This window comes from Methylobacterium dankookense (genome assembly GCF_902141855.1).
GTDB classification, from domain to species: Bacteria; Pseudomonadota; Alphaproteobacteria; order Rhizobiales; family Beijerinckiaceae; genus Methylobacterium; species Methylobacterium dankookense.
In genome coordinates this window covers 1-56961 of sequence record NZ_CABFVH010000034.1, presented here as the reverse complement: position 1 = coordinate 56961, position 56961 = coordinate 1, and the positions used below count along the sequence as shown (strand labels likewise).

Below are 56961 nucleotides of genomic sequence, written 5' to 3'. Positions count from 1 at the left end.
CTTTTTCGACGCTTACCAGGAGGAGCACCGGCCGGCAGGGCGAGGCGCTTGGCTCCTGCTCGGGCTCGTCCTCATCGTAGCAGCCCTAGCGGGAGCCGGCGCCGGTTACGGGCTCGCGCGCGGCGCATGGGTCATTCCCGCCGCGGTCGCGGCACGGCTTCCGGAACCGGTCGCGGCGTGGCTGCCCAAGGGCGCGCCACTCATGCCCCCGGACCTCAAGGATTATTCCTTCGAGCTCCTGGATCCCGAGACTAAATCGGGCGAGGCGACACTCAGGGTGCGTCTGCTCGACAAGCGCGCCGGCAACCCCGTGGCCGACGCGCTTGTCTACGCCCGCCGCCTCGACATGGCACCCGACGGGATGCCGACGATGACGGGTAAGATGAAGCCGGAGGCGAGCCCGGAGCCGGGCATCTACGCCTTCAGGGCCAACCTGGCGATGGAGGGCCGCTGGCGCCTCTCGCTGGCCGCGAAGGTACCGGGCGAGACCGGCACCGTCCAAGATCAACTCGTGCTCAGGGCCGTCGAGTGATGGACCAGACGACACCGATCCACCTGGCGCGGCGACGTGACCGCGCGCACCCGGGCGGCCAGGCGAAGGCGTGGGTCGCGGCCCTCGTTCTCCTGCCCCTCGCCGTCGGCGGCGGCGCCCTCGCCGGGCTGAAGGCCGGCGAGGCGGGATGGCCCCTGCCGGCATGGTTCCCAGCCTCGGTCTCCGGTCTGCTCGTCGGTCGCGACGCGAACCCGGCCGCGGCCGCGGATGCGCCCGTGCTCTACTACCGTGACCCCGACGGAAAGGCGGCCTACGCGCTCGCGCCGGCGAGGACGCCCGACGGACGCGCCTATCTTCCGGTGCATGTCGGCGAGGATGTCGACTTCGAGCCGCGGCCCGCGGCGGCGAAGGAGACCGAGGCGAACGCCACCTACGCCGCGCCCCCGGGTGGAGGCCGGAAGATCCTCTTCTACCGGAACCCGATGGGCCTGCCCGACACCTCGCCCGTGCCGAAGAAGGACTCGATGGGGATGGACTACCTCCCCGTCTACGAGGGCGAGGCCGAGGACGGGAACACCGTCAAGATCTCGCCCGGCAAGGTCCAGCGCACCGGCGTGCGCACCGAGCGGGCCGAACGTCGCGTCGTCAGCCGACCGGTGCGGGTCCCCGGCACCGTCACGCTCGACGAGCGGCGCGTCACCGTCGTGGCGACACGCTCGGATGCCTACGTCGACCACGTCGAGAATGTGACGACGGGCGACCGGGTGCGGAAGGGCCAGCCCCTGGTCCACGTCTACTCGCCCGAGATCAACGCGGCCGCCGCCCAGCTCATCGCAAATCCCGGCTTCGACGGGGCGCGGCGGCGCCTGCAGAACCTGAACGTCTCGGAGGCGGTGATCAACGAGATGGAGCGGACCCGGAAGGTGCCGATGGCCATCACCTGGTCCGCGCCCCGGGACGGCCTCGTGCTGCAGCGCACCGCCATCGAGGGCATGAAGGCTGCGGCCGGCGACACCCTGTTCCGGATCGCCGACATCTCGGTGATGTGGGTGCTGGCCGACGTGCCCGAGTACGACCTCGGCAATGTCAAGGTCGGCCAGCCCGTCAGCGTGCGCGTGCGCTCGCTACCCGGGCGCAGCTTCACCGGCAGGGTCGGGCTGATCTACCCACAGGTGAACACGCAAACCCGCACCACCCGCGTGCGCATCGAGTTGCCGAACCCCGACGGGGTACTGCTGCCCGACATGTACGCCGACGTCGAGATCGGGACCGGGGCGACGAAGCCCGTCGTCGCGGTCCCGAACGATGCCGTCATCGACACGGGCGCGCGCCAGGTCGTGCTCGTGGACAAGGGCGAGGGTCGCTTCGAGCCGCGCGAGGTCAAGGTCGGCGCCCGCGGCGAGGGCTACACCGAGATCCGCGAGGGTGTGCAGGCCGGCGAGCAAGTCGTGACCGCGGCCAACTTCCTCATAGACGCCGAGAGCAACCTGAAGGCGGCGCTGCAGAGCATGGCCGCGCCCAAGTCCCCCGCCGAGCCCCGGGCGCAGGCCGAGGAGAAGGCAGAATGATCGCGCGCCTCATCGGCTGGTCGGCCCGCAACCTCGTCCTGGTGCTGATCGGGACCGTCTTCGTGGTGGCGGCCGGTCTCTACAGCGTGCGCACCCTGCCGCTCGACGCCATCCCGGACCTCTCGGACGTGCAGACCATCGTCTACACCGAGTACCCGGGGCAGGCGCCCCAGGTCGTCGAGGACCAGGTCACCTACCCGCTGACCACCGCCATGCTGACGGTGCCGAAGTCGAAGGTGGTACGCGGCTTCTCCTTCTTCGGGGTCTCTTTCGTCTACGTCATCTTCGAGGACGGCACCGACCCGTACTGGGCCCGCTCGCGCGTGCTCGAATACCTGAGCGCGGCCGGCAAGCGCCTGCCGACCGGCGTGACGCCGACGCTCGGGCCCGACGCGACGGGCGTGGGCTGGGTCTACCAGTACGCCATCGTGGCCAAGCAGCAGACGCTCGCCGAGCTGCGCTCGCTTCAGGACTGGGTGGTGCGCTTCGGGGCCTCGCGCGCCGAGGGCGTGGCCGAGGTCGCGGGCGTCGGCGGCTTCGTGAAGCAGTACAACGTCGTCGTCGACCCGAACCGCCTGCGCGCCCAGGGCATCCCGCTCAGCAGGCTTCGGGAGGCGATCCGGTCGAGCAACGCGGATGTCGGCGGCCGCACGGTCGAGCTCTCCGAATTCGAGTTCATGGTGCGCGGGCGCGGCTACCTGAAGAGCGTCGCCGACATCGAGAACATCGTGCTGAAGACCGAGGCCGGCACCCCGCTGCGGGTGCGGGACATCGCCCGGGTCGAGCTCGGGCCGGACGAGCGGCGCGGCATCACCGAGCTGAACGGCGAGGGCGAGGTCGCGGGCGGCATCGTCCTGCAGCGCTTCGGCGCCAATGCCCTCAACGTCATCGAGGGCGCCAAGCAGCGCCTGGCCGAGGTCGCCGCGAGCCTGCCGAAGGGCACCGAGATCCTGCCGGTCTACGACCGCTCGCAGCTGATCGAGGCGGCCATCGACACCCTGAAGCACACGCTGGTCGAGGAGAGCGTCATCGTGGCGCTCGTCTGCATCGTGTTCCTGCTGCACCTGCGCAGCGCGCTGGTGGCCATCCTGATGCTGCCGGTCGGCATCCTGATGGCGCTCGGCGCGATGCATCTCCTCGGGATCGGCGCCAACATCATGTCGCTGGGCGGCATCGCCATCGCGGTCGGGGCCATGATCGACGCCGCCATCGTCATGATCGAGAACGCCCACAAGCACCTGGAGCGGGCGCCCCCGGGCAAGCCCCGGGTCGAGATCCTGGTGGAGGCCGCGGCCGAGGTCGGCCCCTCGCTGTTCTTCTCCCTCCTGGTGATCACGGTAAGCTTCCTGCCGATCTTCACCCTGGAGAGCCAGGAGGGGCGCCTGTTCGGGCCGCTCGCCTTCACCAAGACCTTCGCCATGGCGGCGGCCGCGCTCCTGTCGGTGACCCTGGTGCCGGCCCTCATGGTGCTGTTCGTGCGCGGGCGCATCATCCCCGAGCACCGCAACCCGCTGAACCGCCTCCTGATCTGGGTCTACCGCCCGGTCATCAGGGTCGTGCTCCGGGCCAAGGTGCTGACCATCCTGCTGGCGGTGGCGGCGCTCGGCCTGACCATCTGGCCGGCCCGCCAGCTCGGCTCCGAGTTCATGCCGGACCTGAACGAGGGCACCCTGATGTACATGCCCACGACCCTGCCGGGCATCTCGGTGACCCAGGCCGGGGAGCTGCTGGCGACCCAGGACCGCATCATCAAGTCCTTCCCCGAGGTGGCCTCCGTCTACGGCAAGGCGGGGCGCGCCTCGACGGCGACGGACCCCGCCCCCACCGAGATGTTCGAGACCATCATCACCCTGAAGCCGAAGGCGGAGTGGCGTCCCGGCGTGACGCTGGCGAGCCTCAAGGCCGAGATGGACAAGGCCCTGCAGTTTCCCGGTGTGTCGAATGCCTGGACGCAGCCGATCCGGGCCCGCATCGACATGCTCTCGACCGGCATCCGCACGCCGGTCGGAATCAAGATCTACGGCACCGACCTGACCGAGATGGAGAAGGTCGCCCGGCAGGTCGAGGCGGTCGTGCGCAACGTGCCGGGCACGTCGAGCGCCTACGCGGAGCGGGTCATCGGCGGCTACTTCCTCGACATCACGCCGGATCGGGAGGCGCTCGGGCGCTACGGCCTCATGGTCGGGGACGTGCAGGACATCATCGCGACGGCGCTCGGCGGCGAGAGCGTCACGAACACGGTCGAGGGCCGCGAGCGCTACACCGTCAACGTGCGCTACCCGCGCGCCTTCCGTTCAAATCCGCAATCCATCGCCACCGAAGTGCAGGTGCCGTTGCCGGCCGGCGGCACGGTTCCGCTGGGCGAGGTGGCCAAGGTCCAGCTGACCCGGGGGCCGACCTCGATCCGCACCGAGAACGGGCAGCTCGCGGTCTACATCTTCGTCGACCTGAGCGGGCGCGATCTCGGCGGCTACGTCGCCGAGGCCAGGAACGCGGTCAACACGGAGGTCCAGCTCCCGCAGGGCATGAGCATCCAGTGGAGCGGGCAGTTCGAGTACCTGGAGCGGGCGGAGGCCAGGCTGAGGATCGTGGTGCCCGTGACCCTGCTCGTCATCTTCCTGCTCCTCTACCTCAACTTCCGGCGCCTCACCGAGACGCTCATCGTCATGCTGTCCCTGCCCTTCGCCCTGGTCGGCGGGGTGTGGCTGATGTGGTGGATGGGCTTCAACATGTCGGTCGCGGTGGCGGTGGGATTCATCGCGCTCGCCGGCGTTGCCGCGGAGACCGGCGTGATCATGCTGGTCTACCTCGACCATGCCTGGGACGAGCGGCGGGCCGCCGCCCTGGCCGCCGGGCGGGAGAGCACGCGTGCGGACCTGTACCAAGCCATCATGGTCGGGGCGGTCGAGCGGGTGCGCCCGAAGATGATGACGGTCGTCGCCATCATGGCGGGCCTGCTGCCCATCCTCTGGAGCTCCGGCGCGGGGTCGGAGATCATGCAGCGGATCGCGGTGCCCATGATCGGCGGCATGGTCTCCTCGACCGTGCTGACCCTCGTCGTGATCCCGGCCATCTACGGGCTCGTGAAGGGACGGAGGCTGGCGCTTCGGCAGGAAGGGTCGGCCGCCGTGCAAGCCGGGCTTCCCCGGGCCGCCGAGTGAGCGTGGCTGGACAGGCCGTCCCGGCGGCCGTGAGAAGACAGGAGTCGACTATGAGCGAACTATTCCGACCGTCCCGGCGCATCGTGGTCCTCGGCCTGGCGGCGGTCGGCGTACAGGCGGCATGGGCGGAGGATCTACCGGAGGTCGTCGCCACGAAGGACCCGAGCTGCGGTTGCTGCGAGGCCTGGGTCAAGCACCTGCGCGACGAGGGTTTTCGCGTCCAGGTCGTGAACGCCCCCGTGAACCCGGTCAAGGCGAGGCTCGGGGTGCCGCGGGAGCTGGCCTCGTGCCACACGGCCCAGGTTGGCGGCTACGTCATCGAGGGGCACGTGCCCGCGTCGGCCATCAAGCGGCTGCTCTCGGAGAAGCCGTCCGCCACCGGCCTCGCCGTGCCTGGCATGCCGGTCGGCTCGCCCGGCATGGAGGTCGAAGGGGTGGAGCCGGCCACCTACGAGGTGGTGCTGTTCGGCCCCGGCGGGCGCACCACCTTCGCGCGGTTTCGCGGCGGGCAGGCCGTCTAGCCGGGCATGGCGGCACGCCCGCCGGGGCAAGCAGGGGGGCTTCTTGACCGAGGTCGACCGGAACGCCGCGGCTTTGACCTTCGAGGACGACGAGGACGACGGCGTGGCTTGCGGCGTCGGCCCGTGCATCGCCGTCGCCATCGTCAACAAGAGCAAGAGATGGGCCGGCTCGTGCCACTTCGGCGACGTCCGCTACGGGCGGAGGAGCCGAGGCGGTTCCTGTCGAGGGCCTCGAAGGCCGGCGACATCGACGGTCTCGTCGGGGTGAGGATTGGGTGGGGTGACGATACCGACCCCGGGACCTCGACGCAGGTTAGCCTGGGGCGCCGCGGCGGCACTGGCGGCGGTGCCGGCCTTCCGCCCCGGGGCCTACCCACCGCTCCGGCTGAATGCAGGGGCCTGCAACGTCACCGCCGGCGCGGGTCCGGCCGACATCCGGTTCGAACCGGGGCGCCCGAATGGGGCGACGCGCCGTGACGGTGGCCTTGGGACTGGGCGGTCGAAGCGCCGGTCGCCCTCGCGTTGGGACCTCGGGGAAAACGGCAGGGTCGCTTCGCTAATCCTCGATCCAAGCGAGCTGCCGCCGGTACACCTGACCCTCGCCACCACAGGACCGGCAATCGAAATCGTGCCGCTGCCCCGTCCCCTTGCAGCTCGGGCACTCCACCAAGTCATATTGCGACCAGTCGTACCGATCCGCCAGTTGCCGCTCCATGCGCCCGTCGCCGCCACAGGGTGGGCAGTCGTAGCCGTTGACCTGTCCGCTGCCGCCGCAGAGGCGGCACGGCACCTCGGCGTAGTCCGATAGGTCGACGCGCTCGGCGTGCCGTGCCTCGACCCGCCCGTCGCCCTGGCACACGGGGCAATCGAGGCCGTCCCGTCGCCCGCTTCCGTGGCAGAGAGGGCAATCGACCTCGTCGTATGTGGTTGGGTCGATCCTGTCGGCGACGTGCCGCTCCATCGACCTCTCGCCGCCGCAGGCCGGGCACTCCTCGCCACGCCGGCGCCCGACGCCCGCGCAGACGGGACAGGGCACTTCCTGGTAGTCCCTGGCGTCGACCGCTTCCGCGTGGCGACGCTGCATGCGACGCTCGCCGCCGCAGGCCGTGCATGGGCTCCCGTTGCGCTGGCCCAGCCCGTCGCAGACCGGACAATCCACCGCTTGGTAAGCCGATACGTCGATTCGGCGGGCCTCCGCCGTGCCGATGTAGCCCTCGCCTCCGCAGGCCGGGCAATCGGAGCCGTCCCACGAGCCCGCACCCCTGCAGAGCGGGCAGGCGGTCATCGAGGCGTCCCGCAGGAACTCGTCCCGCGCCTCGACGACGGCCGCGGCGAACGTCGGTATCCGAGCCTCGGGCAGCGCCCGGGCTCCCTTCGCCGAGCTGGCGACCTTGGCCGCGAACTTGCCGTAGGACCGGCCGACGGGACCAGCCGTTGGCTTCGCGGTCGCGGCCCTGCTCGCGGTCTCTTCCAGCGCGACAATGTCCTGTTCAGCAAGGGCGACCGCGGCGCCGTGGGCCGCGGCGAACTGCGCGTTGGCAAGCAGGCCGCCGATCTCCTCGACCTGCCGGACGAGTTGCAGGACGGCAAGGCTGGCGTTCCGTTCGATGGTCCACCCGCGCACGCGCCGGTTGACGAGCATCTGCTTCACGGCCCGCACGGTCGCGAGGTCGACGTCGCGGGGCATGTAGACGCCCTTGTCGAAGTCCGTGTGGTGGTTCGGGCAGAGCCAGACGAGACCGGCGGGATGATGGCTCAGCGTTTGCGCGACGGGCTCGATGTGCGCGGCCTCGCAGTTCGCGCCGTGGCTGCAGATCGCGCAGCCGCAGTTCGCCTCAAGCTTGATCTCCAGGCGAACCTTGTCGGGCATGTGCGGACGCGTCTTGCCCTCCGTAACCGGCCAAGGTTCCCGCAGGAACTTGTCGAAGGCGGCGAGCTCGGCTTCCTCGTACCAACGCAGCCCGTTCGCGGTCTCGCACGCGAGCTTGCGCCGGATGCCGGCCTTGGCGCCGTATCGCGTGAAGTATTCGAGGAGTTCCGGCGACATCCGAAGGCGGATCGCCGCTTCGACCTCGGACAGCTTCCCTTTGCCTTCGGGCTTGGTGTTGCTCGCCATCCAGGGGGCTCAAGCGTCCGTTGTCACCGTCTTTGGCCTACCGGCCGGGGACGGCCGCCAGCCGAGGGACACGACGCGGCGGCCGCACCTCGGCCCACCGGCTCGGGCCGGGCGGGCCCTTCTAGACTTACCGGCGTCGCCCGGCAACGACGCGCCCGGACCGGCTTGCCCGATGTAGGTTCAGGCCGAACGGCATGGGACGCCCGGACGGAGGTGCCGCCGATGAAGTGGTCTGCGTACGCACCCGTCCCGCGATGAAAACGAGCGCTGCCTCGGCTTCTACCGGCCGAAGCAGGCATACGATGGGCCATGGTGACACGTGCCGTGATCATGACGCGTGAAGTGGTTGTAGAAGCCGCGCTCGTGGGCGAGATGCTCGCACTCGTGATAGGAGTAAACGCAACCGAGAAAGACCGGGCGGTAGTGTACCCGGAGTGTCCTGCCGGCCGGCGCGAGGCCGGGGCTCGACCCGTTGTCGAACGCCGCGCCGGAGGGCGGCGGTGTCATGCGGAAGCCCACCGCACCTGTTCCGGTCGGGGCCAAGACCAGGGCGATTGCGGAGACGTAGAGAACTCGTTTGAACATCACGCATCCCCTCCCGCTCGTTTCCTGCAGTTGAGATCCCCCGTCCGGGAGGGGGGAACGCACAAGCGACCGGAAACGGTTGCACACCCCCAGGGGGTAATCGACGTGGCCGGACCGCGAAGTCTCCGGATCGAGTGGAGTTTCGAGCCGATCCGGACGCGCGTGAGCAGGTCTTCAAGACTTGCACGCACGCCCCCATCCGTGAATGACCTGAGCTCCCGCCGTTGATGCCAGCAGCCTGTCTGCCGTTACTCCCCCGGGGTACGTTAAGGGAACATCAACCACGCCGTGGGAGGGTTCGGAGAAGAGGGCTGCGGGCGAGGGACCGGACGATGGGTGGAATGGATCGCATGGCGGGAACGCTCGGGCTGCTCGGCTGCGGCCTGGTCTGCGCGACGTTCGTGGCGCCGTCGCACGCGGCCGACCTGCCGCCGACCGCGCCGTTGCCGGAACTGCGCGGAACCCTCGCGCCGGAGGCCGAGGTTTCCGGATTCTACCTCCGCGGCGACGTCGGTTTCAGCAACCAATCCGTGGAACGGCTCTCCAACAGCCTGGACGCGCTCGGCACCATCGAGAAGGTCAATCTCGGCTTCGCGGGCGCCCCGCTCGCGGGCGCCGGCGCCGGCTACCGCTTCGGCCGGTGGTTCCGGGCCGACGTCACGGGCGAGTATCGCAGCGCCGCCGCGTTCACCGGGCTTGAACGCTACCGCGACGCGAGCCTGCCGCTCGGGTACGGCACCGACGAGTACACCGCGTCGAAGCGTGAACTGGCCGTGCTCCTCAACGGTTACGTCGATCTCGGGAATTGGTACGGCCTCACGCCGTTCCTGGGCGCCGGCGTCGGCGCGGTGCGGATCACGCTCGACAATTTCAAGGACACGAACGTCGTCACCCAGGGCCTCGCCTACGCGAAAGCAGGCTCGAAGACGAACCTTGCTTGGGCGTTGCATGCGGGTGTCGGATACGAGGTGAGCCCGAGCTTCACGGTCGAGCTCGCATACCGCTACCTCAATCTCGGCGACGGAAAGACCGGCACGGTCTACAACTATGCCGGCCAGTGCGGGTCTTGCGAGGCCCTGACCTTCAAGAACGTCGATTCGCATGACGTAAAGCTCGGCTTGCGCTGGGCACCGTGGGCCGCGGTCGCCCCGACCGAGCAGGCGCCGCTGGTGCGCCGGTATTGAGCTCGCGTGGCCGTCCGCGCGGGGCTCGCGCCGGCGGCGGGCTCCCCGAGCCGCGACGGCCGCCCCCGCGCGGGCAGGATGAGGGCGGGCGCACGGCCGAGGCGATTGGCTTGTAGCCCGAAACCGCCGGTAAACAGCTTCGGACGCTCTACAAAAAGTAAAGTACGGGTACGTTGCCGATATTGCCCGCCTGTGTAAGGATCGGAACCGGTACGAGAGGGTCTCTGGGTCCTTGGCAGTTCTTCGCGCAGTGTTGCTCGCCGTGCTGGCGATGGCCGTGGCCATCGCCCCGGCGGCGCCGTGCACGATGAAGCGCCATGCCGCAGCCGATCACGCCGCCGTCGACCAGGCCGCGCCCCCCGCCGACCCGCATGCCCACCACCGGCACGCGGCCGCCGCCGGCTCCGCCGACGCGCCCGCGGGAGCGGCCCTCCAGGCGGACGGCGCGGACGGCGCCGACTGCCAGCGGCACGCCTCGGCCGGCCAGCACCACCCGGGCGGCCACGGCCACCACAAGCGCCCGGTCAGCTGCGCGGCCACCTGCTGCCCCCTGGCCTGCCAGGCGGCCGTGCCCGACGCGCCCTGGTCGGGCGAGGCGCTGAGCGTGCGCCCCTCCGAGCCCATCGGCCTGGCCCAGGAGGACGGCGTCGCCCAGCCGCGTCCCCTGCGCATCGAGCGGCCGCCCCGGCAGCGCGCCTGACCGCGGCGGGCCGAGCGCCCGCCCGCGCCCGCACGCCGCTCCCGGCCGCGCCCTGACCAGGATCCTGCCTGCGCGGGCCGCGCCCGGCATGGCCGGCGCAGCCGCGCCCGCGCCCCCCTCCCTGTCCGCCGGTCCGCGCCCCCGAGCGCGGCCGCCAGCCCCCGTTCGGGATCACAGCGATGCTCACCTCCCTCAGGCCGGCCGTGGCGCTCACGGCCTTGGCGCTCACGGCCTTGCCGCTGGCGGCCTGCGTGCCCACCGCCGCGCCGCACTGGCTCGTCGCCCCGGCCGATCCCGCCGCCGCCGTGCGCGCGCCGCGCTACTCCGCGGTCACCGCGGGCGTGGCGCGCTACGACGTGGTCGATCCCAAGGACTGGCGCGAGCTCAACCGCGCGGTGACGCCGAAGTCCGGCTCGGGCGGCATGGAGGGCATGGAGGGCATGGACCACTCCCGGATGCCCGGCATGAACATGCCCGGCATGGGCGGCAAGCGCGACACGGGAGGGCGGTGATGGGACCCACCTGTAACCAAACCCCGCCCGCCCCCGGACTAACCCCCAAAGGGAACTCACGGATGACCTCGACCGGCATGCGCTCGATGGCCGAGACGGAGCTGCCGCTTTTCGGGGTCGCGCGCTTCCGGAAGGCGCGATGAGGCAGCCGTCCATGATGAGGGCGGCGTCCCCACCGGAGGGAGCGTCCGCCGGCGCGCGGCAAAGGCCGCCGGGAGCGCTCGTACGTCCTCGACTCCGGCTGCTCCTCGTGCTGTGCGCGGCACCGCTCCTTTCATCCCCGGCCGTCGCTGCCGGGGACGGACCCGCGGGCGCGTCCGCCCCCGCCGCGCCTTCGTCCTCGGGCGATGCGGCTCAGGCGGCGTCGGGTCAGACCGGCTACCGGCGGATGCTCGCGCGCGAGGCCGAAACGCGCGGATTGCCCCCGGCCATCGCCGATGCCGTCGCGTACGTGGAGAGCGGGTACGATGCCGGCGCGGTCGGTGGGGTCGGCGAGCTCGGACTGATGCAGGTCCGGCCGACAACCGCGGCCATGCTCGGTCACACGGGTCCCGCCGGGGCCCTCCTCGATCCCGCGACCAACATCCGCTTCGGCGTGGCCTACCTCGCACAAGCTTGGAAGCTCGCGCAGGGCGATCTTTGCCGCACGCTGATGAAGTACAGGGCCGGCCATGGCGAGGAGCGGATGAGCCCGCGCTCCGCCACCTACTGCCAGCGGGTGCGGGTCCGCCTCGCCGCGGCCGACGCTTCGCTCGCCGGGGCCGCCTTACACTCCTTCCAGGGAGGCGTCCGAGGGATTCCCGCCGCACGCCTCACGGAACGGGATCCCCGTTCGGCAATCGCGCGGCGCTTGTGGGCCGAGCATGCGGCCCGTGTCCGCGGCATCGGGGCGCGCATCGACCGCATCATGGGCGGCGGCTGAGAACCTGTCGGAGCAAGCCACTTGAACGTCCGCCCCAGCCCCGTCCCGCCCGCCGTCAAGCCGCGTGTCCGCCCCGCCGGCGGCGGCCGCATGGAGGTCTGAACCCATGGACCACGGTCACCACGTGCATCATGCCCACGGGCACCGCCGCGGCCACGGCGCGGCCTACGCGGCCGGGGAAGCCGCGACGGACCCCGTTTGCGGAATGCGGGTCGATCCGGCGGCCACGTCCCACCACGCCGAGCACGACCACGCGACCTACCACTTCTGCTCGGCGGGATGCCGCGCGAAGTTCGTGGCCGAGCCGGCACGGTACCTGACGGCTGACAAAGGGCCGCCGGAAGCCCTTGCCGGCACGGTCTACACCTGCCCCATGCACCCGGAGATCCGCCGCGACCGACCAGGCAGCTGCCCGATCTGCGGGATGGCGCTGGAGCCGCTCACGCCGACGAGCGGCCCGGTCGAGAACGCCGAGCTCAAGGACATGAGCCGCCGCTTCTGGATCGGCCTCGTCCTGACCCTCCCCGTCTTCGCCCTGGAGATGGGGGGACATCTGACGGGCCTCGTCGACCGCCTCGGCCTGCAAACCTCGAACTGGGTCCAGTTGCTGCTCGCCTCGCCCGTCGTCCTCTGGGCGGGTTGGCCGTTCTTCGAGCGGGGCTGGCAGTCGCTGGTGAACCGCCGCCTCAACATGTTCACCCTCATCGCCCTCGGGACCGGCGCGGCCTACCTCTACAGCGTCGCCGCGACCGTGGCGCCGGGGCTCTTCCCCGAAGGCCTGCGCGGCCACGACGGGGCGGTGCCGGCCTACTTCGAGGCCGCGGCGGTCATCACCGTCCTGGTGCTGCTCGGGCAGGTGCTGGAACTCGGGGCCCGCGAGCGCACCTCGGGCGCGATCCGGGCGCTGCTCGACCTCGCCCCGCAGAAGGCCCTGCGTCTCGGGACGGGAGGGGCTGACGAGGAGGTGCTCGTCTCGGCGGTAACTGTCGGGGACCGCTTGCGCGTCCGGCCCGGCGAGAAGGTGCCGGTCGACGGCGAGGTCGTCGAGGGGCGCTCGGCCGTGGACGAGGCGATGATCAGCGGCGAGCCCATCCCCGTCGCGAAGGAACCCGGCTCCCTCGTGGTTGGCGGGAGCCTGAACACGACCGGGGGCTTCGTGATGCGCGCGACGCGTGTCGGGGCCGAGACCACCCTGGCCCGCATCGTCGCGATGGTCGCCGAGGCCCAGCGCTCGCGCGCGGCGGTCCAGCGCCTGGTGGACGATGCGGCGGCCTGGTTCGTCCCCGTGGTCATCTCCGTCGCCGCCCTCGCCTTCGTTGCCTGGATGGCCTTCGGGCCGGAGCCACGCTTCACCTACGCCCTGCTCGCGGCCGTGGCGGTCCTCATCATCGCCTGCCCCTGCGCCCTCGGCCTGGCGACGCCGATGTCGATCATGGTCGGGGTCGGCCGCGGCGCCCAGGACGGGGTCCTGGTCAAGAGCGCCGAGGCCCTGGAGCGGTTGGAGAAGGTCGACACGCTCGTCATCGACAAGACGGGGACCCTGACCGAGGGCAAGCCCAAGGTCACCGCCGTGCTCCCGGCCCCCGGTTTCACGGACGCCGACGTGCTGCGCCTCGCCGCGGCGGTCGAACGCGCGAGCGAGCATCCCCTGGCCCTCGCCATCGTCCGGGCCGCGGAAGCGCGGGTCATCCCGGGCGCCGTGGCGTCCGACTTCGAGGCACCGACCGGCAAGGGGGCGCTCGGCACGGTCGAGGGACGGCGCGTGGCCATCGGCAACGGGCGTTTCCTGGAGGAGCAGGGGACGGACGTGACGCTCCTCCAGGCGCGGGCCGAGGAGGTGCGGAGCCGGGGCGCGACGGCGGTCCTCGTCGCCGTGGGCGGGAAGCCGGCCGGCGTCATCGCCATCCAAGACCCCGTCAAGACGAGCACGTTCGAGGCCCTGCGAAGGCTGCGGGGGGAAGGCTTGCGCATCGTCATGTTGACCGGCGACAGCCGGACGACGGCCGAGTTCGTCGCCAAGTCGCTGGGCATCGACGAGGTCGAGGCCGAGATCCTTCCCGACAGGAAGGCGGAGGTGGTCAGGACGCTCCAGGGCCAGGGCGCGGTCGTGGCGATGGCTGGTGACGGGGTCAACGACGCCCCGGCCCTCGCTGCCGCGGACGTCGGGATCGCGATGGGCGGCGGCACCGACGTGGCCATCGAGAGCGCGGGCGTGACGCTGCTTCGCGGGGACCTGGTCGGCATCGTCAGGGCCCGGCGCCTGTCCCGGGCAACGATGCGCAACATCCGCCAGAACCTGTTCTTCGCCTTCATCTACAACGCGCTGGGCGTGCCGGTCGCTGCCGGACTGCTCTACCCGTTCCTCGGCATCCTCCTCTCGCCGGTCATCGCGGCGGCCGCCATGGCGCTCTCGTCGGTGAGCGTGATCGGGAACGCCCTGCGCCTCCGCACGGCGCGGATCGGCTGAGCCAGGACCATGACATGCGCACCGCCGCCCTCCGCCGAGGGGCCAGTCCGACCCGTGTGCCGGAAGCCCCGCGGACGAATCCGGGGACGTGCTCCCCTCGCTCCTCCGAGCAACTGCATGAGCCCGTGGAGACGATGATCACGCACCCGCTCGCACTCGGCGTCGCGGACGCCCACCTCGCCGCGGTCGATACCGCCGTCCCGGACTTCGTCGAGGCCTTGTACCTCGTCGGCTCCGCCGCCATGGGCGATTTCCGTCCGTCCCTCAGCGACGTGGATTTCGTGGCGGTGACGCAGGCTCGTCCCGGGAACGGCGAGCTGGTCGCCCTCGCCGAGGCCCACGCCCGCCTGGCGCTTGAGCGACCGACCCCGGCGCTCGACGGCATCTACCTGACCTGGGACGACCTGCGGGACGGCCCCGTCGGCATCCCGGACGGCCCCTGCGTCCAGCGGGGACGGTTCTTCGCGTCCGGATGCCACGACCGGCATCCGCTCACCTGGAGCGTCCTGGGGACCAGCGCGGTCACCGTTCGCGGTCCGCTCTGCGCGGGCACCGGGCTCTGGCGCGGAGCGGCCCACCTGGAACGGTGGGCCCTCGCCGGCGTCGATGAATGCCGGGGCCGATGGCTCGGAACCGACACGGCGGACGAGGCGACGCTCCTCGCGGCGGACGGGGTCGAACGGGCCGTCCTCGGCATGTGCCGGCTCCACTACATCCTCGCGACAAGGGTCGTGCCCTCGAAGAGCGACGCCGGCTTGTACGGCTTGATCACCTTCCCGCCGGAGTGGCATCGCGTCATCGACGAGGCCCTGCGCATCCGCAGGGAGCCCGCGGCGGCCTGCCTCTACGAAACGCCCGGCGAGCGCCGCCGCGACGCGTTGGCCTTCGTCCGCGCCGTCGCCGACGACGCGCGCGCGTCGGGAACCGATGGGGGCGGTCCGCCGCCTGGCTGAGGGCGCCCGGCCTGCGGCACCCGGGAGCCGCCACCGCCGGGCTCCCGCGTAAGGCCGCCATCGCCCTTCCGAACCTGGACCTTGCGCCGAGCGCTCGAAGAGGCCGGTAAAGGGCCTTTGGTCCCGTGTCGGGCCTCGCCCCGCCGCGCGCGATCAGGGGCCCGTGGGGGTGAAGGCCGCCGGGGCCATCGGAGGGGAGCAGATTGCCCGGTTGGCCCTGTCCCCTGCCCGCATAGAAGCCAGAGTCCGTCGCCAGGAGTACCCGTTGCTCACCCCGCCGATCATCCACGACCTCATCCACTGGACGTTGGGCCTCGACCACGCCCACGCCCACTGGTGGATCGACCTCGTCACCGTGGTGGTCCTCGTCGTGGCGCCTGCCTGGACCGCTTGGCTCGCGGCCCGGTCGGGCCTGCGCTGGGCCGCCGCCCGACGGGATCGTGTCCGCAAGGGGAGAGCGGTGCCCTCGTCCGCCGCGTCCACGGGCGCCGCGGGGCGGCCAGGTTCCCGTGAGACCGGCGCGGTGCCGCTGGAGGCATACGTCGTGCGTGCGACGTCGCGGCTGCAGGTCCGTCTCGTGCTCCTCTCCGTCCTGACGCTGCCGGCGGCCTGGCTCCTCCTTGAGATCCCCAAGCACATCATCAACCACGCCCTTGCCGATGACGCGGGCGACGGTCACCCGAAGATGGCCTTCCTCGGCCTCCATCTGGGCCGCGTCGAGCTGCTGTTCGCGCTGTGCGCCAGCTACCTGGCGGTGCTCACGCTCAGCGGCCTCGCCAAGTACGCGGTCAATCGGGTCCGCGGGCGCGTGAACGAGCGCCTCGTGCGCCGCCTCCGCCTCGCCATCGTCCGGCGCGCGCGCGGCGAGCGCTCCGCCGAACGGCGGGCCACGCTGGCCGCCGTCGCCGTCCAGGAGGTCGAGCCCATCGGCTACTTCGGCGGCAGCCTCGTGGTGGTGCCGCTCGTCCAGGGCGGCACGCTCGTGACCAGCATCGTCTTCCTCCTCCTGCAGAACGCCGCCCTGGCCCTCGCGGCCCTGATCATGCTGCCGGTCCAGCTGACGATCCTGCCGCGGTTGCAGGGGCGGTTGAATGCGAAGGTCCGGCAAAGGGTGCATGCCACCCGTGAGCTGGGGGCGCTGCTCACCGCTCCCGTGGTCGCGCGGCCGGCCGGCGGCGAAGCGTGCGAGCCCTCCGGCCTGGGCCGGCAGATGCGCCAAGCCCGGGGCCTTGAGCGGGTGCGCATCGAAATCAACGACCTGAAGGGTCGCCTCAAGGGCCTTTACAACTACACCGCGAACCTCACCCCGTTCTTCTTCTTCTCGATCGGCGGCTACCTCGTCGTGCAGGGGCGGCTCTCGCTCGGCGCGCTCGTCGCCGCCCTGGCCGCCTACAAGGAGATCGCCCCGGCCATGCGCGAGCTGTTCGACTTCGCCCAGGACTGGTCCGACGCGCGCGCACGCTTCGAGGAGGTCACCAAGGCCCTCGGGCCGGCCGGGCAAGAGCAACGCGCGACTGAGAGGCCGGTGCGCGACCAGACCGTTCGAGCGGCCTGAGCGGAGCCGGGAAGCGCCGGAGCCTCGCCGGGAGGAGGCGTCCGGCCCCGCCCGACGACGCGATCCCCCGGCCGCGGGTCCCCGAAGGCCGGCAACCCCCTCATCCTCCGGGACGCACCCGGCGCGACCGCGCCTACCGCAGCAGCGTCGAGCCGAGCTGTGCCAGGCCGCGCCCCAGGCCCGGCGCGATGCCGAAGCCCAGCGTTCCCGCCGTGCACAAGCCGAGCGCCCATGCGTAGCCGGCGCCGGATGCCGGCCGCTCGATACGTTCCGGTTCCCTGAAGTACGCCTCCGCGATGACGGCTGCGTAGTAGAAGAGCGCCACCGCCATGTTGGCGGCGGCCACCACGGCGAGCCAGGCGAAGCCCCCCTCGATGGCGGCCACGAGCAGGAAGACCTTGCCGGCGAAGCCCGCCAGCGGCGGGACGCCCGCGAGCGACAGGAGGGCGAGCGCCAGCGCCGCCGCCGGCCCCGGCGCCCGCCGTCCGAGGCCGCGGATCGCGGCGAATCCGTCGCTCCCGGTCATGCGCTCGACCTGCGCGACCACCGCGAACGCCGAGAGGTTCATCAGGAGATAGGCCACGAGGTAATAGCCTACGGCCGGCAGGGCCTCCGGGGACCGCCCGGCCACCGCCACCGCCATCAGCACGTAGCCGGCCTGGGCGATGCTGGAATAGGCCAGCAGGCGCTTCAGGCTTGCCTGGCGGAGGGCAACCAAGTTGCCGAAGGTCATCGTCGCGGCGGCCAGGAGCGCGAGCACGGTGGGCCAGGCGGCGAGGCCGTTCGGCATCGCCGCCAGCAGGAATCGGAGGAGGCCGGCGAACGCGGCCACCTTCGGCACGACCGAGACGAAGCCCGAGGCGGGAGCCGTCCCTCCCTGGAAGACGTCCGGGGCCCAGACGTGGAAGGGCACCAGCGTCATCTCGAAGCCGTAGCCGACGAGGACCAGGCCGAAGGCCAGCGCCACCCAGGCCCGGTCGGCGCCGGCCAGCCCCGCACCGATGGCCCGCAGGTTCAGGCTGCCGGTGAGGCCGAACAGGAAGGTCAGGCCGTAGGCCATCACCGCCAGCGCGGCGGCGCCGTAGAGGAAGTACTTGAGTGTCGCCTCCTGGGCCGGCCCGTCGCTCCGCACGAGCAGGACGAGCAGATAGGAGGGGAAGCTCACCATCTGCAGGAACAGGACGATGAGGCCGAGGTCGGTGGCCGCCGTGAGCCCCATGCCGCCGACGGTCGCCATGAGCAGCGCGACCGGGTAGTGCGGTTCCTGCTCGCTCGCGCGGAAGTGGGAGCCGAGCGAGAGCAGGCTCACCAGGGCGCCGGCCTCGATCACCAGCTGGTAGAAGCCCCGGAACGGATCGACGGCGTAGGTGCCGCAGAAGGTCTCCCGCGGCGGGGCCGTCAGCATCGGCGCGGTCAGGCCCATCGCGACGAGCAGGGCGAGGAGCGCGACGGCGGCGGGCAGGCGGCGCCACCGGCCCCGGACCCAGCCGGCAACCGGGACCAGCGCGAGGGCGGTCCCGGCCAGCACCATCTCGGGCGCGACGGCGCCGAGATCCATGCAGCCGCCCATCGTCTGCCCATCGGTCATGGCAGGTGCGCCAGGGCTGCGGTCGTGCCGTCGAGCAGCGCGACGAGGACGGACGGCAGGACGCCGAGGCCGAGCGCCAGGACCGCGAGCGCCCCCGCCGAGCCCGCCTCGGCCGCCGTCAGGGGCGGCAGCGCCGGCATGTCGGGCGGCGCCCGACCCATCAGCAGGCCCGTCACGAGCCGGAGGTAGACCGCGGTCGTCACGACGAGCGCGAGGACGGCGAGCGCGGCGACCCAGGCGGAGAGCTGCAGGGCGGCGCCGATGGCCTGGAACTCAGCGATGAAGCCGGACAGGCCCGGGAGCCCGAGCGAGCCGAAGGCGAGCAGGCCGAACAGGCCGCTGAAGGCCGGCATCGAGCCGATCAGGCCGCCGAAGCGGGCGAGTTCCCGCGTGCCGGCGCGATGCTGGAGCATGCCCACCAAGAGGAACATGCCGCCGGTCAGGAAGCCGTGGCTGACCATCTGCACGGCGGCGCCGTTGAGCGCCAGCCGGCGGACGCCCTCGTTACCGGCCAGTGCCGCCACCGCGACGCCGAGCGTGACGAAGCCCATGTGGTTGACGGAGGTGTAGGCGACGAGCCGTTTCATGTCCGTCTGCGCCAGTGCCGCCAGGGCCCCGTAGAGGAGCGACGCCAGGGCCAGGGCGACCAGGAGCCAGCCGAACCGGGCGACCGTGTCCGGCAAGGTCGGCAGCAGCACGGCGAGCATGCCGTAGCCGCCCATCTTCAGTTGGAGGCCCGCCAGCACGACGCTGCCCTCGGTCGGTGCCTCGACATGCGCGTCGGGCAACCAGTTGTGCAGCGGCACGACCGGGAGCTTGACCCCGAACCCGAGGAGGAGCGCCAGGAAGACGAGGCCGCCCGCGAGCGGGGTCCGGTCCAGCGGCCTCGCCTGGACGATGGCCGGCAGCGAGAAGGTGTGGGGCTCCATGGCGAGATAGAGGGTGAGGAAGCCGAGCAGCATCGCGAGGCTGCCGGCGCGGGTGTAGAGGAAGAACTTGAGCGCCGCGTAACGCCGCCGCTCCCCGCCCCAGATGCCGACGATGAAGTACATCGGCACCAGGCCGACCTCGAAGAACAGGTAGAACAGCAGCAGGTCCTGCGCCGCGAACAGCCCGATCAGCCCGGTCGCGAGCAGGAGGAAGAGGAAGGCGTGGGCGTGTGCCCGGTCGTGCTCGCCCAGCACGTAGACCATCACCACCGTGAGCAGGATGGCGGTGAGCAGGATCAGCGCCAGGGAGAGACCCCCGACGCCGACGTCGTAGCTCGCCCCGAGCGACGGGATCCACGGGAGCGTCATCCGCCATTGCAGGCCGCCGGCACCTGGATCGAAGCCGGCCCAGAGGACCACCGCCGCGCCCAGTGTCAGCACGGAACCGGCGAGGGCGACGCGGCGGACGAGGCCGGGACGGTGACGTGGCAGCGCCAGCACGGCGAGGCCCGTGAGGAGCGGCAGGAGGATGGTCGCGGTGAGCATCGGGTCCAGTCCCCTCAAGGCCAGAGCATCAGGGCGCCGGCGGCGAGCGCCGCCGCGGTCCAGGCGAACAGACCGAGCGTGTAGAGGTAGAGGCGACCGGCCTGGAGGGCGCGGAGCCGCTCGCCCCCGGCGGCGAGCCCGGCGGCGAGGCGGTCGCCGCCGCGCCCGAAGCCCCCTGCCTCGATGCGCCCGGCCCACCCGGCGGCCCGCCGGGAGCCGCCGGCGACCGCGCCGGCCCCGGCATCGAGCGCCCCCTCGGTGGCCGAAACCGTCCGGGCGAGCCACATCGCGCGGCGCGCCGGGGCCTCGGTGGCGGCTTCCAGCCCGGAGGCGAGCCGCGCGGGGAGCGCGCCGAGCGCGGGCGCACCGCTCCACCCCCTCGCCGCGCCGAGACCGAGCCCGAGGATTCCGGCGGCGAGGCCGAGACTGCGCCACCCGGCCTCCGTCTCGGGCGCGGCGGCGAAGGGCAGAGCGGCGCCGAACCGCCCGGCCAACAGCCAGCCGAGGCCGGCGGCGGCGAGCGCGAGCAAACCCATGCCGGTCCGCATCGCCCAGCGGGGCTTGCGCGGGCCGACCGTGCCGCGGCGCCTCCCGAGGAAGGTCGCGGCCCCCGCACGCCCGATGTAAATCCCGCCGAGCAGGACGAGCAGGACGACCAGGGACCCAGTCCCCGGGCCGTGCCGCGACGCGACCGCGAGGATTGCCTCCTCGCTCAGGAACCCGGACAGGGGCGGCACGCCGGCCAACGACAGGGCCGCGACCAGAAAGGCGGCGCCGGCGAACGGCAGCGCGCGAGCGAGGCCGCCGAGTCGACCGAGGGCGCGCGTGCCCGCCCGTTCCTGCACGATGCCCGCGGCGAGGAACAGGGTCGATTTGAAGGCGGCGTGCGCCGCGAGGTGGAAGGCGGCCGCGCGCGGGCCGCCCAGGCCGAGGGCCACCATCATCTCGCCGAGCTGCGAGCAGGTGGACCAGGCGAGCACCCGCTTCAGGTCCGCCTCGGCGGTCGCGATGAGGCCGGCGGCGAGCGCCGTCGCGGCCCCGATCCAGAAGAGGGTGTCGAGCGCGACGGGCGACGCCGCGAAAACCGTGTACAGGCGCAGCACGAGGAACACGCCGGCGGCCACCATCGTGGCGGAGTGCAGCAGGGCCGAGACCGGGGTTGGCCCGACCATCGCGTCGGGGAGCCAGCCGGAAAGCGGTAGCTGGGCGCTCTTGCCGACCGCGCCGGCCAGCATGAGGAGCGCCATGGCGGTGACCGTGCCGGGGGCGATCCGGCCCCCCTCGACGGCACCGACGAGGACGTCGACATCCGTGGTCCCTACGGCGGCGAGCGCCAGGAGCCAGCCCAGCAGGAGGCCCACGTCGCCGATCCGGGTCATCAGGAACGCCTTGGCGGCGGCCTCGGCGGCGCCAGGCTCCGCATGGTCGAAGCCGATCAGGAGGAACGAGGCGAGCCCGACCAGTTCCCAGGCCGCGAACAGGAGCGCGAGGGAGTTCGACAGCACGAGCGCCAGCATGGCGCCGACGAACAGGCCGAGCTCGGCGAAGAAGCGGGGCCGGTCGTCCCTTCCGGCCATGTACCCGAGGCTGTAGAGGCCGACGCAGAACGCGACGCCCGCGACCACCGCCGCGACGAACCACGTGAGCGGCGTCGCCGCGAGCCCGACGGTCAGCCGATAGCCGCCGCTCTCGAACCAGGTCGCCGACAGGGCGGCATCGGACGGCAACGACGCGAGGCTGGCGAGCGACAGGGCGACGGCGCCCACGACGAGCTCCCCGCCGCCCCAGGGCAGGCGGCGACCGATGCCGAGGGCGGCCGTGGCCGCGAGGAGCGGCAGGAGCGGGATGGCGAGCAGGACGGTCATCGCTTCAGGTCGGCGTAGGCGTCGACCTCGGACGTCCGGCGCTGCCGGTACAGCAGCAGGACGAGGGCGAGCCCGATGGCCATCTCGACGGCGCCCACCGTGACGACCAGGATGGCGAGGATCTGCGCGGAATAGTCGCCCGGCGCGGTGAACCGCCAGAACGCGACGACGTTCAGGCCGATGGCGTTGAGGAGCACTTCGACGCCCATCAGGATCATGACCGCCGAGCGCTGGGCGACCACGGTGTAGAGGCCGATGGCGAACAGAAGCGCGCCGACGACGAGGTAGGCGGTCAGCGGTACCGTCATCCGATATGTCCCCCGTTCCGGTGGTGGGCCTCTTGCTCGTCCGGGCGCTCCGCCACCCGATCCGGGGTCGCGAGCGGCGCGAGGCGGTCGTTCCGGATCGGCTCGGGCTTTGCGTCGACAGCGACCTTGGCGGCGCGCGAGGCGTCGTCCGGGTAGGCCGAGGGCCGGGCGAGCAGCACGGCGCCGAAGATGCCGATCAGGATCAGGAAGCCGGCGCCCTCGAAGGCGACCATGTACTTCTCCATGAGGAGATGCCCGACCCGGCGTGCCGAGTCCGCGTCCGGCACCGCCTCGGGCATCGCCGGCCAGGCCGGCCGCAAGACCAGCATCCCGACGAGCACGGCCCCGACGCAGAGGGCGAGCCAGGCCGCGACGGGGCGCACGGGCGTCACCATCGACATGTCCATGCCACCCATGTCCATGCCGCCATGACCGCCCCCGTGCGCGTGGTCGTGCCCGTGGGAAGCCTGTCCGTGTTGGTGGGCCGCGCGCTCGCCGTGCCCGCCCTGGGCCTCGTGCGGCATGGCTTTCGCCGCCCCGTCGTGCGCGTGGGCGTGGTCGCCGCTCGCCGCGCCGCCGTGCCGGGGCCGGTGGCCGCCGGAGTGGCCCTCGTGGTGTCCCGTGGCGGCGGCTTGGTCGCCGGCTTCGCCCTGCCGGTGGCCGTCCTGCCCGACCTCCGCGGGCTGGCGCGGGACGAGCCCCTTGCTGAACCAGCGCTCCAGCGGGGCCATGTCCATGCCAGCCATCATCGCCCCGCCCGGGTCGTGCATGACCAGCACCATGAACAGGATCATGACGAGGAAGCCGCCGATGTACATCATGACCTGGAGCAGCCCGATCAGGTCGGCGGACAGCAGGATGAACAGGCCGGCGACCCCGATGAAGGAGGCCATCAGGAAGATGCCCGAGCGGAACATGCTCATGGTCGTGGTCATGCCGAGCGCGCCCGCGACCGCGACGAAGGCGCAGACCAAAAAGGCGGTGAGCTCGAAGGCGGCGGTCATGCCCGTGGTCCCACGCCGAGAAGGATCAGGCCGCCGACGAGGAGCACGTTGACGAGACCCGCCGGGATCAGGACCTTCCAGGACAGCGCCAGCATCCCGGCCGTCGAGAACGGCCGGACGCAGCGTCCGAGCCCCAGCATCAGCGCCATCAGGGCGTAGGTCTTGGCCAGCATCCAGGCCCAGCCCGGCAGCCACGGCCCGGACGGCCCCCCGAGGTAGAGCACCGCCCCGACCGCCGCGACGACGAGGAGCACGCCGGCGAGGGCGACCCGCCACAGGAGGCCGGACCAGCCCCCGGCCGTGCCGAGCACGCCGCCGCCGATGGATCCGGCGAACGGCTCCAGGAACGGGGCGCGGTAGGACTGCATCAGCCCCGTGACGAGGTAGAGGAGGAAGCCCGTGGGCTGCAGGACGACGAACCACAGGTCTCGCTGCGCCTCGACGACGGCGACCGTCGACAAGGAGCGTGCCATCATGACCACGCCGACATAGGCCAGGCCGAGCGGCACCACGTAGGCGACGAGTTGGGCCACGATGCGGTAGCAGGCCTCCACGGCGTCGGGCGTGTTCGCGCCCCAGCCGGCGAGCGCCAGGCCAAGTACGACGAAGTCGACGACGACGATGACGTAGAAGAGGCCGACGCCGAGATCCCGGCCGATCAGACCCGGCCCGAACGGGATGACCACCATGGCAAGCGCGACCCCGCCAAGCGCCACCGCCGGCCCGGCCGGCAGCAGCCAGCGGTCGGCGTTGGGCAGGTCCAGGCCGCGCCTGAGGTCGATGTCGCGCGCCGGCCCGGCCTCCAGGCCCCGCCGCGAGAAGAGGCGCTCGACCGCAAGGGTCAGGGCGGCGCCTCCGAGGAGCGCAGCCAGCACCGCCGCGGCGCTCGCCACTACTCCCATCGCAGGCCGCCCATGCCCCAGGCGTAGGCGATGCCCGCCGAGAGGAGCGCGATGAACACCAGCATGTCCAGGAACGCGGTCACGCCGATATCGGCGAAGACGACCGCCCAGGGATACATGAAGATCATCTCCATATCGAAGGCGAGGAAGATCAGCGCGTATACGGCGTAACCGAAGCGGAACTGCGCCCAGGCCTGGGGTGCACGGCTCGTCCGCCTCGGGACCCGCGCGAATGCCGCCGCGGCCAGCAGCGCGAGGCCGGCGGTCATCAGCAGCACCAGCGCCACGAACGCGTAGTCGCTCACGGTCGACCCCGGCAGCGGTTCCATCCTTGCTCCTCCCCTCCCTCGACGGGCTTCGCTCGCCAGGCCCGGGCCACGGGACCGCACCGCCCCTGCGCCTGGAACCGATGTCGCGACGGCGGGATACGCCCCGGCCTTCCTCAATCTTCCTTGAACGCCCGCCGGACCTGATCGTTGAGGGGCTTCGTCAGGTAGGAGAGCACCGTCCGCTCGCCCGTCTGGATGAAAACCTCGGCCGGCATGCCCGGCACGAGCTTGATCCCCTTGAGCCGCGCGACGTGGTCCGGTTCCGGCTTGACGTGGACCTTGAAGAAGCTCGTGCCCGTCTTCTCGTCCGTGATCTGGTCGGCGGCGACGAGGCTGACCGTGCCCTCGATCTCCGGGGTGGTCCGCTGGTTGAACGCGGTCAGGCGCAGCACGGCCTTTTGTCCGAGCCGAACCTGGTCGATGTCCTTCGGGGCGACCTTCGCCTCGATCACGAGCGTGTCCGCCCTCGGGACGATCAGCATGATGGGTTCGCCCGGGCTGACCACCCCGCCGATGGTGTGGACGGCGAGTTGATGGACCATGCCGTCCTGCGGGGCCCGGATGTCGATGCGCTTGAGCTGGTCCTCGGCCGCGACCCGCTTCTCGACGAGCTCGGCGATCTTGCCCTGCACCTCGCTCAACTCCTTCGCCACCTCGCTGCGCAGGTCCTGGTCGACCTGGATCACCTGGAGCTCGGTTTCGGAGATCTTTCCCTTCGCCTGCGCGACGGAGGCGACGAGCTGCCCGTGCTCGCCCTCCAGGCGGGCGGCGTCGCGCTCCAGGGCGGTCACGCGCTGGATGGGGACCAGGTTCTTGCGCCAGAGGTCGCGCACGCCTTCGAGCTCGCGGTTGATCAACTCGGTCTCGCGCCGCTTGCCGGCGATCTGGCCCGTCAGGCCCTGGATCTCCTCCCGGAGCTGGCCGGTCCTCTCCTTCAGCTGCGCCTTCTGGCCCGCGCGGGCGTCCCGGCGCAGCTCGAACAGCCGGGTCTCGCCTGCCATCACCCTCCCCGCCTCCGGGTCGCCTTGGGCGCGGCCCCGGAGGACGGCCGCGAACGAGACCCGGGGGGCGCCGTCGCGTTCCGCCTCCAGGCGGCCCTGGCGCGCGGTCAGCTCGGCCAGGCTCTTGTCGACGACGGCGAGGTTGGCGCGGGTCACGGTCTCGTCCAGCCGCATGACGACCTGGCCGGCGCGCACGAGGTCGCCGTCCCGGACCCGCAACTCGCCCACCACGCCTCCGGTGGGGTGCTGCACCTTCTTGACGAAGGAATCGACGACGAGCGTCCCCGGTGCCACGACAGCGCCGGCGAGCTCGGTGGTGGCCGCCCACCCCCCGAGGCCGACGGTGAGCAGGGCGGCGGCCGCCAGGCTCAGGACGAGGTGGCGCCGGACGGAGCGGCGGATGTCCCAAGGGCGCTGCGCGCTCATGCCCGCGCTCCTTCTGACAGGGCCCCTTCGGCGTCGGCGACCACGCGCAGCGGCACCGGTCTCTCGGATGGCGGGCGCTCCTTGCCCTCGACCCGAGGCAGCCGGGCGCTCGCGGCCGCGGCCGGGCGCTTCAGGGCGGACAGGACCTCATCCTTGGGCCCGAAGGCGCGGACCCGGCCGTCCGCCATGAACAGCACGCGATTGACCGCCGCGAGGGCGCTCGGGCGGTGGGCTACGATGATCACGGTGCCGCCGCGGGCGCGCACGTCCCGAATCGCGCGGTTCAGGGCGTCCTCGCCCTCCGCGTCGAGGTTGGAGTTCGGCTCGTCGAGGACGACGACGAACGGCTCGCCGTAGAGGGCGCGTCCGGGTCGAAGCGCGCGATGTTCTGCGCCACCGTGCCGGCGAAGAGTTCGACGTCCTGCGGCAGGTAGCCGATGTGCCGGCCCAGCACCTCCGGCGGCCACTGGTCGAGGGTGGCGCCGTCGAGCCGGACGCAGCCGCGGAGCGGCGCCCAGATCCCGACCAGGGCACGGATGAGCGAGGACTTGCCGGAGCCGCTGGCACCGATGACGCCGAGCCCCTCGCCGGCCCGCAGCGAGAAGGTGGCGTCTTCGACGAGGGCATGTTCGAGCCCGGGGGCCGTGACCGTCACGGCCTCGACCCGGACGCTCTCGCAGGGGGGCGGCAGGGCGACGCTCAACCGCTCGCTCGGGAACGAGGCGAGGAAGGCCTTGAGGCGCCCCCAGCCCTGTCGGGCCGCCACGAGCGATTTCCAGTGCGCCACCGCCAGCTCCACCGGGGCCAGGGCCCGGGCGACCAGGATCGAGCTCGCGATCATGATGCCGCCCGTCGCCTCGCCCGCGATCACGAGGTAGGCGCCGACGCCGAGCACCAGGGATTGCAGGGTAAGGCGCAGCACCTTGGCCAGGGCCCCGAACCCGCCGGCGACGTCCGATATGCGCCGCTGGGCCACGAGGTTGCGCTCGCTCGCCTCGGCCCAGATGTCGCCCGTGCGCGGGGCCATACCCATTGCCCGCAGAACCTCGGCATTGCGCCGGCCGGCCTCTGCCAGGGTGTAGCGCTGTCCGGCCGCTGCGGCCGCTGCCCGCGACGGACGGCGGGTCAGGAGGTCCGTGACGAGGGTGATGGAGACGAGAAGCAGCGCACCCCCCAGCACCGCCGCGCCGATCCAGGGGTGGAAGGCGAAGCAGAGCAGCAGGTAGAGGGGGATCCAGGGCAGGTCGAACAGGGCGGCCGGCCCCGGGCTCGACAGGAAGGTGCGAACCTGGTCGAGGTCGCGCAGCGGCTGCAGTCCGTCGCCGTGACGCGAGGCGACGAGCGGGGCCTGCACCACGGCGTCGTAGGTGCGGCGCCCGAACGCCCGGTCCACGGACGCGCCGATCCGGACGAGGAGGCGGTTGCGCAGCACGTCGAACAGGCCCTGGAAGCCGTAGAGGACGAGAACGATGGCGGCGAGCCCGAGCAGCGTGGGCACGCTGCGGCTCGGCAGCACCCGGTCGTACACCTCCAGCATGAACAGCGAGCCGGTGAGATAGAGCAGGTTCACCAGGGCGCTCAGCAAGCCGACGCCGAGGAGCGCGCCCCCGATGCCGGGACGCACCTCGGCCGTCGTGGAAGACGGTTCGTCATCGTTGGCCGCCACGGCGTTGTTCGCGAGCGCGGTTGGCTGCATGTCGTTCTGCCTCATGCGAGGGGGCTGGCGCGGGATGGCCGGGCGGCCTTCCAGGTGCGGGCCGGGCAGCGCGAAGCACCCGGCCGCGCGGCCCCACGCATGAGCGCGGGGCCGCACCCGCTCAGGCGAGCATGTAGTCGTGCTCCGGGCTGGCGGACGCCGTCGCGGTCTCCTGGAAGATCAGCCTGGAGCCCTCGCCCGTGATGGCCGGGTCGTCGATGAAGGAGCCTCTCGTCCCGTCGTCGGCATTCCACATGAAGTCGTCCTGCGCGAGATCGCTCGTCTTCAGCCCCTGGAGCAGGATCGAGCCGTCGCCCTCCGTCGTCGTCCAGCTGACGCGCACCCCGCCCGAGACGTCGGCGACCGTGACCTCGTCCGGCGTGATGTCGCGGAAGGCGATATGGTCGAACGCGCCCGGACCGGCGTCGAAGCCGCCGGAAACGATGTCGTTGCCGGTGTCCGGACCGACGATGAAGGCGTCGGCGCCGTCGCCCCCGTTCAGCACGTCGTCGCCCCGGCCGCCGTCGAGCATGTCGTGGCCGGCCCCGGCGTAGAGCACGTCGTTGCCGTTCTCGCCCATCAGGTTGTCGGCCTGGTCCCCACCGTAGAGCTGATCGGCGCCGCGGCCCCCCATGAGGTGGTCCTGCCCCTCTCCGCCGTCGAGGACGTCGCGTCCGGCGTCGCCGGACAGGTCATCGTCCCCAGCGCCGCCGGAAAGATGGTCGGCGCCATCCTGGCCATAGTAGAAGTCGCGGTCGGCCGTACCCTCGAAGGCGTCCCGGCCCGCCGTGCCGACCTTCACGTTGAACTCGTCGAAGCGGAAGGCATCCTCGGCGGTCGTCGCGCTGCCCGCGTCGGGGGCGGAGAGGTTGCCGCCCTCGTCCTTGATGAACTTGTCGGCCGTGACGGTCTCGGCGTCGGCGCCGGTCGGACGGATGACCTGGCGATCGTCGGTGAACATGAAGTCGTCCTGGGCGAGCTGCGACTTCTCGAACCCGGCCAGGAGGACCGACCCCCCCTCGCCCACATCCCAGCTGATCCGCACGCCGGCGTCGGTGTCCTCGAAGCGAAGGTCCTCGGCGTTCAGGCCGCGGACGGCCAAGTGGTCGAACATGCCGGGGCCGCCCTGGAAGTCCTGGATCACGTCGTCGCCGCTGTCGGGGCTGATGACGAAGGCGTCGCCGCCGGGCCCGCCTATCAGGATGTCATCGCCGGCGCCGCCCTCAAGGTCGCCGTGGCCGACCCCTTCGTCGAGGTAGTCGCGCCCGTCCTCACCGCGGAGTCCGTCGGCCGCGTCGCCGCCGATGAGCACGTCGGCGCCCCTGCCGCCATCGAGGTGGTCCATGCCACCATCGCCGACCAGGACGTCGCGACCGTTGCCCCCGAGCAGGTCGTCGTTCTCGCCGCGGCCCGCCAGGTAGTCGGCGGCGCCCCGGCCGAAGGCGGTGTCCATCGCGCCCGTCCCGGGATAGGCGTCGAGGCCGGACCCGCCGATGTACAGCCTGTGGTCGCCGAAGCTCAGCTGGCTGGCAGGTTCGTCGTGGGAGCTCTGATGCTGCCGATTGTGCGTCATCTGCCGGGTCCTTGCGCTGTTCGAGGGAGCTTGCGTGCAACCCGCCGGCGTGTGGTACTAACCGGACATACCCCTGCAGGGTACACTTCGCTAGAACTCCGGCATTTGCCGCATTGTTTCCCGCTTTTCCTCCATCTGGGGCCGTTTGACGCGACCGGGTGCGCAGGGTCGGCGACGGAACCTTCGAGGCTCGGGCCGGGACGACTGCGTCGCATCGGATACCGTGGGAGGGTTTGTTGCGCCGGTCCGGGACGCTTCGATGTGGATCGTGCCGCGTCCTGCGGGTCCGCGACGGCGGGCGAACTTGTCGTCGGCGCTCGGCCGGCGACGTTCGCAGGCCTCGCTCAGCGAGAGGAGCGGCGCGGCCTCGGGACCCCGCCTACGGCCGGAGGCGCGCGGTCACGGGACGCGCGATGGCCAGCACGCCCTTCAGGCCGCTGCCGAAGCGCGCGATGCTCGCGCGGTGGTCGCGGAGCTCGCTGTAGGGAAGGTAGCGCAAGTCCAGCTCGCCCACCCGGGAGAAGGCCGGACGGGCGAATTGCGCCCTGACGTCGCCCTCGCGACTGTCCGGGGCCACGAGGAAGAAGTTGCGGCCGGTTCCACCCTCGATGCCCAGCGCGAGGTCGAGCATGCGCACGATGCCGGAGTAGATGCTCGTCGTGTGCTCGACCTCGAAGGCCGCCGCGACGTCGCCGCTCGCCCCGTCGAGCCAGATCACGTCGATCAGGCGGACCGTTTCGGCCGAGCCGTTCGCGGTCAGCCGTGCAGGCAGGCGCTCCAGGCATCCGTCCGATAGCCGGCCGCCGGCGTAGGGCCGGCTCGCGTCGTTCGCGGCTATCCAGACGCCGAAGCCGAGCGCGAGGCCGAGATCCCGCAGCCAGCCCTGGATCTCGGTGTGTGTGTGGTCGGCGTCCCGGGCGGCCTCGACGGCCTTCGAGGCGCCGGCGGCCTCCGCCCGGACGCGGCCGAGGTCCTCGCGCCAGCGCTCCAGCGCCCCCGCCGTGTCGCGTTCCGGCAGCGGGTAACGGCCGGAGCCGACGTCGAACAGGAAGCCGGCGGCTGCGCCGAGGTCGTTCGAGAGAAGCGACCGGTGGGCGTCGTTGAGGGCGAGGATGCCCCGGCGCATGGCGAGGTACTCGTCCCACCTGCCGAGCTTCACGTTGGCGCCGGCGAGGGCGTTGTACCCCTTCACGATGGCGGTGTTGAACGGTGGCATCCAGGTCGGGTGCAGGAAGTAGAGCAGGTTCGCGGCCGCGGGGCCCAGGCCCTTGATGCGCGCCCGGTCGAGCGCCTGGACCGCCGACAGGACATGCGCCTCGGCGTTGCAACACAGGCACGTGTCGAGGAACCGGCCGAAGGCGAGCTGGTTGTCGCGGTTCTCGTAGATATCCGGGATGCGCAGCTTCGGCTTCCAGAGGAAGGCGTGGTCGGCGCCCTTGAAGACCTGGCGTTGCTCCGCGATGGAGTGGACAACCGTCTCCAGCGAGGAGCCTCGGTACGCATTGCCGAAGGCGCCGGTCCGGATCTCCTCGACGACGGCCTGGATGCCGCGCCGGATCGAGCGGAAGTTCTTGATACGCTCCTCCCACAGGAACCACGTCCTGTAGGAAGCGCCGGCATCCTCGCGCCAGTGCCGGAGGAGCTTGCCGACCCAGGCTTCGTCCACGTCCGTCCCCCCTCCTAGACCCGAGCCAGGCTTCCGCCGCGGAGCATGCCCCGGCCCGGTATCCGACGCCACTAGGTCAACTCCGAGTCGTTCCGGCGCCGCCGAGATCGCGGCGGCGGTGTCGCAACGGCGCAACGGCCTAGCCGTCGTTCGGACCACGGCGGCCGGTCAGCCGGACCGGGCTGCGGGCCTTGCGCGTGCACCGGCCACGGCCCCGGTGCCGGGTCGCCGTGCGCAGGCGCCGCCAGGAAGCCTTGATCGTCATCAGGGCGACGATCTCCGGTCCCGCGGTATCGCCATCGTTGTGAGGTCCCGGGAGGTCCCGGCGAGGCACGTGCGCAGGCGCGCGGCTCGCCCGGGGAGCCCGGCACCGCCCGCAGCCAACTCGCGCGTGGCGAAGTGGCGAGTCGGTTTGAATTGACCCGGGCGTCTCGACGGAGGAGGCCTGGTCTCGCCGCAGGACAGGACCACACGTGCAGCAGTGCCAACGCTCGCCCCGCGGCTTTCGCTCCACCCTCGTGCAGGCCGAGCAGCCCGCCGTCGTGTCCCGGCGGCCGGGCATGACGAGGATCGCGCCAATCCTATCCGCTGCCGCCGCTAGCAGGTCGATGAGCAGGGCTAAACGGGTGGCGCGCAGGTGTTGCGCCGAATGGCCCTCGCTCGGCGCTCCTCGCGGCGCATCCCGCGCAGGGCGGGCACCGGCAGTCCCGCCTCGCGGCGGGCGCGGCGCTCGGCCGGGCCGTCCAGCCGCAGCAGCGGCGGCACCATGCGCGTGGGGTCGGTGGCGACCAGCACAGGCACGTCGCGCATGAGCAGGGCCGCGTTTTGCCGGGCGCGGGTGAGCGAGCGGTTGGCACCGCGCTCCGCCAGCCTGAGCACCGTCGCCCGCTCGCGTTCGTCAGCCCACGAGGTCTCGCGGGCAGCCATCCTGCGGGCCCTGCGCGCCCGGTTGCGCTCCGTGGTCACCGTGCACGCGTGTTCGGCCTTGGCTGGCCGATGGGCATGATCGGTGCCGACGCGGAGCAGCCAGAAGTTGTCTGTCGTGACCGACCAGTCGTCGGTGCCGCGGAAGCGCAGCTTCGGCAGCGGCCTGCCCGCCTCCCTGGTCATGACGCGGTCCCGCACGCACTGGACCCTGGCGCGGCAGCCCTCGGCGACGGCATTGTTGAGCATGGAGTACGGGAAGGAGCGCAGGACCGGGAGGCGCTCGCACGGCCGGGTCAGCTCCGGCTCGGGCCGACGGCAGTTGGTACGTGCAGGAACCTGGGCGACGTCTCAGGCGCCGGGGTAGGGCCCTTTCCATCCGCCTAACCTCACGGAGAGGCAGTGGGCAAAGGCGTGGGCGAAGGGGACGCGCGCCTCGATGGCGGCATTGCAGGGCAGACGGCAGAGTTGGGCGGCGTGGCCGAGCCCGCCGACCAGAACTGGTCGGCGAAGACGGTGCCGGACACGGTGCGTCCCCTTCGCCTTCCGCAGCGGCTGAGTGTTCCCCATTCTTCCCGGATGGGCGCGGGCGTCTTCACGGTCAAACCTGATGGCGGCAGGACGCTGGCTTCCGGCGACGAGGGGGAACGAATTTAAGATGACCCACCACCCGTGGCGAGCCGGGCTTGGCGACCGCCTGGCTGGAAGGCTGATGGGCCGTCGCAGGGTAACGGTCCCGGTGCGGAACGACATCGCATCCCACTGTCCGGCCTTCGCACCGGGACCGCGGCGTCATGCCGCCGGTGAAGGGGTATAGCCGGCGGACGCAACCGCCCGTGCCACGGCGGCCGCGTCTTCCGTCCCGCCGACGGTGAGTGTCTTGCTTCCTAGGTCGACGGTCACTCGCGTGCCGGGCAGGTCTCGCACGATGGCGGCCGTCACCGCTCGCACGCAGTGGCCGCACGTCATGTCCTCGACCCGAAGAACCACCGTGTCGGGTTGGGGCCGGCGTGCCGGGAACGGCGTGGCGACGGAGTTGTTCGTGCAGCAACACATTCAGGGTCTCCTTCTTGAGGACCCCGCCCAAATGGGGCTTCCCATCGTTGGAAGGTCAAGGGCCGCCCGGAGCGTTCGCAGCCGATGCGCCGACCTCAGTCAGCCGGCGAGCGCGGCGGCCGCTCAAGCGGGCGGTGCGAGGCGTCGACCCTTCCTCGGGTTGCGCCACCATCGGGCACGGATCCGGCGCGGGTACCGAGGCGCACCGCACTGGCCGGATTGGCGTGCCCGCCCCGGTCGCGCGTCGCCCCGGACGACCGCTCCCCGCGGGCCTGCCCCGCTTCGGGAACCCCGTTGCGCGGCGGCGATCCTGACGAGGCAGGCCCGGCAGGGGGCGGAATGCCCCGTTCAGCGACTGCCGCCGCCGCTGCCCTGCGGGACGGCGCGCGCCGGCTGGCCGGCGTTGCCAGCCGCTGCCGAGTCGGTCTGGAGGGTGGATGCCCCGGTCGGACCGGGGGCGACCACCACGTTCCGGTCGTTGCCGGTCGTGCCCGGCGTGCGCGTGACCACGGGCTCGGCGGATCCCGGCACGCCGGGCCTGGCGGGCACCTGCGCGGAGGCGGCGCCGGGAAGCGCCGCGGCGAGCAGGCCGGCGAGCGCGAGGGACAGCTGACGCATCGATGTTCTCCGTCTCGCGACGATGCTGTGGTGGGAGAGCCCCTCGGGCTCAGGCGGCCATCTTGCGGCAGCTCTCGGCACAGCGGCGGCACTGCTCGACGCAAGCCTGCATGTCGCCGACCTGCTCGCAGCTGCGGGCGCAGTCCTCGCAGACGTCGGCGCACTCGGCGCAGGTATGCTTGTGGTGCTCCGTGCCGAGCAGCATGAAGTGCGCCGAAGTCCGGCAGATCTCGGCGCAGGCAAGCATCAGGCGCAGGTGCCCGGGCTCGACGTGCTTGCCGCCGGCGGGCAGGCAGTGGTTCGAGGCCATGCCGAGGCAGGTCTGGTAGCAGCGCAGGCACTCGTCGATGCAGGCCTGCATATCGTGGCTCATCTGATGCATGTCGTCGCTCGCATTGTTCGGGAGGATGCTAAGCCTTACTATCAGGGGAAGCCCCGAGGCCGACGAGGCCGGGGCGTCGCGAATGTCAACATACCCAACCGGGGTATTGTTCCGGGTCCCGGGGCCAGCGGTCGCCCGACCATCAGAGGTACACGGCAGCATGGCAGGTTCCGAAGAGGACCATGGAGGCGTCCCGGTCGACCATAGGCAGCAGATCCCGCGGCTCCGTCGAATCGAGGGGCAGGTGCGCGGCGTGCAGCAGATGATCGAGAACGGGCGCTACTGCATCGACGTCGCGCACCAGATCGACGCGGTGGTCGCTGCGCTCAGGCGCGTGCAGTCGGACATGGTGCGCGACCACATGCACGCGCTGGTGCAATCCTCGCTGGCCGGGAACCTCTCGGATACCGAGCGGCAGCGCCTGGCCGACGAGGTCGGCGGTCTCATCGCTCGCATCGTCTGACACCTCCGGCATTCCCGCCAGGCCCGCTCAAGGTCCCGCGCCTGGAAGTCCGGGCAAGAGGCGCGCCATGGCGCCGCCGTAGCTGCCGTCCGGCGCTGCATTCTGCCGGCTGGCCATCGCGGAGGTTGCCCGGCATGGGGCGTGACGATGGCGGCGGGGCAGCCTGCCCCGCCGCCCGGATTGTCGCACTTTGGCAACATCCAGCCGGATCCGGCCGGGAGCCGCGGATTAACTCGCGACTGGCTTTGACGAACGATTGTCGGCGCGTTTACCCATGAGGGGTATAACGGAGGTGCCGATGGCCGGTATGTCGCGACGAGCCCTTCTCACCGGCGCCGCCGGGGTCTTCGGCGCGGCGGCATCCCTGCCGCGGGGCGTCGGCCGGGCCCTCGCGCTCGAACAGCGCAACGGGGTGAGCTTCCTCAAGGGGCCTTACAACCTCGCCTTCTTCTACCGGCACAACCGCGCGTACCGCATCGGCGCCGGGATGCACTTCTTCCACTCGAAGCAGCACGACTTGCTGCAGTTGACGCGCTTCGAGGACCACGCCGCCGTCGACGCCCGCTTCGACAAGGAGGCCCAGGAGTGGCTGCGCGATCCGCCGGCGACCGAGCCGGAGATGCCGTACTACTCAAGCTACGTCGACCGGGCGATGCACACGCTGTTCCGGACGATCGACTGGACGCACATGCATCACGAGCAGACCTACGACGTGATGTCGTTCCGTGAGATCCCTTGGGCCGAGAAGAAGGTTTGGACGGACCGCACGGTCCGCTACTACCTTGAGATGCAGACGCCGGGCGTGCCCCGCAGCGTGGCGCCGCTCGAACTCACGATGCGGCGCGCGGGCATCATGATGAAGCCCTACCTGAACCACTTCCGGAACTTCTACCCGCTCGACCAGAGCCTGTTCTACGTCGCCCACTGGTGGCATCCGGCCGTCTACGAAGCCCAGATGATCTCGGGTAACCATGATCAGGAGGTCGCGATCAAGGCCGTCGAGGAGACCATGTACCGCGAGATCCTTAACGACCGCCCGCAGCGAATGGTGCTCTCGCGCGAGATCATGCCGCGCTACTCTCGAATGAGCCCGGAGAGCGCAAACATCTTCGACAACCTGCACATGCTGCACGGCATCGCCTACTCGATCCTGGCCTACAAGGGCTGGTCGGTCGAGGAGAAGCGGGCGGAGATGTACCGCGTCATCGAGGCCATGGGCTACCAGCCCGGCGACGAGGTTTACGCGCGCAAGTTCCGCGAGCCGCATCCGGGCTACGATCCGCGCACCTACCCGGCTTGGGTGCGCTCGCCCCAGGGCGCGATGGGCATGATCATGATGGACATGCTCATGGAGATGCTGCCGATGATGTATCCGGGCGGCCTCTCCAAGGACCGGAAGGCCGCCGTCATGCGGCAGATGATGATGAACGGCCGGCTCGGAATCGAGCCCGGCGAGGTTCCCGGCTCGCTCCACGACGCCTTGATGCAGGTCGCCCCCGGCATGCGGATGATGCCGGGCTCGACCGAGCCCGGGGAGACCCCGGCCATGATGGTCGAGCACATGGTCTCCGCCTGGAAGGCCAAGGCCGCCCGCATCCCGGACGTGGCCCCCATCGACATGGGCGTCGAGCCGAGCTTCGGCCCGGCCCGCGTCGCCGTGCGCTGAGGAGCCCCGCGCCATGCCGAAGATCGTTCGCGCCGCCCTCGCGGCCGCCCTCGTCGCCTCCGCCGGCCCGGCGCTCGCCGCGGATCACACCAACCTGGAGGAGGGGCTGCCCATCACCGTCGAGGACGCCTACCCGATCAAGGAGAACGGCCTCGAAGTACAGTCCTACTTCCAGTACAACCGCACCCGGAACGACCCGCGTGGCCTCAGCAGCCTGATGGCCGTGCCCCGCGTGGAGTGGGGGGCCTTCAAGAACTTCCAGTTATCTGTCGAGGCGCCTTACAGGGTTGGCACGGCGAGCGACACCGACCAGGGAGCGTTCCGGGCCCAAGGCTTCTACAACTTCAACCAGGAAGACCTCGTCCTGCCGGCCCTGGCGGTCGCGCTCGGCGTCAACACCCCCTACGGCCGCATGGCGGGCGGGACCGAGACCGAGCTCAAGTTCCTGGCGACCAAGAGCATCGGCACGCCGGACCCGGAGGGGCTTTCGCCCTACTCCTACGTGCCGCGCCGGATTCACTTCAACGCGTCATGGTTCCACAACTACGACCCAACCACAGGGCGCGAGGCGGAGCGGCGCGACCGCTACCGTGTCGGGGTGGGCTACAGCCAGCTGGTGTCGAACAACGTAGTGCTGGTCGCCGACATCTTCCGCGAGACCGACCGCGAAAGGGGGCGCGCGGTGAACCTGGCTGAGATCGGCGCCCGCTACATCGTCACGCCCCAGACAGTCTTGACCGGGGGTGTCGGGGTCGGCTTCGGCGGCGACCGCCGGCAGGACTTCCGCGTCACGGCCGGCCTGCAGCATTCGCTAAGCTTCCCGTACTCGTTCGACCCGCCCCGCTGAAAGGCCGGACGCGCAGCCTCCCGCAGCCCTCGGCTGGTTTACCGCGAGATCGGAGAGTTCGAATGGGCCCGGAACGCCATGCCTGGACATCCAGGAACGCCGGGCGAAGGCGCCGTGTGCGGCCGGGCGTCCTGGCGGCCGCGCGGAGGACGTTCCTGCGCATCCTGTTGGCCATCGCCGTCGCGGGGGCGTGCGGCGTCGTCGGCAGGCAGATCCTAACCTCCGCGGCCTCGACGGAGCCCTACGCGAGCGGCCAAGGCCCGCGCGAAACCCTGGGAACGCTGCGTTGACCGGCTTACGCCGGCGAAGGCGGTCGTCGGATTTGGGGCAATCCGCGCCGACGCGCGACGGGGCGGCGGCTGCACGGTCGCGGTGCGTCCATGCACGCTCGCACAGGACCAATCCCGGCGGCTGCTGGTGCCGCCGGGTGCCACGGATGCGCGGCGTTCTTCGAGGGGCTCCTTGTCCGCGCGTGCGGCACAGGAGGCCGGCGAGGCGCGCGTGCGCGGCGAGAGGTCGAACACGTGGCCCCGGCGCCCGAGCGGTCGAGAAGCGGGTCCGGGACGAGTGCGGGCGCGCGCGACCGGACGAGCGGGTCGGCGTCTTGCGTTCGCCGTCACCACGGTGAGGGATCTACGCATGCACCTCTGCAGTGCGTCGTAGCTGGCCGGGAGGCGTCGCGGCTGGGCCGAGGGGTGGACCGGCTGCCGTTAAAACTTCGAGAGGCATCCAGGGTCCGACGAACCCGCTCCCGAGAACGCCCGCCGGCTCAGCCTGGCCGGAACGTGCTGGGGGGGCGGCCGGCCGCGACCGGTGAGGCCGCGAACAGGTCCGCCGGCGAGGTCTCGTCGAGCGCCGTGGTCGGCCGAGCCTCCATGGGCGCCTCCGACCGCCTCCGCTGTCTTGGTAACCGCGAAGTGCCGGCCGGGTATCCGACCCTGCGACGGCGGCGACGAACGTGACGGACGTTCGCCGAATCGAGCGTACCGCAACGAATCTTAAGCGGCCGTGTCGCCTACCGCCAAGCTAGCTGCGCGGCATCCGCCGGATCATCCGCGGCGCGCAGGCCAGGGCGGTCCGCATCGTGACCTGCCCCGCCCGCAGCGGTCCCAGGGCTGCCCGGGTCATGCGGCCTTCGTCCCGGCCTTCCGGCGCAGGAAGGCGGCGGCCTCGGCCGCGGGCAGGGGTTTGCCGAACAGGTATCCCTGCGCCTCGCCGCAGCCGGACAGCCGCACCGCGTGGAGCTGCCGCTCCGTCTCGACGCCCTCGGCCGTGACCGCAGCGCCGAGGGAGGCCCCTAGGCCGGCGATGGCCCCGACGATGGCTGCCGTGCCCGGATCGTCCACCGCCTCGACGAAGGAGCGGTCGATCTTGATCCGGTCGAGCGGGAACCTCCGCAGGTAACTCAGCGAAGAGTATCCTGTGCCGAAGTCGTCGAGCGCGAAGCGCACGCCGAGGCCTCGCAACTCGTGCAGGCAGGCCAGGACCGCGGGGTTGTCCCGCAGGAGCGCGGTCTCGGTGATCTCCAACTCCAGGCGACCGGCGTGCAGGCCGGTGGCGGCCAGCGTCGCGACGACGCCCTCGACCAGGCCGGGCCGCATCAGCTGGACGGCCGAGACGTTGACGGCCAGGCGCATGTCTCCCGGCCATCGCGCCGCCTCCTCGCAGGCGTTGCGGAGCACCCACTCGCCGACCGGCACGATGAGCCCCGTTTCCTCGGCCACCGGTATGAAGGCGTCCGGCGGGACGCGGCCTCGGGTCGGGTGCGTCCAGCGGATCAGCGCCTCGAACCCGGTGATCGCCAGCGAGCGCGCGTCGACCACGGGCTGGTAGTGCAGCTCGAACTGGTCCCGCGCGAGCGCCCCGCGCAGGTCGAGCTCCAGCCGCTGCCGGACGCTCGCGGCCTGACCCATCGCAGGGTGATAGAACCGGTACCCGTCGCGGCCCGAGTCCTTGGCCGCGTAAAGCGCGAGGTCGGCGTTCTTGAACAGCGTGTCGCCGTCCCGGCCGTGCTCTGGCGCGAGCGCGATCCCGATGCTGGCCCCGACCGTGATCTCGTGTCCCTCGATGCGGAACGGCGCCTGAAGGGCCTCGACCAGGCGCGCGGCCACGGCGGCGCCCTGCCCCGGGTTGGCGACGGGAGCGGTCAGCACGGCGAACTCGTCCCCGCCGAGCCGCGCCAGGACGTCCCCCTCCCGTAGGCGGTCGCGCATCCGGGCAGCGACGGACCGTAGCAGCGCGTCGCCGGCCGGGTGGCCGAGCGTGTCGTTCACCGCCTTGAAGCGGTCGAGATCCAGGCAGAGCACGGCGCACGTCGCGTCGTGGTGGCCGACTTCTGCGAGCCGTCGGTCGAGGCACTCGCGGAAGCGGGTCCGGTTCGCGAGGCCGGTCAGCGCGTCGTGGTGCGCCATGTGGGCGATCTGGGCCTCGGCCCGCTTACGCGCGGTGATGTCCGTGTAGGTGCGCACCATCCCGCCGCCTTCGAGCGGCACCGTACGGACCTCAAGGACGGTCCCCTCCGGGCGCTCCCGCTCGTGGATCCGGCTGTCGGCCTCCCTCGCCTGCTCCCGTCCCGAAGGAGGCAGCGCCTCGGCCGGGTCCGCCGTCTCGCCGCGGGCGACCTGATGGCGCCGCACCGCCTCGAAACTCGGCTCGCCGCGCAGGAGCTCCCCCGGCAGGTCGAGAAGCTCAAGCGCGCGCCGGTTGTGCACGCGGACACGCCGTGCGGCGTCCACCATAAGGAGGCCCTGGTCCATGTGCTCCAAGGTTGCGCGGAGCAGCGCCGAGGTCGCGCGCAGGTCGTCCTCGACCCGGACGAGGTCGGTCACGTCCATGCAGGCGCCGAACAGCCCGACGACCTCGCCCGCGGCGTCCCGCTCGGCGACCGCGTGGGCCAGCACGACGCGGATCTCGCCGTCCGTACGAACGAAGCGCGGACGATGCTCGTAGGCCTCACCTCCCATGGCGGTCCGCTCAAGGCGGACGCGCACATCTTCTCGGTCCTCCGGATGGAACGTGTCGAGCACCGCTTGCTTCGTCGGCGCCCCGGCCCCGGGTGGACGGCCGAAGATGGGGTACATCCCGTCCGACCACGTGATGCGCTCGCTGGGGAACGCGATGCGCCAGTGGCCGATCTTGGCCCAACGCTCCGCCAGGCCGAGGTCGCGGTTTGCCCGGTGCAGTTCGTTCTCGCGCGCCTGCAGGGCGACCTTCGTCTCCTGCAGGCGAAGGTGCGAGACGGCGAGGGCGGCGAAGTCGCGGAGCCGGCGCCTCCGCGCATCATCCAGCGCCCGCGGCTGCGTGTCGATGAGGCAGAGGGTGCCGAGCCGCAGGCCGTGCTTCAGGCTGAGGGGCGCGCCGGCGTAGAACCGGATGCCGGGCGCGCCGGTGACGAGCGGGTTGCCCGCGAAGCGCGGGTCCAGGCCGGCATCCTCGACCACGAGGATGTCGTCTGACCGGATGGCGTGGTTGCAGAAGGCGGCATTCCGGGCTGTGCTGACCGCGAAGGTCCCGACGCCCGCCACGAACCACTGCCGTTCCGCGTCGACGAGGGAGACGGCCACGGTCGGCGTGCCGAGCATCTCGGCGGCGAGGCGGCAGATGGCGTCGAGATCGGGATCGGGCGGCGAACCGAGGATGCCGAGGCTGCGCAGGGCCGTCAGGCGTTCGGCCTCGTGATCGGCAACGGGATCATGCGCTCGTCCAGTGCCCGGCCGTTCGACCGGCCTTCATCGGGAGGGGCGGGCGGCTCGCTGCGCCGCCGTTCAAGCGAACGTATCGGCGTCAACCGTTAAGGCATACCTACGGGGGGTTCTGGGCAGGCATTCTGGCCCGGCCGCCTCGCTAGACTGGCCATGGACAGGGCGCCGGCGTCTTGTGGGCCGGGGCGGTGGGCTCGCGCGGCATGCCGCGCCCCCTGGCCGGCCTTCCCTTGAAACGGTCGCGACACGCGACTTGCGGGGGCCGCTGTCTGAGCCGCGCGGCCTCGGCCGGCTGACCCACGCATGGTCCAGCGGGGGGCCTGGCCATGGCCGGTTTACACCAGGGCCGAGCTGCATCGGCGCCGGTTCCCGACGGCGCCATGGCCGTGTTCGGCGCAATGACCGCGAGCGAGCGCTGCCGCGGGGGAGGCTCCGTACCGGCACCTGGCCCTGGGCTCCAGCGGCGTCGCGTCGGAACGGGCGACCGCGTCCGGCCCGGTGTCCATCCGGGTGGCGCGCCGAGGCGCGGCCGAGATGGCTCTAGAGGGCGATACGCATCCGGTGAAAGGCTTGTTTAACCTTACCGCCATTCGCTAGCGGGCCATGGTCCGAAATGCTTGCCGTCCGCCGCCGGGTGCCGTAGCTATGGCCATGGCCATGGATGCCCTGGCCTGCAGCTTCGCCCAGGGCTGCGCGGCTTCAGGCCAGGGGAGCACACCATGTTCAACGACCTTCGCTCCGCCGTCAGGCGCATCGAGGAGGAGATCGATAAGGTCGTCGAGGAGCAGAACAGGTTCCTGCGCTCGACCGCGTCGCGTCTGGCGGTCCTCTACCTTCAGAAGGAGCGCATGGAGGAGCTGTTGGCAAAGGCGGGGACGGAGCCTGTCCCGATGCCCTCGCCCGTGACGCCGACCTCGCCCCCTACTCCGGCGAAGCCCGTGCGGACGGGGGCGCCTTCCGTGGTCCTAGGTCGTGCGGCCACGGTGATCGTGGAGGCGCTGGAGCGGGCTGGAGAGGCCGGCCTGTCCGGGACCGAGCTGAACGATGCCGTCCGAGACGCCAAGATGAGCAAGGACGCTTCCGAGAAGGCGAAGACGCGTTTGAAGCGCCTGGGCCTGGTCCGCCACGATGAGCTTGCTCGCCGGTGGTACGCGCTGCCTCCGGCGTAAGTAGGCACCAGATGACGGCGGCCGGAGAAGTCGGGGCGGGCGGGTGCCTGAACCTTAACCAACCGGGAAAAGTCAGTCCAGGCAAGCTACACCGCAGGTGTAAAAACTTGCCGGAACATGGTACTATTCGACTTGGATGATGGAGGCGTGCATGGCGGCCAGTCACCTCAAGCGGGCGTTGACCTCTCGCCCGCATGCTCCGGCGGCTGACCGGCCGGTCGGGCGGGCACGGGCTCGTGGCCCGCCCTTGGGTCGGGCTGACCCGGGACCTCAAGTCTCGGACGAGCAAAAAGAAACGCGCGGCCCATGGGCCGCGCGCTTTACCCTGAACTCGCCTCTCAGTGTCGCAGCTGCCGCGAGTGTCAGGCATCCCGCGCCCAAAAGGCTCGGGATTGGCCAGCCAAGGCCAACGGGTTTCTCCGAGAGGCTGCCAGGCCGCTCGGATCGACGGGCGTACACTAGCCGCACATGCGCGCCTGCGCAAGCGTCTCGTTGCGTTCGTCCTGGATCCCGTTGGCGACCATCGCCGAGGACCCGCCCCCGAGGGGTGCGGGCCCGGTCCCTTCGCCTGCGAGAGGACAAGACCCATGGACGACCTGGATTTCGGTGGCCTCACCGACGACGACCCCGTCTCCGCTGCCTTCCTCGACCCCGACTTCGACCGGTGGGACGGCGACATCGCGCGCGCCCTGGGCCGCCGGGCCGCCGACATCGACGGGCGGGGCCCCTCCGACGGGGACGATGCCGACCGCTGAGCGTCCGCACCGCGGTTCGCTCCCCTCCCCCGGCCCAGGCCGGGGGAGTCCCCTGTCCAGCGACGGGCCGCCCCGCGGCCGTCATGCCGGAGTTCCGTGATGAAGACCCGTGACCAGGAAACGAACGCCTCCCCTCCCGCCCTCGATGATCCCGCCCGGGCAGCATCGTGCCGCCAGGTGCCGCCGGACGCGCACGACCGGTACAGGCCCGTCAACGTCCCCTCCCCGCGTGCGCTGGCGTGCGTAGGCATCAGCCAGGCAGCCCTCGCCGTTCGCGTCGCGGACCTCGGCCTCGACGTCGTCCACATGACGCTGGGCCGCGACGAGGGCACGGGCCTAGTCGTCGCCGCCGCCCTCGACGCGGAGCGGCGCAGACCGGTCGATGTCCTCAGGCTGTTCGGTGACGGCTCGGGCACGGCGGGCGGGCTCGGTGCGGCCTGGCCGTGCCTGGGCGTGCCTGGGCGTGCCGGAAGTCATCGTGGTGGACCACGCCGTCGGGTACCATGACACGGGCTTCCACGAGGCCGCGTGGCGGATGGGGATCCAGGTCCTGCACCGGCCCGCACGTGCACTTCCGGGACACGCGCACCTCAACGCCCTGTTGGGCCGGTCCGGGGCCTGTCGGGACGGTCAAGGGCGAAGCGCCGTGACCATGGCGGCGCTCGTCGGCGCGGTGCATGCCTGGATCGCCGCGTGCTACGCGTCCCCGCGCAGCCGTGACGTGGATCCGATGCGGACCGTCCCGCCCGCCGGCCCGCCGGCAGCGTCGCGGGCTCATGCCTGGGCGTTGCGGGGCAAGGCCGGCCGGAACATGGTCGGCCGGATGGCGGCAAGCCGCCGCTAGGCCTGGCAGGGCCATGGGCCCGCCGTCGCCCGCAGGGCCCTGACGTCCGACCCGGAGGGCGAGGCGCGCCCAATCCAGGGGCCGATGTCCCTGCTTCGCGGCCCCAGCGGACACCGGGCCGCGGCAATCCCTCGCCGAGTGGCAGGGGCCGTCGGAAGCCAAGCCGCTCGCCGGGCGCAACCGACAGGCGCCTTGAGAAGGCGTCAAGGCGGGGGGCAGGGGCGCGCGATGGTGGGCACGAGCGTCGCCGTCCCCGCGCCGCTGCAGCGATGCATCGACGGGGCCCGGCACGACCGCGGCCCCGCCGGGCTCGCCCTCGCCCTCCGGCCGGTCGGATGGTGCGGAGCGCCCGGCGCACCCCTCCTCGTCGAGACGCACGTGCCCGCCTCGGGCACCCGGCGGCCCGGGCCACGGTTCCTGACCCGGCGCCATCGGCGAACCATGTCCCCCGACCTCCGCGGCCGCCACCTCCTCGGATTGGAGGGCCTCGTGGGCGTCGAGCCAGTCACCGATGCGCTGGTCGACCCGGTCGGGAAGACGCCAGGGCACCGAATTGGACATGGGAGGAGCAGAACTCGCCCGGGAAGTCGAAGGGGGAAGCAGCCACTCGCCGCCGGTCTCGTGGTCGAGACGCCCGAGGAAGGTGGGCTCTCCGCTCGCGGGATCGCGCGGTACCAAGCTCCACCGCATGTGCATGGCGTCAAGGACGAAGGACTCGATCAGGGCCCCGCAGGTGCCGAGCGACAAGCTGGCAACGCGCCAGGTGCCGCAGCATGCTCGACCGTGAGCGCGCCCTTCCCCGCGAGCAGATCCCCGATCCCGGTCAGGGGTTCCGAGCGGTTGTGAAACACGCGGAAGGTCCAGACCCCGCTCAACTCCCCGTCCGCGTCACCGCCCTCCCCGGAGGTAGGCGAGACCAGCGCTCGGCCTGAGAGCCACGCAATCCTGTGACCGCGCGGGCCAGGCCTTGCTTGGCACACGGATGTCCCCGCTTGCGGCCGAGGATCGGAGGGCGGGCCGCAGCTTGTCCCTTTCACGACCGCCCGGACGATCAACGCGTGCTCCCGGGCGGAGCAGCACTCTGCCGATTCGGGCCCGCGCCACTCGCGAGCAGCGGTCCCGGCGGGCCCCGCGAGGGTGCCTGATCCGCGGCGGGGCGGCTCCGTCCCAACTCTCCGGTGCCCGCATGCCCACTTCCGGCCAAGTTCCGTGTGCCTTCAACGCGTCCGACGCTTCTACCGCCGGCATCCCGCCCGTCTCGGAGGAGGAAATCCGTCGGGCGATGCGGGCCGTCTTCGCGGTTTGCGCACCCGAATCGAGCATGATCCTGAACGTGTTGCTGGACAACCTTCTCACTGCCAGCCAAGCGGGAGGCATCCTGCGGTCCAAGCTGCACGGCCTGGACGTCGGCTTGCGCAAGCACCTCAGGCAGACGTGGCTCGACGGGGTCGTCATGCCGCTCGCCAGGTCGCGCAACCCACTCCATCGCGCCGCCTTCTCCGCCCTGCCGCAACTGCGGGACCCGCGGGACGTCTCCGGCCTCCTCGCGGCTGTCGGACAGATCGCGGGCGAGGTCCCGGAGCACACCACGGCGCGGGATCACCTCGACGGTGCCGTCCGCTTCCTGGAGGCGCTCCCGATCCTGATGCGCGCGGTCGAGGCTCTCGAAGCCCGGACCTTCGCCCAGGGGGCGGGCCGCTCGCGAGCGGTCGGGTACGATTCGGGGGCACGCGACGACACGCTTGCCCGTCAGGTGCGGTCGGTCGCGCATGAGTTCCGCAAGGCGGCGCGGAAGGCGCTCGCGCCCCTCGTGGTGCGCCTCGCGGACGCCATCTTCGAGGCGGAGTTAGGAGCGGTCCGAAGCGCGTCGTTCGCCCGGGCCGCGCCGGTTCTGCGGTCGCCCCCGGTCGGGGGACCGAGGAAGCGGGGCTTGGAGGGGCCGCCCTGGCGTCGTCGCCTGCTCGAAGGGCTGCAGGGCGATATCTGGGGCGGCTTGGGGGAGGCGCTGGAAACCGTGCTGCGGCGCCATCCCGGGCTGGAGGTCATGGAGGTCGCCGTCGAACGCAGCGGCGACCTCTGCGGGCAGGCTCGGGCGATCCTGGCGCGACACGGGGTCCGGTTTGCGGTCGCCACCTGCTTCGACCTTCAGCTCGGCTCGATGCAGCACAGGGCAGAGGATCTCGTCGGGCCCGGCCACCGGTCCGACCGGCCCGCCTGGGCCGAGGTGGACGCGTGTCTCGACGCCCATGTGCCGCCGGAACTCGACACCTCCTCCTTCCGCCTGATGCTCCGCATCCTGGAACGGGACGGCGGCGACGGCTTCGTGCTCGATGCCTACGCGGAGGATCAGCTCGTGATCGCTTGCCGCGCCGGTGGCCAGCTTCCGGCGGATTTCGCGGACTGGCTCGTCCGGGCCGCCGACGCCGAGGGCGTGACCCTGCGGTTCGCCGCCGACGACGGTGGACCACCGGTCTCCGAACTGGCGCGCGTCGGCTTCGCGTGGGCGGAGGGAAAGGAGCGGTTCTTCATGACGCGGTCGGCCGCGCCCGACCCAGGAACAGGCCCCTTGCCCTGAATGGCGTTCTGCCGGGCGCGGGTTGAAGGGAGGGCCGGCCGATGTCGCGGGCGCCGGCCCCACATCCCGCGCGAGCGGCGCAAGCCCCGGGCCGATGTCGCCGGTCCGGGTTCGATGATGAGCCGGGGCGCCTTCGGGGCGCGCCGGCACCGGTCGGCAGCCGCCCTGCCGGCTCGGCACGTGGCGACCGAAGCCTCGGGCCGCACAGTATCGTAAGAGGGATCGAGCGGGCCCTCTCCGGTTCCCCCTGTCCTCTTGAAGCGACGCGAGGCGGCACGGCGGCGCCATGTTCCTCGGGCCGCGCCTACCATGGCCGGGCGCGTGCCGGGATCGGACGCGGATGGAACGGCCGCGGGCATGCTCCAGGGCCGCTCGCGTTGCCGGTGGCGAGGCCTCGGGAAGTCGCCCGGCCGCGCAGGCATTGGAAACGGCCAAGGTTCCCGCGACCGACGGTCCAGCAGCCGGTGAAAGCACGCAGCGCCTTATGGACACCAAGCTCGAACTCATGTTGTTGTCGAGCTTAGATGACAGGGGGAGCCGACATGGTGATCGTCAGGATGCCGGGTGGCGACGTCGAGTATATCGCTCCGGACGAGCTCCTGTGGATGCGTCAGGCTTTTGACCACGAGTTCAAGGATGCGGTGATGCTCCGCATCACGGGTGACCGGATCTACTCCGTGGAGACGGTGGCTTCCCTGGCCGCGAAGTTCGCCGCAGCCGGGGCTGCCATGGCTCGGCTGACCCCTCCCGAGGGGGCCATCGAGATGATGGTCAGCGCGGAACGGGTCCGCGAGGTCGAGCCGCCGAGCCCCGCCATCCACCACGAGGGCGCCGGATCGGTCCTCAAGTTCGGTCCCAAGCTGATGCTCGCTGTGCGTGAGAGCGAGGCCGAAGCGGAGGCCGTCCTGGCCGAGGCGCTCAAGGGTCGGTCGCCGGCACCTGCGGCATTGGCCGCGGCGGCCCTGGGAGGCGCCATCGTCGGTGCTGCGGTCGCCGTAGCCGTGACGGCGCCGGGCGCGGAAGGCCCGGATCGCGAGCCACAGGAGCGCCCGGAACCGGCGTGAGGGCCGCGGCGGCGCGCCGGGCCCGCTCGTACTCCCTCGCCCGGCCCGCCCGTGCCGTCGGAGCGGGCCAGCTGTGTCCGCGCCCCGGGTGTGGCTGCCGGCGGGCACGGCTGGCGATGCAGACGACGCGTCGCCGCGCGCCGCTTCCGCTCAGGGTGCGGGCTCCGAGCAGGACACGCCGGTCGCGCAGGGCGGTGGCATGCGCCGCTCCTCCGAGTTCGGTGTAGGCGGGGCTAGGCCGAGCCCTCCGGAGCGGCCGGTCCCCGCCGATCTCGTTCGCCCTATGTTCCAATCCTGGTGCGCCTGCCCTAGTGTCTTGCCGGCGCGAGCGGCACCGTTCCGAACGGAATCCGTGGACAACAGCGGAATCCCGGCGTGACGCGTCGGCGGGCCGGAACGTAGACCGGGGCGCACGGTGTTGTGGGTCGGCAGTGGACCGGGCGTCCTCGCCGCAACGGGATCGAGGGATGGCAGATCAACTCGACTGGGGACGCCTCCTCAACTCCCAGCGGCGCAAGGGTAAGGCCGCAGGCAGAGCCCACACGGCGCGGCTGGGCGAGGACCGGACCGAGCACGAGCGTGACCACGACCGTATCCTGTTCTCGACGCCGGTGCGGCGCCTCCAGGACAAGACCCAGGTCTTCCCCTTGGAACGCAACGACAGCGTCCGCACCCGGCTGACCCACAGCCACGAGGTGGCGAACATGGCGCGGAGCATGGGGACCACCCTCGCCTTCGTGCACGGCGGGGCGCTGGGGTTCCCCGCGGAGGTCGAGCCCCTGCGCAACGTGCCCGCCCTCCTTGAGGCCATCGGGCTCGCCCACGACCTCGGCAATCCGCCATTCGGACATCAGGGAGAGACCGCGATCCAGACCTGGGTGAAGCGCCACTCCGCCCGGCGAAAGGATGACCCGACCTCGTTCGACATCTTCGACGCGCCGGACCTGAGCGAGCCGATGCGCCGTGATTTCCTGAAATTCGAGGGCAACGCGCAGGCGTTCAGGCTGCTGACGCGATTGCAGATCCTGAACGACGACTTCGGCCTGAACATGACCTATGCCTTCCTGGCGGCCCTGATGAAGTACCCCGTGCCGTCGGACGCGGTCGACAAGACCTCCCAGGCAAGAAAGAAGTTCAACTTCTTCCAATCGGAGGCCGAGATCGCCGCCGAGGTCTGGGCCGAGACCGGCTTGCAGCAGGGCGTCCGCCATCCCCTGACCTTTGTGATGGAGGCTTGCGACGACATCGCGTACTCGGTGGTGGACGTCGAGGACGCGGCCAAGAAGAAGCTGATCAACTTCAACGTGCTGACGGCTTGGCTGCGTCACGACGCTTGCGACGACGAGTTGACGCTCGACGTCTGCGAGCGGGCCGAGCGCAGCCACGCCGAGTTCCGGGACGCGGGATTGTCGCCCGGTGAACTCGACGACATCTCGATGCAGATGTTCCGCGTCGACGCCATCGGGAAGATGGTGCGGGCCGCGGTCGGGGCGTTCGTGGCGAACCGGGATGCCATCATGGCCGGCGCGTTCGACAGGGAGCTGATGGCGGCCTCCGAGGCGGTCGTGCTGTGGACCTCGTTGAAGCGCTTCGCCAAGTTTCACGTCTACCGCCACCGCAGCGTCCTCGAAGTCGAGCTCGACGGGCACCGGACCGTTCACGAGCTCATGGACATGTTCTGGAAGGCCATCGTCGGGCGCAAGGATCCGGACGACCTGCGCTCCGACCGCGAGGCGTTGCCGGCCTACGTGTATTCCCGGATCTCGGAGAACTACCGGCGCGTCGCCGAGGCGCCCGGGAACGCGATGCCGTTGCGCTACCGCGAACTGCAGCTCGTCACCGACATGATCTCGGGTATGACCGACACGTTCGCGGTGTCCCTGCGCGACGACCTGAGGCGGCACCATGGCTGACCTTGGCTCCCCCGTCCGCGACGGCGCGGAGCTGTGCCGGCGGATGCAGGCCTTCCTCGCGGACGAGGCTCGCGGGGGCCCCGAGATCGCGGATCTGATCGGCCATCTCGGGCAGGTGGGCGAGGTTGCGATCTTCGGCGGCATGGCTCGGGACCTCGCCCGGGGCGGGGCTGCGGCCTTCGCGTCGGACGTGGACCTGGTCGTGCACGCGCCGCCGGCGCGCTTGGCGGAGCTGATGCGGGACGGCGCGGCCGTTCGGAACCGCTTCGGCGGCTACCGCATCGCCGGGCGCCGCCACACGTACGACGTGTGGGCCCTACCCTCCACTTGGGCGGTCCGGTCCGGCCACGTGCAGGCCGCCCATCTGGCCGACCTGGTGCACACCACCTTCTTCGACTGCGACGCCGTGGTTTACCTGTGCGGCTCCCGCCAGGTTCACCACGGGCCGCGTTTCACGGCCTGGCTGCGCGACGCGGTCGTCGACACCAACCTGGAAGAGAACCCGAACCCGCACGGGGTCGTGGTCCGCGCGTTACGGATCCTCGAACATCAGCAGGCCGTCGGGCCTGGCCTGGAGAGGTATCTCCGCAGGATGGCCAAGGGGCATGCGGGGAGCCTCGACAGGAACCTCGCATCACGCCTGTCCAGCATCCTGGCAGACCTGCGCCCGCTATCCTCCGGCACGGGGCCACGGCCGCCGGCGCGGCACGCGGGCGCGCCGACCGGCCTTGCCCGGAGCGAGCAAGCACGACCGTGATAATGGGGCCCTGCGGCCCTCGCCACCGTGGCGGGTGAAGAGGAACCCGGCCGGGACGGGCGGGACCGGACGAACCGGTTTAGGAGCCCCGACCGTGCCCATCGTGCGCCGCCGGCGCCGAGGTGCCCCGGATCGTCCTGGTCCGGCCCGCGCGATCCCGGCTTCGAGGCCGGGGCGCCTCGCGAGTTGCCGGGCCTTGTCCACGGAACCGACCTTGCGCCGAGGCGGACGCCACCACCCCTGGCCACCGGGCCGAGGTCGGGCGTCAATCAACCCACGGCAGCGCGCGGCGGGCGGCAACGCATGGTGACTGCGTGCGAGCATGGCCGTGTGGCCAGGGCGCGCGCCGACCACGTCCCATCGGGGCGCGGGCGCGTTTCCCGGACCGGAATGCCCTTGGAGATGGCCGGTCGACGGGGTGCGGCGCCGCGACGAGGGGAAGGGGCGCGGGCCGGGCGGCACGCTCCCGGGTCCAGCTCGATCAAGGCCGTGGGTTGGGACGCTGCAGGGCGCCTGACGGATGCTTCCGGGGGTGTTCCTCGGCGGGCTCCTCCAGGTCGGCCAGGATCGGGCAATCCGGCCGGTGGTCGCCCGAACAGCAATCAACCAATGTCTGGAGCGTGGCGACCATCTGGCTCAGGTGGGCGATCCTCTCGCGAAGCTCGATCATGTGCGCCGTCGCGACCCGCTTGACGTCGGCGCTCCGCCTTGACCGGTCGCGCCACAGGTCGAGGAGCTCGTTGATCGCGGCCATGGAGAAGCCAAGGTCCCGGGCCCGCCGGACGAAGCGCAGCATGTGCACGTCCTCGGACGAGTAGTCCCGGTAGCCAGAATCCCTGCGGCCGGCCGGCGGGATCAGGCCGGTCTGCTCGTAGTAGCGGATCATCTTGGCCGAGACGCCGGAGGCCCTGGCTGCCTGACCGATGTTCATGGAGTTCCTCCCATCGCCGGCGCGCCGACCTGGCGGAGGCCGGCGCGCGGTATCGCCTCCTCCGGACGGAAGCCGCGCAGCCGCAGCGCGTTGCCGAGGACGAAGACGCTCGACAGGGCCATCGCGGCCGCGGCGAGGACCGGCGACATCAGGACGCCCCAGGCGGGGTATAGCGCCCCTGCTGCCACCGGGACCAGGGCCGTATTGTAGGCGAATGCCCAGAACAGGTTCTGCCGGATGTTGGCGATGGTCGCGCGCGACAGCGCGATGCCGGTCGCGACCCCGCCCAGGCTGCCCGACATCAGCACCACGTCGGCGGCCTCGATGGCGACGTCGGTGCCGGTGCCGACTGCCAAGCCGACATCCGCTTCCGCGAGTGCGGGCGCGTCGTTGATGCCATCGCCGATGAAGGCCAGCTTACCGTGCTCCGCCTTCAGCCTACGCACCGCCTCGACCTTGCCGGCGGGCGGCACCTCGGCGACCACCTCGTCGATGCCGAGCCGCCGCGCGACGGCCTCAGCCGTGCGGCGGTTGTCGCCCGTGATCATCGCGACCTTGAGCCCGAGGGCGCGCAGCGCGGCGACCGCGGCTGGGGTCGTGTCCTTCATGGGGTCGGCGACCGCGATGACCGCGGCCAAGCGCCCGCCGATGGCGGCGTAGAGCGGGGATTTGCCCTCGTCGCCCATCCGCGCCGCGGCCGCGGCGAAGGCCCCGACGTCCAGCCCGAGCTCACGCATGTAGCGGTCGGCGCCGATCTCCACCCGCTCGCCGTCGACCTCGGCCCTGGCGCCGAGTCCGGCGACGGCTTCGAAGGCCTGGACCTCGGGTAGCGGAATGGCCTCGGCCTGCGCCGCCGCTACGATGGCCCGTGCGATCGGGTGCTCGGACCTGTCCTCGACGGCCGCGATCCGCCCCAGTACGTACGCACGGTCGAAGCCTGCGGTCACCTGCAGATCCGTCAGGGCGGGACGACCCTCGGTCAGCGTGCCGGTCTTGTCGACCGCGACGACCTTGGCATCCCTCAGGAGTTGGAGCGCCTCGCCCTTGCGGAAGAGGATGCCCAGCTCGGCGGCCCGACCGGTGCCGACCATGATCGAGGTGGGTGTGGCGAGGCCCATGGCGCAGGGGCAGGCGACGATGAGAACGGCCACCGCATTGACGAGCGCGAAGGTCAGCGCCGGCGACGGCCCGAGCACGATCCAAGCGGCGAAAGTCAGCGCCGCCGCCGCCATCACGGCTGGCACGAACCACATGGTCACCTTGTCGACCAGGGCCTGGATCGGCAGCTTCGAGCCTTGAGCCTCCTCGACCATGCGGATGATCTGCGACAGCACGGTCGCCTCGCCGACCGCCGTCGCGCGACAGGTGAGCGCACCCTGCCTGTTGACGGTCCCGCCCACCAGCGTGCTGCCTCGGGTCTTCGCCACCGGGACCGGCTCGCCGGTGATCATCGATTCGTCGACGTAGCTCTCCCCGTCGGTCACGGCGGCGTCCACGGGGATGCGCTCGCCGGGGCGCACCTCGACGATGTCGCCGGCCACGACGTCTGACACCGGGATCTCGACCGAGGTGACGCCGCGCCGGACCCGGGCGACCTTCGCCTGCAAGCCGGCCAGTCTCGTGATCGCCTCAGAGGTGCGTCCCTTGGCCCGGGCCTCCAGGAAGCGGCCGAGCAGGATCAAGGTGACGATGACGGCCGCCGCCTCGTAGTAGACGTTGACCGTCCCCGCGGGCAGCAAGGATGGCGCGAAGGTCGCGACGGCTGAGTAGGCGTAGGCCGCGAGCGTGCCCACCGCCACGAGCGAGTTCATGTCCGGCGCGAGGCGACCCAGCGCGGGGATGCCCTTCACGTAGAAGCGGATGCCCGGCACGGCGAGGACCAAGGTCGTCAGCGCGAACTGGACGTACCAGCTTTGCTGCATGCCGATGGTCCGCGCGACCATCGCGTGCATGCCGGGGATGAGGTGCGAACCCATCTCCAGGACGAAGATGGGCAGCGTCAGCACGGCGGCGATGGAGAGATCGCGCCCGAGGTTCGAACGCTCGGTCTCCCTGCGCCGCGCGGCCTCATCGTCGGCGGAGGGGGGCCCGCCGACCGGACGCGCGGTGTAGCCGGCGGCGGAGACGGCGGCGGCGAGTGCGTGCAGGTTGGCCGTGCCGCGCACGCTCGCCCGCTCGGTCGCGAGGTTCACCATCGCCTCGGCGACACCCGGCACCGCCTTGAGCGCGCGCTCGACGCGTCCGACGCACGATGCGCAGGTCATGCCCTCGATGCAGAGCTCGACGGCTTGTGCAGGCACGGAATAGCCGGCAGCCTCGACGGCCTGCGCCAATCGCTCGGGATCGAGCGAACCACTGGTCCGGATATCTGCGCGTTCCGTAGCCAGGTTGACGCTGACGGCCTCGACGCCCTCGACCTTGCCTAGGGCCCGCTCGACACGGCCGACGCAGGACGCGCAGCTCATCCCCTCGACAGGCAGGCTGATTGTCGTTCCCGCGGTCTTCCTCGGCCTGGACTGAGCCTCCATCGGCCAACTCCTCAGGTGTCATGAACCGGACGCCGCTGGAAATGGGGCTTCCCATCGTTGGAAGGTCAAGGGTGGGATCTCGCGAAGGCGGGTTTCGCCCTTCCGGCGGCGCGCGGATGCGTCGTCCTCCATGCCTCGAAAGAGATCCGGTCCCTTTGCCGCCTTCCGTCGCGGGGCTGGCGTGCGGCTGCCGCGTGAGGCACGTCGCGTAGGCAGCGCGCGTGGCCGGCCCGCACGCCACGGCCGGAGCCGCAGGGCGCTGGCGGCGGACGTCGAACGCGGGAACCTGGCGGAAACGAGACGGGGATGAACATGCCCGCACATCTTCGTGGCCGGGGCTCTTCCGTCGCCGGCAGGACGGCGGCCGAGCCCGGCAGGCGGCCGTCCGTGCGGACGTGGTCGGCCGGTGCGGGCCAGGGACCGACGCCGAAACGGGGCCTGCGCCGGCGGCATGGCGGCGTCCCTCCCCTGCCCCCGAGCCGGTTCAGCAGCCGGGCCGGTGCCGCTTTCCCGAGGCGGCTCAGGTGCATCCTGCCGCGTGGTCGGAGCCGCTCCGGCGGCTGACACGTCGGTGCTCACCGCCGGAATGCGGACCGGGCGCTGCGGCCCGCACCCGGCCGTCGACCGCGACGGACGACCCGGGAGCGTCGTCGGTCGTGAACGCCGGAGGCCCCCGGGTCGCCGTCATGTTCGGTCAGGATATTCATTTTCATTCACAAGCGACAGCGCCGCGTCGACGACGTCGCGGAAGGCCTGCGAGCGTTCGCAGGCCGCGAGAAGGCGCCGCGTCCATGCCTCCGACGGGAGGGCGGCGCCCTTATGCCGGCCGCCGAGGTAGGATCGTATCGCTGCCTCCAGCTCCGGGCGGGGGGTATGTCGACCGCGCAAGAGTTTTGAAATGTTGGCTTGGCTGGAGCCCAGCGTGCGGGCGAGCGCGTCCTGGCTCAGGCCGTCCTCTCGGCGGGCTCGTTCCAGCGCCGCCGCGATGGCGGCGCGCTCTCCGTCGCCGGATCCTGCCTTGCGTCCTCTCATGGTTTGAATGAAAATGAATATCCGGGGACGGCGTCAAGGGGAATCGCGACTATGCTGCTCGAAGCGGAAGGCCGCCCGAAGGCTGCACGGCGTACGCTGCCCGATCCGGATGCCGAGGTCGTGCCCGGGGTCCGCTGGGGTCGGCCCGAGTGGGTGCCGAGTGCCGCGTTCTGGGCGGACATGGTCAGCCGCGCCAGCGAGCAGTCCGACGGGTTCGTCAACCGCGACGGCTCCCTGCAGGAGGAGGTCGGGTTCTGCCTGCTCGGCGGCTACGGCATCACGGCTGAGGTCAACCATGCCGTTCACGACCGGTTGGTGGAGGCCGGCGTGTTCGTGCCGGGACGCCGCCCGGCCGAGGCGGATATCGAAGCTCTGCTGCTGCAGCCGGTCCTGCTCGGCGGCCGCCCGGTCCGCTACCGCTTCCCGCACCAGCGGGCCCGACGGCTCGCGGTCGCGTTGGGGATGATCGAGGATGAGCCGCCCCCGACCGACGACGCCCTGGCGTTCCGCCGCCACCTCATGCGGATCCCGGGCATCGGGCCGAAGACCGCATCCTGGATCACCCGCAACTGGCTGGGCAGCGACGAAGTCGCGATCCTGGATATTCACATCATCCGGGCCGGTCTCCTGATCGGCCTCTTCGACCGCTCGATGCGGGTACCGCGCGACTACGAGGCGCTGGAGCGGCGCTTCCTGGAGTTCTGCGGGGCGCTCGGCGCCAGGCCGTCCCTGCTCGACGCGGTGATGTGGCGGGCGATGAGGAATATCGGCCGGGGTCCCGTTTGACGGCGGCCGGCGAAAGAGGCCACTATCGTCTAGGTTTGCGTCTAGGGATCGCGATGTCAGGCGGTAGCAAGTCCAGCACACGCAGGGGCCCGCGTCTGGGGCCAGGTACGCCGTCACCGGTGTCGCCCCGGGGGCAGGAGGGCCAGGGCGGCGGCGAAGGGCTCGGCGGGGGCGCGGACCCTTGCAACCTGCGCTACGACACCGACCTGACGGGCGTGCGGACCCCTGCGGTGGCGACGGTCCGCGAGCGGGACGTCCTGGACGTGACCCTGCACCGGGAGGATCCCTTCGAGACGGCCGTGTGCCGCACGCGGCCCGCGGCCGACATCGTCGGCTCGCTCGCGGGCATGGAGGGCTTGGACCAACTCCTCGGCTGCCTGCGGGCCGGGCATCGGTACGAGGCCCGGGTCATCGAGGTCGACCGCACCCGCTGTCGCGTCCTGGTCGAGCGGGTGGCGCGTTGATCGTCGCCGGCGGCTGCTACCTGGAAGTCTGTACCGTCCCGCGCTGGAGGCGCCTCTTCGGCTCCGGAGGGCGGGCTGCCGCATCGGTCGGCCGGCTGTCGCCCGGGACCGAACTCCATACCTATGCCCACCGGGGGTGGGTCTCGGACGTCCGAAGCTCGATGCACGCGTTCGGCGTGGGCGCGACCGTCCAACCGATCGACGAGAGGATCTCGTTCTCCTACTTCCATCCCCTCTCGCCCGCGCTGCTCGAACCGGCCGTGCCCGCTGCGCAACCTGCCCTCACCGTGTCCGGCGACGTGGTGCTGCGGTTCGGCTTCGTGGAAGGCGACGCCGTCGTTTCGGCGCGGCGCGCCGTCCACGATCCGCAGACCGGCCATGCGGCGAGCCCCTTCCGCGCCAACGGGTCCCGGGTCGAGCGCCTCGCCGTCGTGCTGAACCAGGGCGAGGCGGAGGCCGCGACCGGCGCGGCGGGCGACGACGTGGGCGCCGCGCTGCTCGCCGCGCACGACGCCGAGGTCGTCGTGGTCAAGCGCGGGTGCGAGGGCGCGCGAGTGTTCCGGGCCGGAGGCGTGCCGGCCGACATCCCGGCCTACCGCTCCGAGCGCGTGTTCAAGATCGGGTCCGGCGACGTGTTCAGCGCGGCCTTCGCGCACCATTGGGGCGAGCGCGGGCTGGGCGCCGTCGACGCCGCGGACCTGGCCTCGCGCAGCGTCGCACACTTCGTCGACTACCACGCGCTGCCCCTGCCCCCCGCCGCCGAGCTCGCGTCCCAGCCCGCCCTGCCCGCCGGCCGACGTCCCGGCCTGATCTACCTGGCAGGACCCTTCTTCGACCTCGCGCAACGTTGGCTCGTCGAGGAGGCGCTCGAACGGCTCCAGGCACTGGGCGCGCCGGTGTTCTCTCCCCTGCACGAGGTCGGTACGGGCCGTCCGGCCCAGGAAACCGCGGCCGCCGATCTCGAAGGCCTGGACCGCTGTGCCGCGCTGCTCGCGCTGCTCGACGGCGCCGATCCGGGCACCCTGTTCGAGGTCGGCTACGCGCGCGCTCGCGGCAAGCCCGTCGTCGTCCTTGCCGAGCGGCTCGACGACCCGAACCTGACGATGCTCGTCGGCACCGGCTGCCGGGTCGCTCGCGACCTGACATCCGCGCTCTACCAGGCGGCCTGGGCTGCCATGGAATGAGGGCGCTCCTGCTCTCGGGGGGGCTCGACTCGGCGGCCATCGCCGCCTGGCAGAGGCCGGACGTCTGCCTCACGGTCGATTACGGACAGAGGCCGGCCGAGGGCGAGATCGCCGCGGCGGCCTCGGTCGCGCGCGAGCTGGGGCTTCGCCACGAGGTCGCGCGGGTCGACCTGTCGGCCCTTGGACTCGGCCCACTCGCGGGACGTGCGGCCTCGGATCTGGCGCGCGCGCCCGAGTGGTGGCCTTACCGCAACCAGATGCTGGTGACGCTCGCCGGCATGCGGTTCGTGGCCGAGGGACTGACCGAGATCCTGCTCGGGGCGATCCGGACGGACGTCCATGCCGACGGTCGCGCCCCTTTCCTGCGGACCGTCGACCGGCTGATGCACCTTCAGGAGGGAGGCGTCCGGGTCATGGCCCCGGCGCGCCACCTCTCGGCCCTGGAGCTTGTCAGGCGGTCGGGGATCCCCCGTTCACTCCTGGGCGCCACCTTCTCCTGCCATGTCATGGAATACGCTTGCGGTCGGTGCCGTGGCTGCGAGAAGCACCAGGAAACGCTGGCGCGCATCGATGGCGGCCGGGCCCGCGCCGACACCCCGGCCCAGGCGTCCGCGGCGACGGGAGGTTGAGGCAGGTCGTGTCCCTGATGGTGGTGTAGCTCGCTGGTAGCGGGAGAGCCCGCCTGCGCGCCCTTCACAGCGCTGTAGCAGGCGGGCTCTCCCGCGGGGTGGC

At 71.6% G+C, this 56961-nt stretch carries 46 protein-coding genes and 1 pseudogene (1 of these 47 only partly in view); 26 read left to right on the top strand and 21 right to left on the bottom strand.

Annotated elements, in window-relative coordinates:
* The 4 genes in view from MTDSW087_RS21105 to MTDSW087_RS21090 are tightly spaced (at most 50 nt apart) and all read left to right on the top strand, a layout consistent with a single transcriptional unit that may run on beyond the window.
* Positions 1-532, top strand: partial view of a FixH family protein gene (locus MTDSW087_RS21105; protein WP_144766853.1) — the 3' portion only. It extends 17 nt beyond the left edge of the window; the window shows 532 of its 549 coding nt (coding positions 18-549); the start codon falls outside the window, past its left edge; the stop codon is at positions 530-532.
* Positions 532-2061, top strand: a complete 1530-nt coding sequence (locus MTDSW087_RS21100) for an efflux RND transporter periplasmic adaptor subunit (protein ID WP_144766852.1) — start codon at positions 532-534, stop codon at positions 2059-2061. Before MTDSW087_RS21105 ends, MTDSW087_RS21100 begins: the two co-directional genes overlap by 1 nt.
* Positions 2058-5222: an efflux RND transporter permease subunit gene (locus tag MTDSW087_RS21095; protein ID WP_144766851.1), complete on the top strand. Its 3165-nt coding sequence runs from the start codon at positions 2058-2060 to the stop codon at positions 5220-5222. Before MTDSW087_RS21100 ends, MTDSW087_RS21095 begins: the two co-directional genes overlap by 4 nt.
* Before the next feature lie 50 nt (positions 5223-5272).
* Complete coding sequence (locus tag MTDSW087_RS21090) at positions 5273-5743, top strand: DUF411 domain-containing protein (protein ID WP_063111103.1); 471 nt, start codon at positions 5273-5275, stop codon at positions 5741-5743.
* Positions 5744-6299: 556 nt separating this feature from the next.
* Here the strand turns inward: MTDSW087_RS21090 and MTDSW087_RS21085 are convergent.
* Positions 6300-7859 (bottom strand): HNH endonuclease signature motif containing protein, encoded by a 1560-nt coding sequence (locus MTDSW087_RS21085; RefSeq protein WP_144766850.1) that lies wholly within the window; start codon positions 7857-7859, stop codon positions 6300-6302.
* A 279-nt stretch (positions 7860-8138) separates the two neighbouring features.
* Positions 8139-8444 carry a hypothetical protein gene (locus MTDSW087_RS21080; RefSeq protein WP_144766849.1) on the bottom strand — a complete coding sequence of 102 codons (306 nt, stop codon included), beginning with the start codon at positions 8442-8444 and terminating at the stop codon, positions 8139-8141.
* Positions 8445-8794: 350 nt separating this feature from the next.
* On the opposite strand from MTDSW087_RS21080, the gene MTDSW087_RS21075 reads away from it, so the two are divergent.
* From MTDSW087_RS21075 to MTDSW087_RS21045, 7 genes are all read left to right on the top strand, one after another.
* A complete protein-coding gene (locus tag MTDSW087_RS21075; RefSeq protein WP_238178660.1) occupies positions 8795-9628 on the top strand; it encodes an outer membrane protein in 834 nt (277 codons plus the stop codon).
* A 232-nt stretch (positions 9629-9860) separates the two neighbouring features.
* Positions 9861-10328, top strand: coding sequence for a hypothetical protein (locus MTDSW087_RS21070; protein WP_144766848.1), 468 nt, complete (start codon positions 9861-9863; stop codon positions 10326-10328).
* Between the two features lie 179 nt (positions 10329-10507).
* Positions 10508-10840, top strand: a complete 333-nt coding sequence (locus MTDSW087_RS21065; RefSeq protein ID WP_144766857.1) for a hypothetical protein — start codon at positions 10508-10510, stop codon at positions 10838-10840.
* 388 nt (positions 10841-11228) lie between these two features.
* Positions 11229-11762, top strand: coding sequence for a lytic transglycosylase domain-containing protein (locus MTDSW087_RS21060; RefSeq protein ID WP_238178658.1), 534 nt, complete (start codon positions 11229-11231; stop codon positions 11760-11762).
* 106 nt (positions 11763-11868) lie between these two features.
* Positions 11869-14229 carry a heavy metal translocating P-type ATPase gene (locus MTDSW087_RS21055; RefSeq protein WP_144766846.1) on the top strand — a complete coding sequence of 787 codons (2361 nt, stop codon included), beginning with the start codon at positions 11869-11871 and terminating at the stop codon, positions 14227-14229.
* Positions 14230-14363: 134 nt separating this feature from the next.
* Positions 14364-15182, top strand: a complete 819-nt coding sequence (locus MTDSW087_RS21050; RefSeq protein ID WP_012454435.1) for a nucleotidyltransferase domain-containing protein — start codon at positions 14364-14366, stop codon at positions 15180-15182.
* 265 nt (positions 15183-15447) lie between these two features.
* Complete coding sequence (locus tag MTDSW087_RS21045) at positions 15448-16737, top strand: ABC transporter ATP-binding protein (RefSeq protein WP_063110943.1); 1290 nt, start codon at positions 15448-15450, stop codon at positions 16735-16737.
* Positions 16738-16870: 133 nt separating this feature from the next.
* Here MTDSW087_RS21045 and MTDSW087_RS21040 read toward each other — a convergent pair whose 3' ends face one another.
* The 12 genes and pseudogenes from MTDSW087_RS21040 to MTDSW087_RS20985 all read right to left on the bottom strand — a co-directional run bounded on the left by MTDSW087_RS21040 (position 16871) and on the right by MTDSW087_RS20985 (position 31743).
* Positions 16871-18325: an NADH-quinone oxidoreductase subunit N gene (locus MTDSW087_RS21040; RefSeq protein WP_144766845.1), complete on the bottom strand. Its 1455-nt coding sequence runs from the start codon at positions 18323-18325 to the stop codon at positions 16871-16873.
* Positions 18322-19800 (bottom strand): complex I subunit 4 family protein, encoded by a 1479-nt coding sequence (locus MTDSW087_RS21035; RefSeq protein WP_012454432.1) that lies wholly within the window; start codon positions 19798-19800, stop codon positions 18322-18324. Before MTDSW087_RS21035 ends, MTDSW087_RS21040 begins: the two co-directional genes overlap by 4 nt.
* 14 nt (positions 19801-19814) lie before the next feature.
* A complete protein-coding gene (locus MTDSW087_RS21030) occupies positions 19815-21665 on the bottom strand; it encodes an NADH-quinone oxidoreductase subunit 5 family protein (protein WP_144766844.1) in 1851 nt (616 codons plus the stop codon).
* Positions 21662-21973 carry an NADH-quinone oxidoreductase subunit NuoK gene (nuoK, locus tag MTDSW087_RS21025; RefSeq protein WP_012454430.1) on the bottom strand — a complete coding sequence of 104 codons (312 nt, stop codon included), beginning with the start codon at positions 21971-21973 and terminating at the stop codon, positions 21662-21664. The genes MTDSW087_RS21030 and nuoK overlap by 4 nt, the downstream gene beginning before the upstream one ends.
* Positions 21970-22977 carry an NADH-quinone oxidoreductase subunit J family protein gene (locus MTDSW087_RS21020; RefSeq protein ID WP_066919343.1) on the bottom strand — a complete coding sequence of 336 codons (1008 nt, stop codon included), beginning with the start codon at positions 22975-22977 and terminating at the stop codon, positions 21970-21972. Before MTDSW087_RS21020 ends, nuoK begins: the two co-directional genes overlap by 4 nt.
* Complete coding sequence (locus tag MTDSW087_RS21015) at positions 22974-23879, bottom strand: complex I subunit 1 family protein (RefSeq protein WP_144766843.1); 906 nt, start codon at positions 23877-23879, stop codon at positions 22974-22976. The genes MTDSW087_RS21020 and MTDSW087_RS21015 overlap by 4 nt, the downstream gene beginning before the upstream one ends.
* The gene (locus tag MTDSW087_RS21010) at positions 23870-24208 is read right to left on the bottom strand and encodes an NADH-quinone oxidoreductase subunit A (protein WP_012454427.1); all 339 of its coding nucleotides are present in this window, start codon (positions 24206-24208) and stop codon (positions 23870-23872) included. Before MTDSW087_RS21010 ends, MTDSW087_RS21015 begins: the two co-directional genes overlap by 10 nt.
* 113 nt (positions 24209-24321) lie before the next feature.
* The gene (locus tag MTDSW087_RS21005) at positions 24322-25635 is read right to left on the bottom strand and encodes an HlyD family type I secretion periplasmic adaptor subunit (RefSeq protein ID WP_012454426.1); all 1314 of its coding nucleotides are present in this window, start codon (positions 25633-25635) and stop codon (positions 24322-24324) included.
* Positions 25632-27331, bottom strand: a pseudogene (locus tag MTDSW087_RS21000) (type I secretion system permease/ATPase). Before MTDSW087_RS21000 ends, MTDSW087_RS21005 begins: the two are co-directional and overlap by 4 nt.
* A gap of 121 nt (positions 27332-27452) precedes the next feature.
* The gene (locus MTDSW087_RS20995; protein ID WP_144766842.1) at positions 27453-28904 is read right to left on the bottom strand and encodes a calcium-binding protein; all 1452 of its coding nucleotides are present in this window, start codon (positions 28902-28904) and stop codon (positions 27453-27455) included.
* 379 nt (positions 28905-29283) lie between these two features.
* Positions 29284-30570: a type II restriction endonuclease gene (locus tag MTDSW087_RS20990; RefSeq protein WP_144766841.1), complete on the bottom strand. Its 1287-nt coding sequence runs from the start codon at positions 30568-30570 to the stop codon at positions 29284-29286.
* A 618-nt stretch (positions 30571-31188) separates the two neighbouring features.
* A complete protein-coding gene (locus MTDSW087_RS20985) occupies positions 31189-31743 on the bottom strand; it encodes a hypothetical protein (protein ID WP_144766840.1) in 555 nt (184 codons plus the stop codon).
* A gap of 153 nt (positions 31744-31896) precedes the next feature.
* Here MTDSW087_RS20985 and MTDSW087_RS20980 point away from each other — a divergent pair, with 153 nt between their 5' ends.
* Positions 31897-32151: a hypothetical protein gene (locus MTDSW087_RS20980; RefSeq protein ID WP_144766839.1), complete on the top strand. Its 255-nt coding sequence runs from the start codon at positions 31897-31899 to the stop codon at positions 32149-32151.
* 135 nt (positions 32152-32286) lie between these two features.
* On the opposite strand, the gene MTDSW087_RS20975 is transcribed toward MTDSW087_RS20980, so the two are convergent.
* The 3 genes from MTDSW087_RS20975 to MTDSW087_RS20965 form a co-directional block, all read right to left on the bottom strand.
* Positions 32287-32550: a heavy-metal-associated domain-containing protein gene (locus MTDSW087_RS20975; RefSeq protein WP_082773351.1), complete on the bottom strand. Its 264-nt coding sequence runs from the start codon at positions 32548-32550 to the stop codon at positions 32287-32289.
* A gap of 348 nt (positions 32551-32898) precedes the next feature.
* Entirely contained in the window at positions 32899-33168 is a 270-nt protein-coding gene (locus MTDSW087_RS20970) for a hypothetical protein (RefSeq protein WP_066927216.1), read from the bottom strand.
* 49 nt (positions 33169-33217) lie between these two features.
* A complete protein-coding gene (locus tag MTDSW087_RS20965) occupies positions 33218-33550 on the bottom strand; it encodes a four-helix bundle copper-binding protein (protein WP_144766838.1) in 333 nt (110 codons plus the stop codon).
* A 160-nt stretch (positions 33551-33710) separates the two neighbouring features.
* Here MTDSW087_RS20965 and MTDSW087_RS20960 point away from each other — a divergent pair, with 160 nt between their 5' ends.
* From MTDSW087_RS20960 to MTDSW087_RS20950, 3 genes are all read left to right on the top strand, one after another.
* A complete protein-coding gene (locus tag MTDSW087_RS20960) occupies positions 33711-34013 on the top strand; it encodes a metal-sensitive transcriptional regulator (protein ID WP_066920382.1) in 303 nt (100 codons plus the stop codon).
* Between the two features lie 298 nt (positions 34014-34311).
* Positions 34312-35679: a hypothetical protein gene (locus MTDSW087_RS20955; protein WP_066920380.1), complete on the top strand. Its 1368-nt coding sequence runs from the start codon at positions 34312-34314 to the stop codon at positions 35677-35679.
* Between the two features lie 13 nt (positions 35680-35692).
* On the top strand, positions 35693-36526 hold the full coding sequence (locus MTDSW087_RS20950; RefSeq protein WP_144766837.1) for a hypothetical protein: 834 nt from the start codon (positions 35693-35695) through the stop codon (positions 36524-36526).
* A 1124-nt stretch (positions 36527-37650) separates the two neighbouring features.
* On the opposite strand, the gene MTDSW087_RS20940 is transcribed toward MTDSW087_RS20950, so the two are convergent.
* A complete protein-coding gene (locus MTDSW087_RS20940) occupies positions 37651-40128 on the bottom strand; it encodes a sensor domain-containing phosphodiesterase (protein WP_280525283.1) in 2478 nt (825 codons plus the stop codon).
* Between the two features lie 818 nt (positions 40129-40946).
* Here MTDSW087_RS20940 and MTDSW087_RS20935 point away from each other — a divergent pair.
* From MTDSW087_RS20935 to MTDSW087_RS20910, 7 genes are all read left to right on the top strand, one after another.
* Positions 40947-41396, top strand: a complete 450-nt coding sequence (locus tag MTDSW087_RS20935) for a hypothetical protein (RefSeq protein WP_066920372.1) — start codon at positions 40947-40949, stop codon at positions 41394-41396.
* A 587-nt stretch (positions 41397-41983) separates the two neighbouring features.
* A complete protein-coding gene (locus MTDSW087_RS30330; protein ID WP_156453582.1) occupies positions 41984-42151 on the top strand; it encodes a hypothetical protein in 168 nt (55 codons plus the stop codon).
* Between the two features lie 99 nt (positions 42152-42250).
* The gene (locus MTDSW087_RS20930; RefSeq protein ID WP_144766835.1) at positions 42251-42658 is read left to right on the top strand and encodes a hypothetical protein; all 408 of its coding nucleotides are present in this window, start codon (positions 42251-42253) and stop codon (positions 42656-42658) included.
* Between the two features lie 1658 nt (positions 42659-44316).
* Positions 44317-45570, top strand: coding sequence for a hypothetical protein (locus MTDSW087_RS20925; protein WP_144766834.1), 1254 nt, complete (start codon positions 44317-44319; stop codon positions 45568-45570).
* A 542-nt stretch (positions 45571-46112) separates the two neighbouring features.
* A complete protein-coding gene (locus MTDSW087_RS20920; protein ID WP_144766833.1) occupies positions 46113-46634 on the top strand; it encodes a hypothetical protein in 522 nt (173 codons plus the stop codon).
* A gap of 467 nt (positions 46635-47101) precedes the next feature.
* On the top strand, positions 47102-48547 hold the full coding sequence (gene dgt / locus MTDSW087_RS20915) for a dGTP triphosphohydrolase (protein ID WP_144766832.1): 1446 nt from the start codon (positions 47102-47104) through the stop codon (positions 48545-48547).
* Positions 48540-49304 (top strand): nucleotidyltransferase family protein, encoded by a 765-nt coding sequence (locus MTDSW087_RS20910; protein ID WP_186383941.1) that lies wholly within the window; start codon positions 48540-48542, stop codon positions 49302-49304. Before dgt ends, MTDSW087_RS20910 begins: the two co-directional genes overlap by 8 nt.
* Positions 49305-49785: 481 nt before the next feature.
* On the opposite strand, the gene cueR is transcribed toward MTDSW087_RS20910, so the two are convergent.
* The 3 genes from cueR to MTDSW087_RS20895 all read right to left on the bottom strand — a co-directional run bounded on the left by cueR (position 49786) and on the right by MTDSW087_RS20895 (position 53795).
* Complete coding sequence (cueR, locus tag MTDSW087_RS20905; protein ID WP_144766831.1) at positions 49786-50235, bottom strand: Cu(I)-responsive transcriptional regulator; 450 nt, start codon at positions 50233-50235, stop codon at positions 49786-49788.
* On the bottom strand, positions 50232-52763 hold the full coding sequence (locus MTDSW087_RS20900) for a heavy metal translocating P-type ATPase (protein WP_144766830.1): 2532 nt from the start codon (positions 52761-52763) through the stop codon (positions 50232-50234). The genes cueR and MTDSW087_RS20900 overlap by 4 nt, the downstream gene beginning before the upstream one ends.
* A gap of 684 nt (positions 52764-53447) precedes the next feature.
* Positions 53448-53795 (bottom strand): helix-turn-helix domain-containing protein, encoded by a 348-nt coding sequence (locus tag MTDSW087_RS20895; RefSeq protein ID WP_144766829.1) that lies wholly within the window; start codon positions 53793-53795, stop codon positions 53448-53450.
* A gap of 51 nt (positions 53796-53846) precedes the next feature.
* Between MTDSW087_RS20895 and MTDSW087_RS20890 the strand changes: the two genes are divergently transcribed.
* The 4 genes from MTDSW087_RS20890 to MTDSW087_RS20875 all read left to right on the top strand — a co-directional run bounded on the left by MTDSW087_RS20890 (position 53847) and on the right by MTDSW087_RS20875 (position 56858).
* Entirely contained in the window at positions 53847-54581 is a 735-nt protein-coding gene (locus tag MTDSW087_RS20890) for an 8-oxoguanine DNA glycosylase (protein WP_066920526.1), read from the top strand.
* A gap of 119 nt (positions 54582-54700) precedes the next feature.
* Positions 54701-55045: a hypothetical protein gene (locus tag MTDSW087_RS20885; protein ID WP_238179518.1), complete on the top strand. Its 345-nt coding sequence runs from the start codon at positions 54701-54703 to the stop codon at positions 55043-55045.
* A 161-nt stretch (positions 55046-55206) separates the two neighbouring features.
* Positions 55207-56229: a PfkB family carbohydrate kinase gene (locus MTDSW087_RS20880; protein WP_238179520.1), complete on the top strand. Its 1023-nt coding sequence runs from the start codon at positions 55207-55209 to the stop codon at positions 56227-56229.
* A complete protein-coding gene (locus MTDSW087_RS20875; protein ID WP_144766827.1) occupies positions 56226-56858 on the top strand; it encodes a 7-cyano-7-deazaguanine synthase in 633 nt (210 codons plus the stop codon). The genes MTDSW087_RS20880 and MTDSW087_RS20875 overlap by 4 nt, the downstream gene beginning before the upstream one ends.
* Positions 56859-56961 lie beyond the last annotated feature (103 nt).

Bases quoted from the DNA above. Each gene is read 5' to 3' on its own strand.
- MTDSW087_RS21100 (WP_144766852.1), top strand. From the start codon at position 532: ATGGACCAGACGACACCGATCCACCTGGCGCGGCGACGTGACCGCGCG.
- MTDSW087_RS21095 (WP_144766851.1), top strand. From the start codon at position 2,058: ATGATCGCGCGCCTCATCGGCTGGTCGGCCCGCAACCTCGTCCTGGTG.
- MTDSW087_RS21090 (WP_063111103.1), top strand. From the start codon at position 5,273: ATGAGCGAACTATTCCGACCGTCCCGGCGCATCGTGGTCCTCGGCCTG.
- MTDSW087_RS21085 (WP_144766850.1), bottom strand. From the start codon at position 7,859: ATGGCGAGCAACACCAAGCCCGAAGGCAAAGGGAAGCTGTCCGAGGTC.
- MTDSW087_RS21080 (WP_144766849.1), bottom strand. From the start codon at position 8,444: ATGTTCAAACGAGTTCTCTACGTCTCCGCAATCGCCCTGGTCTTGGCC.
- MTDSW087_RS21075 (WP_238178660.1), top strand. From the start codon at position 8,795: ATGGCGGGAACGCTCGGGCTGCTCGGCTGCGGCCTGGTCTGCGCGACG.
- MTDSW087_RS21065 (WP_144766857.1), top strand. From the start codon at position 10,508: ATGCTCACCTCCCTCAGGCCGGCCGTGGCGCTCACGGCCTTGGCGCTC.
- MTDSW087_RS21060 (WP_238178658.1), top strand. From the start codon at position 11,229: ATGCTCGCGCGCGAGGCCGAAACGCGCGGATTGCCCCCGGCCATCGCC.
- MTDSW087_RS21055 (WP_144766846.1), top strand. From the start codon at position 11,869: ATGGACCACGGTCACCACGTGCATCATGCCCACGGGCACCGCCGCGGC.
- MTDSW087_RS21050 (WP_012454435.1), top strand. From the start codon at position 14,364: ATGATCACGCACCCGCTCGCACTCGGCGTCGCGGACGCCCACCTCGCC.
- MTDSW087_RS21040 (WP_144766845.1), bottom strand. From the start codon at position 18,325: ATGACCGATGGGCAGACGATGGGCGGCTGCATGGATCTCGGCGCCGTC.
- MTDSW087_RS21035 (WP_012454432.1), bottom strand. From the start codon at position 19,800: ATGCTCACCGCGACCATCCTCCTGCCGCTCCTCACGGGCCTCGCCGTG.
- MTDSW087_RS21030 (WP_144766844.1), bottom strand. From the start codon at position 21,665: ATGACCGTCCTGCTCGCCATCCCGCTCCTGCCGCTCCTCGCGGCCACG.
- nuoK (WP_012454430.1), bottom strand. From the start codon at position 21,973: ATGACGGTACCGCTGACCGCCTACCTCGTCGTCGGCGCGCTTCTGTTC.
- MTDSW087_RS21020 (WP_066919343.1), bottom strand. From the start codon at position 22,977: ATGACCGCCGCCTTCGAGCTCACCGCCTTTTTGGTCTGCGCCTTCGTC.
- MTDSW087_RS21015 (WP_144766843.1), bottom strand. From the start codon at position 23,879: ATGGGAGTAGTGGCGAGCGCCGCGGCGGTGCTGGCTGCGCTCCTCGGA.
- MTDSW087_RS21010 (WP_012454427.1), bottom strand. From the start codon at position 24,208: ATGGAACCGCTGCCGGGGTCGACCGTGAGCGACTACGCGTTCGTGGCG.
- MTDSW087_RS21005 (WP_012454426.1), bottom strand. From the start codon at position 25,635: ATGAGCGCGCAGCGCCCTTGGGACATCCGCCGCTCCGTCCGGCGCCAC.
- MTDSW087_RS20995 (WP_144766842.1), bottom strand. From the start codon at position 28,904: ATGACGCACAATCGGCAGCATCAGAGCTCCCACGACGAACCTGCCAGC.
- MTDSW087_RS20985 (WP_144766840.1), bottom strand. From the start codon at position 31,743: ATGCTCAACAATGCCGTCGCCGAGGGCTGCCGCGCCAGGGTCCAGTGC.
- MTDSW087_RS20975 (WP_082773351.1), bottom strand. From the start codon at position 32,550: ATGTGTTGCTGCACGAACAACTCCGTCGCCACGCCGTTCCCGGCACGC.
- MTDSW087_RS20970 (WP_066927216.1), bottom strand. From the start codon at position 33,168: ATGCGTCAGCTGTCCCTCGCGCTCGCCGGCCTGCTCGCCGCGGCGCTT.
- MTDSW087_RS20965 (WP_144766838.1), bottom strand. From the start codon at position 33,550: ATGCATCAGATGAGCCACGATATGCAGGCCTGCATCGACGAGTGCCTG.
- MTDSW087_RS20960 (WP_066920382.1), top strand. From the start codon at position 33,711: ATGGCAGGTTCCGAAGAGGACCATGGAGGCGTCCCGGTCGACCATAGG.
- MTDSW087_RS20955 (WP_066920380.1), top strand. From the start codon at position 34,312: ATGGCCGGTATGTCGCGACGAGCCCTTCTCACCGGCGCCGCCGGGGTC.
- MTDSW087_RS20950 (WP_144766837.1), top strand. From the start codon at position 35,693: ATGCCGAAGATCGTTCGCGCCGCCCTCGCGGCCGCCCTCGTCGCCTCC.
- MTDSW087_RS20935 (WP_066920372.1), top strand. From the start codon at position 40,947: ATGTTCAACGACCTTCGCTCCGCCGTCAGGCGCATCGAGGAGGAGATC.
- MTDSW087_RS30330 (WP_156453582.1), top strand. From the start codon at position 41,984: ATGGACGACCTGGATTTCGGTGGCCTCACCGACGACGACCCCGTCTCC.
- MTDSW087_RS20930 (WP_144766835.1), top strand. From the start codon at position 42,251: ATGAAGACCCGTGACCAGGAAACGAACGCCTCCCCTCCCGCCCTCGAT.
- MTDSW087_RS20925 (WP_144766834.1), top strand. From the start codon at position 44,317: ATGATCCTGAACGTGTTGCTGGACAACCTTCTCACTGCCAGCCAAGCG.
- MTDSW087_RS20920 (WP_144766833.1), top strand. From the start codon at position 46,113: ATGGTGATCGTCAGGATGCCGGGTGGCGACGTCGAGTATATCGCTCCG.
- dgt (WP_144766832.1), top strand. From the start codon at position 47,102: ATGGCAGATCAACTCGACTGGGGACGCCTCCTCAACTCCCAGCGGCGC.
- MTDSW087_RS20910 (WP_186383941.1), top strand. From the start codon at position 48,540: ATGGCTGACCTTGGCTCCCCCGTCCGCGACGGCGCGGAGCTGTGCCGG.
- cueR (WP_144766831.1), bottom strand. From the start codon at position 50,235: ATGAACATCGGTCAGGCAGCCAGGGCCTCCGGCGTCTCGGCCAAGATG.
- MTDSW087_RS20900 (WP_144766830.1), bottom strand. From the start codon at position 52,763: ATGGAGGCTCAGTCCAGGCCGAGGAAGACCGCGGGAACGACAATCAGC.
- MTDSW087_RS20895 (WP_144766829.1), bottom strand. From the start codon at position 53,795: ATGAGAGGACGCAAGGCAGGATCCGGCGACGGAGAGCGCGCCGCCATC.
- MTDSW087_RS20890 (WP_066920526.1), top strand. From the start codon at position 53,847: ATGCTGCTCGAAGCGGAAGGCCGCCCGAAGGCTGCACGGCGTACGCTG.
- MTDSW087_RS20880 (WP_238179520.1), top strand. From the start codon at position 55,207: ATGCACGCGTTCGGCGTGGGCGCGACCGTCCAACCGATCGACGAGAGG.
- MTDSW087_RS20875 (WP_144766827.1), top strand. From the start codon at position 56,226: ATGAGGGCGCTCCTGCTCTCGGGGGGGCTCGACTCGGCGGCCATCGCC.